Here is a 56,389-nt window from a genome sequence, read left to right on the forward strand (position 1 = left end):
AACCTGCTGTGCAACGCGGATGAGGTGACCGGGCGACTGCTGCAGTCGCGCGGACACGCGGGTCGTCGGGATCTCCCCCAGCACCATGTATCCGTCCCGATGTCACACCCGGTGTGTGTGGGACACCCGGGTGGGGCAGTAACGGCGAGTGGGCGTCCCGCTGTGAGGGAGGGCGCTCCAGCCGTGCAGCCGGTGGCTGCTGGCGGACACTATACAAACGGCGGGCCCTCGCTGGCAGGCGGGGGCGGATAGTAGACGCAGGTTCGGCAACATTGGCATATTTACGCGCCGTGCCGACCCGTCAGTAACCCGTTTGCAGGAGAAAGCCGACCGGTCGGTCCTTACCCTCGGTCACCTGCGACTTCCGCCCTGGCCGCGGACCTTACTCGCCGGTAGGGTATGGCCCACCCGGCGGTCCGCCCCGGGGACGGGGCCCCACCCGGCCCCGCGACCGGCTCCACCCACGGATCCGGTCGCGAGCGAACGACGGACGGACCGGAAGCCGCGACCGGCACCGGACCGTCCATCGGGCCGGCACCGGGCAGCATCAGACCGGTACCGGGCCGACACCGGGCGCTCCCCGGAGCACCACCCGAGCCACACCCGAGCCAGATCCGAGAGAGACGAGAGCGAGCATGACCGAGCAGACCACCGCCCCCAGGGTCGCCGTCGTCACCGGCGCCGCACGTGGACTGGGCGCCGCCACCGCCGAGCGCCTGGCGGCCGACGGCTACGCCGTCGCCGTCCTCGACCTGGACGAGGCGGCCGGCAAGGACACCGTCGACCGGATCACCGCCGCGGGCGGGCGGGCCGTCGCGGTCGGCGCCGACGTCTCGGACGCCACCCAGGTGCAGGCCGCGGTCGACCGGATCGTCGCCGAGCTCGGCGCCCCGGTCGTCCTCGTCAACAACGCGGGCGTACTCCGCGACAACCTGCTCTTCAAGATGTCCGAGTCCGACTGGGACACGGTCATGAACGTGCACCTGCGCGGCGCCTTCCTGATGACCCGCGCCGTCCAGAAGCACATGGTGGACGCCGGCTTCGGCCGGATCGTCAACCTGTCCTCCTCCTCCGCCCAGGGCAACCGCGGCCAGGCCAACTACTCCGCCGCCAAGGCCGGCCTGCAGGGCTTCACCAAGACGCTGGCCATCGAGCTGGGCAAGTTCGGCGTCACCGCCAACGCCGTCGCCCCCGGATTCATCGCCACCGACATGACCGCCGCCACCGCCGCGCGGGTCGGCATGGAGTTCGAGGACTTCAAGCGCGCCGCCGCCTCGCAGATCCCCGTCCAGCGGGTCGGCCTGCCCGAGGACGTCGCGCACACCATCTCGTTCCTGGCGAGCGAGGGCGCCGGATTCGTCTCCGGCCAGGTGATCTACGTGGCCGGCGGCCCCCTCGACTGAGGCACCGAACCTACACAGGGTTACCACGGAGTGGGAACCGGCCCGGCCGGTCTCCCGCTCCGTTCGCTTTGCCCGCCCTTGGGGAAAGATTCCCGAAGACTGTACTGATATACGACGAAAGAATATCGGAAAACCGACCCCGAGCGAGCCGGCTACGGTCACATAGGCACTTTAACGGAGAATTCCGAATTCCTCGGAGAATGCCGCGGACCTGCTGGGTAGGGTCACCGGCGTGCAAGCGCCGAGTGAATTGCCGGAAAACCTGACCACCCGCCGCGAGCGCCCGAGCCGCACCCCGGGGGACGTCGCCGGAGAGCCCGGCTGGCCCCCGCTGAACCGGCGCCGGGCCGGCCTGCTGGCCGCCACCTGCCTCGGCTACCTGCTGGTGGTGGCCGGCGTGCTGCTCGACAGCGCGTTGGTCGACCTCGACTGGTCGGTGCGGCTGTCGCCCGTACGAGCGGTGGCCCAGCCTGGAACCGCTGCTGGACAACTGGGTGGTGGCCGGCCAGCGGGGTCCGTCCGCCATCGCCGCCTTCGCCTGGCTCGGCTGGCGCGCCCACCGGTTGCGGCGGCTGCGCCCGCTGCTGGTGATGGGCGCCGCCCTGTTGCTGCTCAACGTCACGGTCGGCGGCGTCAAGATCGTCACCGGTCGGCTCGGCCCGCACTACGCGCACTACGTCGGCTCGCCCGAGTTCTTCTCGGGCGGCACCATCTTCCCGTCCGGACACACCGCCAACGCCGTGGTCACCTGGGGCGTGCTCGCCCACCTGGCGGTCCGCTGGCGGCGCACCGGCGCGGTGCTCGCCGCCGCCACCGCCTGCTCGGTCGGGCTCACCATCGTGTACCTGGGCACCCACTGGGTCACCGACGTCCTGGCCGGCTGGGCCGCAGGGCTGCTGGTACTGCTCTCGCTGCCGCTGCTGGAGCCCCTGGTGACCGCCGCCGAGCAGCGGCTGACCGCCCGCCGGGCCCGCCGGCGCGACACCGTGCAGCCCGCCGCCCCACCACCGGCCACCCCTCAACCGGCCCCGGCCCGTTCCGGCAGAGCACGGACGGACAGAGCACGGACGGACAGAACACGGCCGGACAGAACGCGGCCCGACCGGTCGCAGCCCGACGCGGCCCGGCCCGCCACTGCGCGGCCGGAGGCTACCCCTCCCAGCTCCGTTCCACGACCCCGTCGCGCACCGCGAGGTTGAGCCGCCCCTCCCGGTGGTCCATGGTCATCATCGCCCCCGGGGGCAGCACCCGGACCGATGCCCAGCCGTGCCGCCCGGCCAGCTCCTGGGCCCGTTCCACCCGCAGCCCCGCGTAGCCCTCCGCGTCCGCCTCCGTCATGGCCCCTCCCCGCCTCGCACCCCGGACGTACGCTGGAATCGTAGACCGGAACGCCCGGGTGACCGCGGCGGAAGCAAGGCTTCAGGAGGAGGTGACCGGCGTGCGCACCACCACCCCCCGCCGTTGGCGGAGCGGCACCGAGCCCGCCACCGCCCGCAGTGATCTCAAGCTGCGCTACCTGCTCGCCCTGACCTTCACCCCGCTGTTCGCCCTCACCACCGTGGCCTTCGCGGTCTGGGCCGCGAACGCCCCGGCCTTCGGCGCCCCCAGCCGGGGCACCCTCACCGGGTTCGCCGTGGCCTGTGGGCTCCTCACCCTGTTCGCCGCCGTCGATCTCGTCATCGTCATCCGGCGCCGCCGGACCGAGCTCTGACGCGGTATCTCCCACGGAGTGGGAAGCCGGCCTGGCCCGGCCTCCCACTCCGTCCGCGAGCGCGGCTCAGCGGTTGCCGACCGCCTGTTTCACCAGCGTGCGGCCGAAGTCCCACATCAGGCCGCTGCCCCGGTGCGCGTCGTCCATCACGTCGGTGAAGGCGTCGACGAACCGGTCGACGTCCCGCTCCGTGATGATCAGCGGCGGGATCAACTTGATCACTTCCAGGTGGTCGCCGGACACCTGGGTGAGGATCCGGTGCCGCTGGAGCAGCGGGACGACCACCATCTGCGCGAACAGCCCCTTGCGCGCCGCCTGGAGCGCCGTCCAGCCGGTCCGCAGCTTGAGCGACTTCGGGCGGCCGAACTCGATGCCGATCATCAGACCGCGGCCCCGGACCTCGGCCAGCAGCTCGTACTTGTCGACGAGCGCGGTCAGCCGCTCCCGGAAGAGGTCGCCGACCCGGCGGGCGTTCTCCACCACCTTCTCGTCCCGCATCACCTCCAGGGTCGCGAGCCCGGCCGCCATCGCCTGCGCGTTGGAGCCGAAGCTGGCCGAGTGCACCAGCACCCGGTCCATCGAGGAGTAGACCTTCTCGAAGATCCAGCTCTTGCCGAGGGTCGCCCCGACCGGCACGTAGCCGCCGGAGAGCGCCTTGGCCGCGCAGACCAGGTCGGGCAACACGCCCTCCTCGTGCTGGTAGGCGAAGAACTCGCCGGTCCGACCGATGCCGGTCTGCACCTCGTCACAGATCAGCAGCGCCTTGTGCTCGTGCAGCAGCGCCTGCGCCGCGCGCAGCCAGCCCGGCGGCGGCGCCTGGACGCCCTTGCCCTGGATCGGCTCGACGATCAGTGCCGCGACGTCGCCCCTCTTCAGCTCCTTGGCCAGCGCCCCGAGGTCGCCGAGGGGGATGGCGGTGTCCGGCAGCAGCGGGTCGAAGCCCTTGCGGAAGCCGCTCTCCCCGTTGACCGAGAGCGAACCGGTGGTCAGCCCGTGGAACGCGTGGTCCGCGTAGAGCACCCGCTTGCGCCCGGTGGCGTAGCGGGCGAACTTGAGCGCCGTCTCGACCGCCTCGGTGCCGCTGTTGCCGAAGAAGACGCGGTCCAGGCCGGGTGTGTGGGCGAGCAGCCGCTCGGCGAGCAGGCCGGGCAGCGGCGAGCAGTCGAAGCGGACGAGGTCGGGCAGGTCGAGGTCCATCACCTGCTGGACCGCCGAGCGCACCACCGGATGGTGCCGGCCCAGCGCGAAGATGCCGAAACCCGCCAGCATGTCGAGGTACTCGTTGCCCTCGGCGTCGTAGAAGTACGGGCCCTGGGCGCGCTCGTAGTACTTGTCGAAGCCGATGGTGTGCAGCATCCGCGGCAGCTGCGGGTTGAGGTAGCGGCTGTGCAGCTCGTAGCGTTCCGCACCGCGTTCGGCGATCAGGGCGGCGAGGTCGAAGCGGGCCCCGGCACGGGCCCCGGTGCCGGCCTCGAAAGGGGCCCCGGTACGGGCGTCGGGTGCGTCTGGGTCAGCCGGCATGGCGCTGGTTCGCTCCTCGGGTCGGTAGCAGGTTCTTGGCGAAGGCGGCGGTCTGGGCGGCGACCCCGGTGCCGGTCAGGCCGGTCTCCTCCAGGATCTCGCCACGGGCGGCGTGCCCGAGGAACTCCTGCGGCAGGCCGAGCACCCGGACGGGGACGTCCACGTCTGCGTCCCGCAGCGCCTGGGCGACGGCGGCGCCGACACCGCCCGTCCGCCCGTTGTCCTCGACCGTGACGACCAGCCGGTGTGCGGCGGCGAGCGCGGGCAGCGCCGGATCGACCGGCTTGACCCAGCGCGGGTCGACGACGGTCGCGGTGAAGCCCTCGGCGAGCAGCAGCCGCGCCGCGTCCAGCCCGGCGGCCGCGGTCGTGCCGACGGCGACCAGCAGGATCTCGGGCAGCTCCCCGGTGCGCAGCAGCACGTCCACGCCGCCGATCCGCTCGACGGCCGGGACGGCCGGGCCGATGTCGGCCTTCGGGAAGCGCACCACGGTCGGCGCGTCCGCCACCTCCACGGCCTCGCGCAGCTGTGCGCGCAGCTGGTCGGCGTCGCGCGGTGCGGCCAGCCGGAGGCCGGGGACGACCTGGAGGATCGACATGTCCCACATGCCGTTGTGCGAGGCGCCGTCCGGGCCGGTCACCCCGGAGCGGTCCAGCACGAAGGTGACGCCGAGCCGGTGCAGGGCGACGTCCATCAGCACCTGGTCGAAGGCCCGGTTGAGGAAGGTGGCGTACACGGCGACCACCGGGTGCAGCCCGCCGGTGGCCAGCCCCGCCGCGCTGGTGACGGCGTGCTGTTCGGCGATCCCGACATCGAAGATCCGCTCGGGGTACGCCTTGGCGAACTTGGCCAGTCCCACCGGCTGGAGCATCGCGGCGGTGATCGCCACGACGTCCGGCCGGTCCGCGCCGAGCGCGAGCATCTCGTCGCCGAAGACGGACGTCCAGGAGACGCCGCCGCTGGGCGAGACGGGCAGGCAGGTGTACGGGTCGATCGGCCCGACGGCGTGGAACCGGTCCGCCTCGTCCTGCTCGGCCGGCCGGTAGCCGCGGCCCTTGACGGTCAGGCAGTGCACGATCACCGGCCCGCCGAAACCGCGCGCCTGCCGCAGGGCCTGCTCCACGGCGGCGAGGTCGTGGCCGTCGATCGGGCCGAGGTACTTCAGCCCGAGGTCCTCGAACATGCCCTGCGGGGCGAAGGCGTCCTTGAACCCCTTCTTGGCGCCGTGCAGCGCGTCGAAGATCGGCTGCCCGACCAGCGGGGTGCGCTGGAGCGCTCCCTTGCCGAGGGCGAGGAAGCGCTCGTAGCCCTGGGTGGTGCGCAGCGTGGCGAGGTGGTTGGCGAGGCCGCCGATGGTCCTGGCGTACGAGCGCTCGTTGTCGTTGACGACGATGACCAGCGGCCGGTCCCGCGCCTCGGCGATGTTGTTGAGCGCCTCCCAGGCGAGCCCTCCGGTGAGCGCGCCGTCGCCGATGACCGCGACGGTCTGCCGGTCGTACTGGCCGAGCAGCCGGGCCGCCTTGGCGAGGCCGTCGGCGTAGGAGAGGGCGGTGGAGGCGTGCGAGTTCTCGACCAGGTCGTGTTCGGACTCGGCGCGCGACGGGTACCCGGAGAGCCCTCCCCTGCTGCGCAGTCCGGAGAAGTCCTGGCGGCCGGTGAGCAGTTTATGGACGTAGCTCTGGTGGCCGGTGTCCCAGACGATCCGGTCGTAGGGCGAGTCGAAGACCCGGTGGAGGGCGATGGTCAGCTCGACCACGCCGAGGTTCGGGCCGAGGTGGCCGCCGGTCCTGGTGACGGCGTCGATCAGGAACTCGCGGATCTCGTCCGCGAGGAGCGGGAGGTCGGCGGCCGGGAGCTTCCGCAGGTCGGCCGGGGACTTGACGCTGGAGAGCAGTGACATGTGTTCACCTCACGACTCGGAGCGGTGCAGTGGCCCCCCTGGGCGGGACGGCCCGGCACGGGAGGCTGCTCCCGTGCCGGGCGGGGTGCGGTCAGTGGCCGCGGTTGGCGCCGACGGTCTCGGTGACGGCGCGCAGCGACTCCTTGAGGGAGCCCATGGTGGCGAGGACGGCGGTCGGCTCGTAGCCGCAGTGCGCCATGCAGTTGGCGCAGCGGGCGTCCTTGCCGCGGCCGTACTTCGACCAGTCGGTCTTCTCGATCAGCTCGCGGTACGTGGGCACGTACCCGTCGGCCATCAGGTAGCAGGGGCGCTGCCAGCCGAACAGCGAGTAGTTGGGGATGCCCCAGGCGGTGCACTCGAAGTCGACCTTGCCCTCCAGGAAGTCCAGGAAGAGCGGGCTGTGGTTGAGGCGCCAGCGCCGCCGGTTGCCGCCGGCGAAGGTCTTGCGGAAGAGCTCCCTGGTCTGCTCGACGCCGAGGAAGTGCTCCTGGTCGGGGGCCTTCTCGTAGGCGAACGCCGGGGAGATCATCATCTCGTCGACCTTGAGCTCGTCGTTGAGGTAGTCGAGCACGTCGATGATGGTCTGCGGCGTGTCGGTGTTGAAGAAGGTGCTGTTGGTGGTGACCCGGAAGCCCCGCCGCTTGGCCTCCCTGATCGCCTCGACCGCCTCGTCGAAGGTGCCTTCCTTGGCCACCGAGGCGTCGTGCCGCTCGCGCAGCCCGTCGATGTGCACGGTGAAGGTGAAGTAGGGCGAGGGCTTGAACTTGTCCAGCTTCTTGCGCAGCAGCAGCGCGTTGGTGCAGAGGAAGACGTACTTGCGACGCTCGACGAGCTGCCGGACGATCTCGTCGATCTGCGGGTGCATCAGCGGCTCGCCGCCTGCGATCGAGACCATCGGGGCACCCGACTCCAGCACCGCGCCGACCGCCTGGGCGACCGGCATCCGCTGCTTCAGAACACCCGCCGGGTGCTGGATCTTGCCGCACCCCTCACAGGCCAGGTTGCAGGCGAAGAGCGGTTCCAGTTCGACGATCAGCGGGAACTTGTCCCGCCGCTTGAGCTTCTGCTGCATGAGATAGGTGCCGACTCGCACGGTCTGGCGCAGCGGCATGGCCATGGCTAGCTCGCCTCCTGAGGGAGCGTCGAGGATGTGGGTTGGTTGGTGGTGCCGGGTGCCGGGCGGCTCCGGGCCGGGCTGTGCTGTTCGTACCAGTCGACCAGTGCGGGCACGGTGGCCCGCAGGGTGCGCCAGGCCCGGACGCCGGCCGGCAAAGTGCCCGGGCGCAGCAGTTCGTGCTCGGGGGTGTCGACCACCACCCGCAGGACGGCCGCGGGCATGGCCGGGCGGAGCTCCTGGAGGGCGGCGAGGACGGCGGCGGCCTCCATGTCGACGGCGAGCGCCCCCTGGAGGTGCAGGGCTCGCCGCTCCAGTCCGCGCACCACGTGGTCGGCGGTGTGGTGCACGCCGGTGTGGGCGGTCAGCCCGCGGACCTTGAGGGCGCGGGTGAGTTCCGGGCCGGAGTCGACCGCGAAGAGGTTCCCCTCGGCATTGCGCACCCCGTCCGCGACGATGACGTCTCCGGGCGCCATCCCCGGTGTGACGGCCGCGCCGAAGCCGGCCACCACGACGGCCCCGTAGCCGCCGGGGGCCGAGGTGAGCAGCCGTCGGACGGCGTGCGAGGCCCTCCGGCGGCCCACGCCGGTGCGCACCAGCACCGGCGGACCGCCGGCCGCGCCGCGCCAGTCCCCTCCGCGCAGGGCCCAGACCTCGGGGCCGAGCGCGCAGAGCACCAGCAGGGGGGCACGGCTCACCGGGGCACCCCGATCGCCGGGGTTCCCGCGGCGGGGGTGCCCTTGCCGGTGGCGGGGCTGCCGTGGAGGTAGCGGCCGAGCGCGGTGACCGGGAAGACCAGCCGGTACAGGTGGTAGTTGATGGAGAAGTCCCACGGGAAGCCCGTCCCGGTGAACTGCGGCTCGTCCCACGTCCCTTCGGGCAGCTGGGTGCGGACCAGCCAGTCGACCCCGCGCTCGACCGCCGGGTTGGCCCGGCCGTCCGGGCCCTCGCCGGCCGCGAGCAGCGCCATCAGCGCCCAGGCGGTCTGCGAGGCGGTGGAGTCGCCGCGCCCGGCCCAGCGGGCCGGGTCCTCGTAGGAGCGCATGTCCTCGCCCCAGCCGCCGTCGGTGTTCTGCCGGTCCTCCAGCCAGCGGACGGCGCGGCGGATCGCGGGGTGCTCGTCCGGCACGCCGGCCGCGACGAGGGCGGGCAGCACCGAGCCGGTGCCGTAGATGTAGTTGGTGCCCCAGCGGCCGAACCAGGAGCCGTCGGCCTCCTGGTTGCGCAGCAGCCACTCCACTCCGCGGCGGGTGCGCGGGTCCCGGCCCTTGCCGACCTCGGCGAGCATCTCCACCACGTGGGCGGTGACGTCGGCGGACGGCGGGTCGACCACCTCGCCGAAGTCGCAGAACGGCAGCTTGTTCGGCAGGGTGCTGGTGTTGTCGACGTCGAAGGCGCCCCAGGCGCCGTTCTTGGACTGCATGCCGAGGTTCCAGCCGACGCCCCGGTCGACCGCGCCGGCCACCTTGGCGGGGTCGGGGTGGTCGACCCGCCGGAGTGCGAGCACCACCTCGGCGGTGTCGTCGATGTCGGGGTAGGTGTCGTTCTCGAACTCGAAGGCCCATCCGCCCGGGGCCAGCGAGGGCCGCTGGACGGACCAGTCGCCGCGGCGGGTGATCTCCTCGGCGAGCATCCAGTCGACGGCGGAGACCAGTGCGGGGTGGTCGGCCGGCACGCCGGCGTCGGCCAGTGCGATGGTGGCCAGGCAGGTGTCCCAGACCGGGGACTGGCAGGCCTCCAGCCAGCGCCGGCCGTCCTCGGTGTGCACCGTGAAGCGGTCGAAGGAGGAGAGCCCGGCCTGCATCACCGGGTGGTCGAGCTCGTAGCCCTCCAGGTGCAGGGCGATCAGCGAGTAGACCGCGGGCGGCTGGATGCCGCCCCAGCAGCCGTCCGCCTCCTGCCGCTCGACGATCCAGCGGCAGGCCTGGGAGAGGGCGAGCCGGCGCACCGGGCGCAGCGCCCGGTGGTGGTAGGCGTGCAGCACCTTGTCCAGGCGTTCGAAGAGGCCGTCCCAGGTGGTGGCGCGGGCGAGCGGGCGCTCGGGGAAGGGCTGGTCCGGGTCGGTGTGCAGCTCGGTGAGCGGGAAGGGCGCGGGGCGGACCGGGCGGTGGGCCGAGACGATGGTCAGCGGCACGATGGTCTGCCGGGCCCAGCAGCCGAAGGCGTAGATGTTCAGCGGGAGCCACTTGGGCACGAAGATGATCTCGGGCGGCATCTCCGGCAGCCGCTCCCAGGGCCACCAGCCGAAGAGGGCGAGCCAGATCCGGGTGAAGACCCGGGCCGCCGCGATGCCGCCGGCGGACCGCACGTAGCGGGCGGCGGCCGCCATGTGCGGGGCGTTGGGGTCGTCGCCGGCCAGTTTGAGGGCGACGTACGCCTCGACGGTCGTGGAGAGCTCGGCCGGTCCGCCGTGGAAGGTGGACCAGGTGCCGTCCTCCCGTTGTTGGGAGCGGATCCACTCGGCGGTGGCCTTGGTCTGCTCCTCCGTCCGGATCCCGAGGAACTGTCGGAGCAGTAAGTCCTCGGCGTCCATGGTGACGTTGGTCTCGAGGTCGCCCTTCCACCAGCCCTCGGAGCTCTGGAGTGAGAGCAGGTGGGTGGTGGCGCGGGCCAGTGCCTCCTCGGCGGAGGCCGGTCCGTGCTGTTGCTTGTCGGGGTGGTCGGGGTGGTCGGCCGGGCCGTCCGGGTCGGCCCCCGCGGGCTGCCACCGCCCGGCACTCAGCAGCGCCGGGGGGCGGTCGCCCACCGCGACCGGCTCGGAATCGTACTCAGGGTCGAGCCGGCCGTCCGCGGTTGCTGTCAACGTAACGTCACCTCTCTCGTACCACCACGAATTCGGCGAGCGCGACGAAGTGCTCGCGCACCACGTCGGGCATGGGCACCTCGTCCAGGGCGGCGAGGGCAGTCGTGTGCTGGCGGCGGGCCTCCTCCTGTGTCCAGGCGCGGCCTCCGGCCTGCTCGATCAGGGCGGCGCGGGCGGCCAGCTCGGGCTCGCTCTCCTCGCCGCGGCCCTTCGGGTCGGCCAGTTCCTCGGCGAGCCGACGGGACGCGGCGCCGCCCTCGGCGAGGGCGGCGGCGACCGGCAGGGACTTCTTGCGCTGGCGCAGGTCGCCCCAGTGCGGCTTGCCGGTGACCTCGGTGGCGCCCCAGATGCCGAGCAGGTCGTCCACCGCCTGGAAGGCCAGGCCCAGGTGGTGGCCGTAGCGCTGGAGGGCGTCCGAGACGCGGTCGTCGGCGCCGGCCAGGACGGCGCCGATGGCGGAGGCGGCGGCGAGCAGGGCCGCGGTCTTGCCGCCCTCCATCTCCAGGCACTCGGCGACGGTGACGCTGTCGCGCTGCTCGAAGGCGACGTCCCTGGCCTGCCCGTCGATGAGCCCGCGGGTGGCGGTGGTGAGCAGCCGGACGGCGCGTGCGGCGTCGGCGGCGCTCGCCCCGCCGCTCACACCGGCGTCGAGCAGCACCTCCGTACCGAGTGTCGCCAGGGCGTCGCCGACCAGGATCGCCTGGGCCGGTCCGAAGACCGTCCAGGCGGTGGCCCGGTGCCGTCTGGTCTCGTCACCGTCCATCAGATCATCATGGAGCAGGGAGAAGTTGTGCACCAGTTCAACGGCCACCCCACCGGGCACACCGGCCTCGGCCGGGGCGCCGACGGCCTGGGCGGAGAGCAGCGCCAGGGCCGGGCGGACGGCCTTGCCGCCGTCCCCGGCGGCGGGCGTGCCGTCCCGGTCGATCCAGCCGAAGTGGTAGGCGGCGACGGTGTCCATCGGTGCGGCCAGGCGCGCGACGGCGGCCTTCAGCGGCGGGGTGCAGAGCTCGCGGCTGCGGGCGAGCAGCTCCGGCACCGAGACCGGTTCGGCGTGCGCCGTGCCTCCGACGGCAGTGCCGGTGCGTGACTCCACGTGCGTTCCCTCTCCCTGGTGGTGCCGGGCCGCACGGGACGGCCGGGCGCTGGCGATGTCGATGAGACCGGTGCGGACGGCGGGGCCGGCGGCTCTCGCGGGGTCACCGGCGGCGGGGCCCCGCGTCACCTGGGCCACCTCCCGTCGCCGCGGTCCACGGGAAGGCGGGTGCCGGCGGCGGCGAGCGCGGCGTCGGCCGCGGCGTGGCCGCTGCGGACGGCGCCCTCCATGGTCGCGGGCCAGCCGGTGGCCGTCCACGCGCCGGCCAGCAGCAGGCCGGGGACCTTCGTCCGGGCGGTCGGGCGCAGGGCCGCGGTGCCCGGCGCCGGGTCGAACGTGGCGGTGCGCTCGCGGGTGACGAAGAAGTCGAGCACCCCGGCCCCGTCGGCGGCGGGGAGCAGCCGGGCCAGCTCCGGCAGGTAGCGGCGGCGCAGCTCCGCGACCGGCAGGTCGATCTCGTCCTGGACGGCGGACTGCGAGAGCGCCAGGTACTGGGCGCCGGGGTGGGCCCGGCCCAGCTCGGTGCCGGCCAGGCCGGAGTGCGCGGTGCGGTCGAAGACCCACTGAACCGGCGAGCCGAGCGCGGCGAAGAAGGGGCGGCGCAGCACCTTGCGGTCGTAGACGACGTGCACGTTGAGGATCGGCGCGGTGCCGAAGCCGGCGAGCCGGTCCTGGCCGTCGACGGCGTCCGGCGGCAGCAGGGCGGCCGCGGTGTCCTGGGCGCCGGCCAGCACCACGGTGTCGGCAGTGAGGAGCTCGCCGCCCTCCAGCCGGACGGCGTGCTGCGGGCTGGCGGGCTTGAGCTCGGCGGCGCGGGCGCGCAGCAGCACCTTGACCCCGGCGCGCTCCAGCTCGGCGAGCGCCCGGTCGTGGTGGATCGTGCCGAGCGGGACGGCGGCCGTGCCGATGTCGGAGGCCCCCGGGTCGGAGAGCAGGCCGGTCTTGAAGACCATCGCGGCCAGCGCCAGCGACACCTGGTCGGCGCGGGCGTTCAGGGTGGCGACGCCGACGAGGTCCCAGAGGGCCGCGATGGTCCGCGCGTTCTGCCCGTTGCCGCGCAGCCAGTCGCCGAACGAGACGGCGTCCAGCGCCGGGTCGGCGAGGTCGAGGCCCTGGAGGGCCAGTGCGCCGCGGACCACCCGGGCCCGGTCGGCCGGGCCCAGGTGCGGGTAGCGGGCCAGGCTGCCCGCCAGGTGCAGCGGGACGGGCAGGCCGGCTCGGCGGAGCCGGCCGAGCGTGCGCACCGGCGCCCCGGCGGGCCCGGAGACCCCGAGCACCGGGACGTCGAGCCGATCCTGGAGGTGGACCAGCCGGGCCGCGCCGAGCCGGTCGAGCAGGCCGCGGTAGGCGGTGCAGCAACGCAGGTAGACGTGCTGGCCGTTGTCGACGGTCAGCTCGCCGCGCTGGAAGGAGAAGGCCAGCCCGCCCAGCCGGGGGCGGCCCTCGACCAGGGTGACCCGGTGGTCGGCCTCGGCCAGCCGCAGCGCGGCGGTGATGCCCGCCAGGCCGCCGCCGACCACGACGGCGGCCGGGCGCGCGGCATCGGCTCGCCCGGTCATCGGCCCTCCCCCTCGTGTCCGGCGCCCGGCCTCGTCCCGGCCGGGGCGCTCGTGGTCGACTTCGTGTCCGTCACGGTGGACAACACCGGCCCACCCATCAGTGATTCCCCGCTGACACAGCGTGACAGAACTGTCGTGAGAATCAAGAACGCCCCCCGGCGAGCCCGGAAAGGGCGACGTACGCCTTCTCCCAGCCCGGCAGTGAGACCCGGCCGCGCAGGACCGACTCCGGGTCGGCGGCGATCCGGCCGAGCAGCCGGTGGTAGATGCCGGCCATCGCCGCGGTGCAGGCCCGGCTGCGGCGGTCCAGCATCGGCAGCAGCCGCAGGCCCTCCTCGAAGGCCGCCTGGGCCCGCGCGGCCTCGAACGCCACCAGACCGGTGAAGTCCGCGCCGACCGGCGGCTTGGGCAGCGCGAAGCCCTGCTCGCAGCCGAACCGGACGAGGTCCTCGGCGGGCAGGTACGTCCGGCCGTTCAGGGCGTCCTCGCGCAGGTCGCGCAGGATGTTGGTGAGCTGGAGGGCCAGGCCCAGGGTGTCCGCGTACTGCGCGCCGCGCTCCGGGTCGTCGCAGCCGTACACGCCGAGCGAGAGCCGGCCGATCGCGCCCGCGACGCAGCGGCAGTAGACCTGGAGCTCCTCGTACGTCTGGTACTCGGCGCCCTTGAGGTCCATCTCGACGCCGTCGATCAGCTCGTCGAAGCCGCCGAGCGGGATCGGGAAGCGCCGGGCGGCGTCCGCCAGGGCGACCTTGATCGGGTCGGTGTCGTCCTCGGCGACCCGTCCGCCGCGGACCTCGTCCAGCAGCTCGCGGGTGCGCAGCAGCGCCTCGGCCTTGCGGTCGTCGGGGAGGTCCCCGTCGCCGATGTCGTCGACCCGGCGGGCCAGGGCGTACAGGGCGGACATGGCCAGCCGCTTCGGCTCCGGCAGCAGGCGGATGCCGTAGCTGAAGTTGCGGGCCTGCAGTCCGGTGACCGCCTCGCAGTACCGGTACGCCGCCATGACCTGTGCCGACGCCAGTGGTGATGCCGCCACTCGGGCGTTCACCTTCCCTTCGCGAAGATTGCCGCCGCCTTCGCTGCGAGGCGGCGCTTGTCCGGCTTCGCCTGCTGGGCGAGCACGTCGTACCCGGCGTCCTCGATGGCTGCCAGGGCCGCGTACCCGCCGGCGGTGAATCCCGCCAGGAGCAGTCGGAGCCTCCCCCGAACCGTACCTACCAATGGCGCGCCGCGGTCGAGCAGGGTGCGGGCCCGGGCGGCCTCGAAGGCGATCAGCTCCCGGACGGCGCCGTCGGCGCTCGGGGCGGCGAGGTCGTCCTCGGTGACGCCGAACCGGGCCAGGTCCTCGGCCGGGAGGTAGATCCGGCCGCAGGCCAGGTCCTCGGCGACGTCCTGGAGGTGCTCGACCACCTGGAGGGCGGTGCAGACGGCGTCGGAGAGTTCGATCCGCTCCGGGGTGGAGACGCCCGCGATGGACAGCACCAGGCGGCCCACCGGGTCGGCGGAGAGCGTGCAGTAGCCGAGCAGGTCCTGGTAGGTGGCGTAGCGGGCGGTGGTCTGGTCCACCCGGTTGGCCTCGATCAGCCGGCGGAACGGCTCCGGGGTCAGCCCGTGCCGGTCCACCAGCGGGACGAGGGGGCGCATCAGGGGGTGTCTGGGGGCCTCGGCGGCGCCGGGGTGGAGGGCGGCCTCGAACACCCGGTCGAGGTCCTGTTCCAGCCCGTCGAGCAGTGCGAGGCGGAAGGCCGTCTCGGCCGGACCCGGCGGGCCGGGCTGGGCCGAAGGAGTGACCGCGGGGGCGTCCCCGGGGGTGCCGGGGGGCCGCTCGTCGATCCCGAGCAGGCGGGCGGCGGCGGCCGGATCGGCCAGGTCGCCGTCGCCGACGTCGTCCACCAGGCGGGCGAAGCCGTAGACGGCCATCAGGTCGCCGCGCCAGGCCGCGGGCAGGAAGAAGGGGGCGACCGGGAAGTTCTCCGCGCTCGCCTTGTCCAGGGTCACCCCCGCTGAACGGTCCACTGGCTCACTACTGGGCTGGGCCGAAGCCGACACTGATGTCACTCCCCCGTTCTACACCGCTCGGTACGACCGGCCCGAGTCGGACACGCGTCCGATACCGGGAGTCCCGTCCGGCACACCACCCCCGCGACTTACAGCCTTGCACCACCGGCCGCGCCGGGAAAGAGCGCCCCACCCGGCGCGCGGGGCGCTCACCCGCCCGGCGGCGGGCCACCCGGGGCGCCCCGGGGGTGCGCAGGGGCGCACGAGGGGGGCGCTCCGGCTGCCTGCGGGCCGTTCGCGGGGCATGACGGGGGCATCACGGGGGCGCGGGCCGGGGAGGCCGGGTCCCGGCCTCCGGAGGGCCGGGGAGACGACGCGGAGCCCGCGGCGCGGGCCAGGGAGGGGCGAGGGCCGGGAGGACCGGGCCGGGCACGACGGAGGGCCGGCGGCCGGGCTGCCCCGGGCCACCGGCCCTCCGTCGCGGATGGGAAGCCGTTACGGCCGCTCGCCGCGCTCGTAGCGGCCCACGACCTCGTCGGTCGGTCCGTCCATCACCAGCTCGCCGGCCTCGATCCAGATGGTCCGCTCGCAGACCTCGCGGATCGAGTTGTTGTCGTGGCTGACCAGGAAGACCGTACCGGCGGACCCGCGCAGCTCGTCGATCCGCTTCTTGCTGCGCTGCTGGAACGCCTGGTCGCCGGTGGCCAGCGCCTCGTCGATCAGCAGCACGTCGTGGGTCTTCGCCGCCGCGATGGAGAACCGCAGGCGGGCGCCCATGCCGGAGGAGTAGGTGCGCATCGGCAGGGAGATGAAGTCGCCCTTGTCGTTGATGCCGGAGAAGTCGACGATCTCCTGGTAGCGCGCCTTCACCTGGGCGGGCGTCATGCCCATCGCCAGGCAGCCGAGGATGACGTTGCGCTCACCGGTGAGCTCGTTCATCAGGGCCGCGTTGACGCCCAGCAGCGAGGGCTGGCCGTTGGTGTAGATGCCGCCCTTCTCGGTCGGCAGCAGACCGGCGATGGCCGCGAGCATGGTCGACTTGCCCGAGCCGTTGGAGCCGATCAGGCCGATCGCCTCGCCCTTGTAGGCGGTGAAGCTGATGCCCCGGACCGCGTGCACCTCGCGCACGCCGGCGCCGCGCTTGCGGCTGAGGATGCGGCTCACCGCGGAGGTGGCGCTGCCCTTGCCGGAGCCGGCGCCGTGCACCCGGTAGACGATGTGCACGTCGTCGACGACGACGGTGGGTTCGCGGGCCACGTCGGTGTCCTGCACGGACCGGCCCTTTCGCAGGTCGGTGTCAGCCACGGCCGTACTCCTCCTCGGCCTTCCAGAAGAAGACGTATCCGATCACGAACATCGCGATGGCCCAGCCGATGCCGTAGAGCCACTGGTGCGGCGGGAGCACCTGGTGCTGGGGGATGTGCTTGTTGTAGATGACGGGCGCGAAGGCGTGCCGGACCAGGTCCATGTAGACCGACGCCGGGTTGAGCTGCATCACCTTCTGCCAGACCGGCGGCCAGCCGTTGATCTTGTCCTGGATGCTGAACATCACGCCGGACAGGAACATCCAGGCCCGCATCGCGAACGGGATCAGCTGCGAGATGTCGCTGGTCTTGGCACCGATCCGCGCCATGACCAGGGCCACGCCGGTGTTGAACATCGACTGCAGGAGCAGCGCCGGGAGCACCGCCAGCCAGGTCCGGCCCGGGGAGATCCCGCTGGCCAGCACGACACCGACCAGCACCACCATCGAGATCATCAGCTGCTGGAGCTGGATCACGGTGAAGGCGATCGGCAGCGAGGCCCGCGGGAAGTGCAGCGCGCGGATCAGGCCGAGGTTGTCGGAGATCGCCCGGGTGCCGGACTGGACCGCGTTCTGGGTGAACTGGAAGACGAAGACGCCGATGCAGAGCCAGGCGGTGTAGGTCCCGGCCGGGAAGCCGTCCTTGCTCTTCAGGATCACACCGAAGACCAGGTAGAACACCGCGCAGTTGAGCAGCGGGGTCACCACCTGCCAGAGCTGGCCGAGCTTGGCGTCGGTGTACTGGGCCACCAGGCGGGCGGTGGCGAAAGCCCAGATGAAGTGCCGCCGGGCCCAGAGCTGCTTGGTGTAGGCGATGAGCCCCGGCCGTCTGCCGCTCACTGCCAGACCGTACTTGTCCGCAAGCTGCTTGGGGGTCAGGCCCGCGTCTGCCCCCCTCGGGGCTGAGAGGCTGACGGGTTCACTCACTGTCGACACATTCGTCCTTCGCGCGGGATCGGGTCGGGGCGGGCCGGTCGGCGGGGGTCCGCCGGCCTTGCGCCGAGGGGGATCCACTGGGATCACGGGGGGAATCCGGCCGGTGTGTGGCCACCGGCCGCAGCGATCGGCCGACCGCACGGCCGTGCAACCGTGCGGTCGGCCGGCCGTGTGGTCATCGGACAGGTCAGATGACCGGTGGCCGGCCCAGCCTGGTCAGTCGCCAAACGGTACGCCATCGCATGGGCCGCCGCGTACCGCAGGGTTCGCGCCAGCCCGCCCGGAACCCGCCCCACCAGGCCTTGAGCGCCTCCGCGGAGGGGCGGCGGGCCAGGGTGAGCAGGAACCAGGTTCCCAGGTAGAGAGGCACGAACAGGGCCGGAAGGTTCCGTCGGGCGAGCCAAACCCTGTTGCGGGCCACGTTGTGGAAGTACGAGGCGTGCCGGGCGGGCGAGGTGGTCGGGTGGTGCAGGACCACGTCCGCCCGGTAGTCGATGGCCCAGCCGGCGTCCAGCGCGCGCCAGGCGAGGTCGGTCTCCTCGTGCGCGTAGAAGAACTCGGCGGGCAGCTGGCCGGCCTGCTCGAACACCGCGCAGCGCACGGCGCTGGCACCGCCCAGGAAGGTGGTCACCCGGGAGGAGCGCAGCGGGTCGCTGGCGCGCAGCCGGGGGACGTGCCGGCGCTGGGTGACGCCGGTGTCCGGGTCGGCGATCCGGAAGCTGACGATGCCGAGCTCCGGGTCGCCGGTGAACGCCTCGCGCAGCAGCCGGGCGGAGTCGGTGCCGGGCAGCCGGCCGTCGTCGTCCAGGAAGAGGACGGCGTCGACGTCCCGGCCGTCCTTGCCGAACAGCTCGATGCCGACGTTGCGGCCGCCCGGGATGCCGAGGTTCTCCGGCAGCTCGACGGCCCGCACGTCCGCCGGGAGCGCCGGCAGCGGGGCGCCGTTGGCGACCACGGCCAGCTCCACCGCGGGGCCCTCCTGGGCGCGGACGGACTCGATCAGGGCGTTCAGCTCGTCCGGGCGGTTGCCCATGGTGATGATGACCGCGCCCAGCCGGAAGGTGTCGGAGGCGCCCGCCCGGGTGGGCTGCGTCACGGCGCTCACCGGAGCCTGCTGGACAGGACGATGCTCAGCAGGTGCAGCACGGTCTGCAGCATGGCGATCGCGGCCAGGACGACCACCGCGATCCGGGTGAAGAAGAGCCCGCCGTGCACCGTGTCCGCGACGCCCGCGGCGAGGATGAACAGCGAGGCCTCGACCGCGCCGACCAGCCGGTGGAACTTGAGCAGCGACGCCGCCCGGCGGGCCTTGGCCACGCCGGCCGAGCGCGGCACCGAGGCGCTGTCCTCGACCGCCGTCATCCCGCTGCGGGCACGGGCCACGTCGACCAGGTCGGTCTCGGACTTGATCAGGATGGCGCCGAGCGCGGCCAGCGTGCCGAGGAAGGCCCACTCCCAGTGGGAGCCGCCGCCCTCGCGGTGCAGCAGGTCGGTGGCCCGCAGGCCGAGACCGGTCAGCAGCGCCGCCTCGGACATGTAGTGGCCGACCCGGTCCAGGTAGACGCCGGTGAGCGAGGTCTGCCGGCGCCAGCGCGCCACCTCGCCGTCGACGCAGTCCAGCAGCAGGTAGACCTGGATGAGCAGGGCGCCGAGGACCGCACCGGCCAGACCGGGGACGACCAGCGCGGCACCGGCCAGGATGCCGGTGAACATCATCAGGTAGGTCAGGCCGTTGGGCGTGATCGCCGTGACGGTGGAGAGCACGCGGGTGATCCGCAGCGAGATCTTCCGCATGTAGAGGCGGCCGGCCCAGTGCTCGGCGCTGCGGCGCTGGAGCATGCCCTCCGGGTGGATCACCGCGCGCAGCTCCTCGATGGAGGGGCGGCGGGTCAGGTCCACCGGGGCCGGGGAGGAGCCCTTCGTGGAGGGCTCAGCTGTTGACGGCTTGGACATAGTCGGCGTACGCGTCCCTGATTGCGGAAGGGGAGAGGTCGAGGTGTTCAAGGATGGTGAAGCGGCCCGGACGGGTGTTCGGAGCGTAGTGCACCGCCTCGGTGAACTCCGCCTCGGTGAAGCCGATCTGAGCCGCGGTCACCGGCAGTCCGTGGCGCGCCAGGCGCTCCACGATCAGACCGGTCAGCTCGTGTTCGCCCCGCAGGAAGCTGGCGAAGGCCGCCCCGAGGCCGACCTGTTCGCCGTGCTGGGCGGACCGCTTCGGATACAGCACGTCGAGGGCATGCGAGATCTCGTGGCAGGCACCCGAGGAGGGTCGGGTGCTGCCCGCGATGTTCATCGCGATGCCGGACAGTACCAGGGCTTCCGCGAGTGCCGTGAGGAGGTCCTGATCCTGAAGGTTTCCTGGGTGGCGCAGCAGGTTCTCGCCCGCCGAGCGGGCCATCGCCACGGCCAGTCCGTCCACCGGCTCGCCGGTCTCGGCGTGCGACAGCTCCCAGTCGGCACAGGCCGAGATGTTGGAGACGACGTCGCCGATGCCGGCCGCCACGAAGCGCGGCGGGGCCTGCCGGATCACGTCCAGGTCGACCACGATGCCGATCGGGCCGGGCACCCCGTAGGAGCCCCGGCCGGCGTCGTTGTCGAGGGTCGAGACGGGCGAGCAGATGCCGTCGTGGGCGAGGTTGGTGGCGACCGCGACCAGCGGCAGGCCGACCCGGGCGGCGGCGTACTTGGCGGCGTCGATGATCTTGCCTCCGCCGAGGCCGACGATCGCGTCGTAGTGCCCGCCGCGCATCGCCTCGGCCAGCCTGACCGCGCTGTCCAGGCTGCCGTCGTCCACGTTGTACCAGTCGGCGCCGGGCAGGGCCGGCTCCAGCCGCTCCCGCAGCACCGCGCCCGAGCCGTTGCTGATCGCCACCGCGATCCGGCCCGAGGCGGACAGCCGCTGGTCGGCGAGGATGCCGCCGAGCGAGTCCAGTGCCCCGGAGCGGATCTCGACGAAGACCGGCGACGGCACCAGCCGGGTCAGTACTGGCACGCGATCTCCCGCGCCTTCGCCAGGTCCTCGTGGTTGTCGACCTCGACCCAGGAGACCTCGCCGATCGGCTGCACGTCGATCCGCAGGCCGCGGTCGACCATCTCCTGGTAGCCGTCCTCGTAGTACAGCTGCGGGTCGCGCTCGTAGGTGGTGCGCAGCGCGTCGGTGAGGTCGGCGGCGGCGGCCGGGTTGATCACGGTGACGCCGATGTACTCGCCGGTCGCCTCGGCCGGGTCCATCAGCTTGGTGATGCGGCGCATGCCCGCGGCCGGGTCGACGACGACCTTCATCTCCTCGTCGGCGAGCTTCTTCACCGTGTCGAGGGCGAGCAGGATGCCGGGCTCGCGGCCCTCGGCGGCCAGCCGGGCGTTGCCCTCCAGCATGGTGCGCTGGACGGAGGCCGGGTGCACGGTGTCGCCGTTGGCGAGCAGCAGGCCCTCCGTGAAGAGCTCGCGGGCGCACCAGAGGGAGTAGGCGTTGTTCCACTCCTCGGCCTTGTCGTTCTCGACCAGGGTGAGCTTGACGCCGTACTTCTGCTCCAGCGCCGCCTTGCGGTCGTACACCGCCTCCTTGCGGTAGCCGACGACGATCGCCGCCTCGCGCAGGCCGACCTCGGCGAAGTTGCCGAGGGTGAGGTCCAGGACGGTCCGCTCCCCGTCGACCGGCACCAGCGCCTTCGGCAGGGTGTCGGTGTACGGGCGCAGCCGGCGGCCGGCGCCGGCTGCCAGAACGAGGCCGATCATGCGGGGGTCTCCTGATCCGTCGTGCTGTGCTGGTCCGGGCGTGCCGGTCCGCGGGACTGTGCGCTGCCGCCAGCCGTCCGGGGTGGCACGCCGATGCCGGTGAGGATGCGGGCACCGTGTCGTATGTGATGGTAGGCGACCGCGGCGACCGGCCCGAACGCGGCCGGGGGCTGGCGGCGGGCCCGCGACGGCCGCGGGCGCGGCGCTCGTGGAGAACCGGTGCCGCCGAGGTGTCGGTTCTCCGTCCGTACACCGCCGATTCGAACACCCGGCGAACGAATCCCGAACGGGTCTGCTATTCCGGCGCCCATTCCGACACCAGGAATGGGCGGGGAACGGTCATGATCCGCCCGGTTGTGCGTGGGACCCCTGCGGACCGCCACCCGTACGGCAGACTGGGGCCCGACGCCACCGGTGCTCCCATTGCCCCCGAAAGAGGCCTCATGCCCCAGAGTCTGCCGACCAACCCGACGCACTTCACCTCCGAGATCGACACCGGTCTCGACGTGGAGACCGACGTGACGGCCGACGCGACGTCCACCCCCGGGGCCCCGGCCGGGGCGTCCGCGGGGACCGGGATCCTGCTGGAGCTCGTCGACGACGAGGGCGTCACGATCGGCACCGCCGAGAAGCTCTGGGCCCACCAGCAGCCGGGCCGGCTGCACCGGGCGTTCTCCGTGTTCCTCTTCGACCGGCAGGGCCGGCTGCTGCTGCAGCGCCGCGCCCTGGGCAAGTACCACTCCCCCGGCGTGTGGTCGAACACCTGCTGCGGCCACCCGTACCCCGACGAGCCCCCGTTCGTCGCCGCCGCCCGGCGCACCGCGGAGGAGCTGGGCGTCGCACCGGCACTGCTCTGCGAGGCCGGCACCGTCCGGTACGACCTGCCGGACGAGGCCTCCGGCCTGATCGAGCGGGAGTGGAACCACCTGTTCGTCGGCCTGGTCACCGCGCCGGCCGAGCCGAACCCGGAGGAGGTGGACGACGTCGCCTTCGTCACCGCGCAGGAGCTGCGGGAGCTCCAGGCGGAGCGGCCGTTCTCGGTCTGGTTCCAGACGGTCTTCGAGGCGGCGCTGCCCGGCATCCGCGAGATCGCCGGCCGGGACTGGTAGCCCGGTCGGGAGCGGTCCGGTCGGGAGCGGTCGGGAGCGGTGGCCGGTGGCCGGTCGGGACGGCCGCCTGTCGAACCAGTGGCTGGTCGGGACGGTAGACGGTCGGACCGGTGGCCGATCCGGGCGTCCGCCCGGCGCTACTGCGCGTCCTTCCGGGGGATGGGCAGCGAGGCCCAGATGACCTTGCCGCCCTCCCCCGTCCGCTCCACGTCACAGACTCCGCCTGCCTGCAGCGTCACGCTCTTCACCAGCAGCAGCCCGCGCCCGCCGGTCCGCCCGGTGTCCGTCTCCAACGCCTTCGGCCGGTACGGGTCACCGTCCTCGACCGACACCCGCACCCAGCCGCCGCGGACCGCCAGTTCGGTGGTCACCTCCGGCGAGAGCTCGGCGGCGTGCGTCACGGCGTTGCTCACCAGCTCGGAGACGATCAGCAGGACGTCGTCCACCAGCTCCTGGTAACGCACCCCGGCCATGCCCTGGGCCAGCAGCCGGTCCCGCACCGCGTGTCTGGTCCGGGGCACCGAGGCCTCCGCCGCCGGCACCGCGAACCGCCACACCCCCTCGGCCGGCCCGGCCGCCACCCGTCTCGGTCCGGCCTCCGCCGCCCCGCTGATCTGCTCCAGCTCCACGTCCAGCCGCCCTTCGTCCGCGACCCCGGGAATCAGGCGTTCCGCTCATGGCGCCCTCGGTCCACAGAGGCTAGGAGAGCCGCCCCCGGGACCGTGGCAGCGTCGACAACTTGGCCGTGTCGGATCACTCCCGGCCGATTCCGACCGCGAACCGGTCGTAACTCGACCGCTTCTCGCCCCCTGAAGCACCGCTTCGCTCACCCTCGCGAACCATCCCTGCCACCCGGGCGATCCCCACCGGGGAAACGCAGGTGAGAAGCACTCCAGAACCCTGGTAATGTTCTCTCTGTCGCCGAGGGGGCGAGAGAAAAACCCCCGAAGCACACACCCTGTCCGGGTGGCGGAATGGCAGACGCGCTAGCTTGAGGTGCTAGTGCCCTTTATCGGGCGTGGGGGTTCAAGTCCCCCCTCGGACACCAGCGATTCCCCGCGGGAACTCGAAAGAGATCCCGCGGGGAATTTCTCGTTTCCCCGCCGACGGCCCCGGCGACGCGCGCCCGGGAGTTCTGCGCGTACGCCCGGATACTTTCCGCGCTTGCCCGGGGCTTCCGCGCCAGCTCGGGGAAGCTTTTCGCGCACGCCTCCCTCGGAGCTCCGCATGCCCGCTGACCTGCGGACATGTGGGTCCGATAGTCGGACACGAGATGGCAACGATCGAACGATCTGAGCTTTATCTGAGGCTTTAGTCCGATTTCGCACCATAGTCTGCTGTGCGTTTGTCCGGGCCCCTGTGCCAGGGTCCCGGACCCGGACAAGAAGCCCGACGAGACCCCGACGAGACAGAGGACCGATACGTTGAGCGCGCCTGAGCCGACGACGGCATCCCATCAGCACTACCGCCGCTCGCTCGGCACCATCAGCCTGACGGCCGTCGGGCTGGGCTCGATCATCGGGTCGGGGTGGCTGTTCGGCGCGGAGCGGGCGGCCCGGCTCGCCGGCCCGGCGTCCATCGTCGCCTGGGTGATCGGCGCGGCCGTGGCACTCACCATCGCACTGACCTACAGCGAGCTGGGCTCGATGTTCCCCAAGGCCGGCGGGATGGTGCGGTACGGGCAGTACTCGCACGGCTCGCTGGCGGGCTACCTCGCCGCCTGGGCCAACTGGATCGCGATCGTCTCGGTGATCCCGGGCGAGGCGACCGCCTCGGTGCAGTACATGAGCTCCTGGCACTTCGGCTGGGCGAAGGGCCTGTACGACGGGCAGGAGCTGACCCTCAGCGGGGTCGCACTGGCCAGCGTGCTGCTGGTCGGGTACTTCGCGCTGAACTGGTTCGCGATCACGCTGTTCGCCAAGACCAACACCGCGATCACCGTCTTCAAGGTCGTCGTCCCGACGCTGACCGCAGGCGCCCTGCTGCTGGCGCACTTCGACACCGCCCACTTCACCGACCACGGCGGCTTCGCCCCGAACGGCTGGAGCGCGGTGTTCACCGCCGTCGCCGTCTCCGGCATCGTCTGGGCGTTCAACGGGTTCCAGTCCCCGCTCAACCTGGCCGGCGAGGCGCGCAACCCCGGCAAGTCGCTGCCCAAGGCGGTCATCAGCTCGATCCTGATCGCCCTGGTGATCTACGTCGCGCTGCAGGTCGCCTTCCTCGGCGCCGTCCCGACCGCCGACCTGTCGGGCGGCTGGAGCGGCCTCGGCTACACCTCCCCGCTGGCCGACCTGTCGATCGCCTGGGGAATGAACTGGCTGGCCCTGCTGCTCTACGCGGACGCCTTCGTCTCCCCCAGCGGCACCGGCATGATCTACGCCGCCACGACCTCGCGCATGATCCACGGCGTGCAGGAGAACGGCCACCTGCCGAAGCTCTTCGGCCGGGTGGACCCCAAGACCGGCATCCCGCGCCCCGCGCTGCTGCTCAACCTGCTGATCGCCTTCCTCTTCCTCGCCGTCTTCCGCGGCTGGGGCTCGCTCGCCGAGATCGTCTCGGTCGCCACCGTGATCTCGTACATCACCGGCCCCGTCGCCGTGATGGCGCTGCGCCGCCTGGCCCCCGAGCTGCCGCGCCCCGTCCGGCTGCGCGCGATGCCGGTGATCGCCCCCGTCGCCATGGTCTTCGGCTCCCTGGTGCTCTACTGGGCCCGCTGGCCGCTGACCGGCAAGGTCATCCTGCTGATGGCCGCCGGCCTGCCGATCTGGGCCTGGTACGAGCTGCGCAAGCCGTGGGCCGAGCTCAAGCCGCACCTGCGGGCCGGCGCCTGGATGATCGCCTACCTCTTCGTGATGGCCGCCGTGTCCTGGGCCGGGTCCACCGACTTCGGTGGCCAGGGCTACCTGCCGGAGGGCTGGGACCTGCTGGTCGTCGCCGCGATCGGCCTGGCCTTCTACCACTGGGGCGTCGCCAGCGCCTGGGCCAACCCGTCCCTCGCCGCCGTCAAGCACGAGCTGGCCGCCGACGCCGCGGACGACGAGGCGACCACCGTCCCCCAGCAGGGCGGCGAGCCCTCGCGGGTCTGAGGCTGCCGACGTCCACCGTGCACAGTGCCGGCCGGGTTCGCCCGGCCGGCACTTCGTCGTTCCAGCACCCTGTCGGCGCGGCAGCACGACGGTACGGCGGCGGGGCGGGGTCGGCCAGGCCGGTCCGGGCACGACGGCGGCGCGCTCAGGCCGGGCCGGACTGGGGTGTGGCTGCCGGGGTGCGGCCCGGGCGGGCGAGGCGGGCGGCGAGGCCGAGGTGCAGCAGGGCGAGCAGGGTGCCGCCCGCGGCCATGCCGGGGTTGTGGACGGAGACGCCGATGGCCGCGTCGGCCACCTGGACCACGCCCGAGACCAGGAGCAGCGGGCCGAGGCCGCGCCCCGTCCGGCTGATCAGCAGCTGGTGCAGCACCGCGGCGCCGAGCGGAAGGGCGCGGGCCGCGTAGCCCTGGGCGTAGAGCTCGGCGAGCGGGCCCGCCGGACCGGCGGAGCCGGGCAGAGCCAGCTCCGGGGAGACCAGGCCGATGACGCTGGAGGCCATGGAGAGCGCGGCGCCGGCCGCATTGGCGATCACCATGGCGTGCATGCCCCGGCCGGTGGCCGAGGTGGAGGAGGGGGCGGAGCGACGCAACATCGAATCGGACCTCGAATCGTTCGAGTCGTGAATGGTTTCTGCATGCTAGCGTTCCATGCGTGAACGATGTCAACCCCTCTCCGCTGACGGCCTCCGTCGTCTTCCGGCTCGGCACGCTCGGCAGCGTCGTCACGGCGCGGTTCACCGAGGCGCTGGCCGTGCTCGGGCTCAAGCCCAAGCACGTCGGCCTGATGGTTGCGCTGGAGTCCGGCGCGCCACCGTCCCAGCTGGAGCTGGCGCGGACCATGGCGGTGGCGCCCAGCCTGGTGGTCTCGCTGGCCGACCACCTGGAGCGGATCGGTGCACTCGACCGCGTCCGGGACCCGGCGGACCGGCGGCGGCAGGTGCTCGCGCTCACGGACGCCGGGCGGGCCCTGCTCGCCGACTGCACGGCGCTCGCGCACCGGCTGGACGCCGAGCTCACCGCCTCGCTGGACGGGCCCGAGCGGGAGGCGCTGCGGCGCGTGCTCGGAGTGCTCGGCGCGGAGGCGGGCCTGCCGACGCGGGACTGAGCACGGCGCCCGGGACGTGCCGGAGGGACGTGCCGGAACGCCGAAAGCCGCGCGGCCCAGGAGGCTGCGCGGCATTCGGTGCGGATACGTGCGGGGTGGGTGTCAGCCCCGGCGGGCGCGACGGATGGCGGAGGTGACCACGGGCGGGAGGAGGTCCCCCGCGACGCGCTTGGCCACGTTGGTCGGGCGGCGGCGCTCGGCGGCGCGGGCCCGGCGGACGGCCAGGCCGTCGGCGGCCTCCTCCCGGGCGCGCAGCGCCTCGCGGCGCGCCTCCTCGGCCTCGCGGCGGCCGGCCTCGGCGGCGAGCCGGTCGTAGTGCCGCGAGGGACGGAACGGCGCGATGCCCTCGGAGCCGCCGCCGAGCCGCAGCACCTGCTGCCCGTTCAGGCTCTCCGTGGAGAGGTGGCAGCCCTCGGCCAGTCCCACCCGGTCCAGCAGGTCGCGCTGGGCGGGCTCGGGGTCGCCCCAGGTGCCGTAGAACTTGCACTCGGTGAGCACGATCGGCTTGAGGCCGTGGTTGAACACCGCCTCCCAGGTGGCGGCTGCGACACCGGGGGTGTGGGCGGAGCGGTAGTCGTCCATCACCACGACACCCTCCGGCGCAAGCGCCACCCGGGCCACCTGGAGGTCGCCCACCACGTGCTCGTACAGGTGCGAGGCGTCTATGTGGATGAAGCGGAAGGCGCCCGCCGGGACTCGGCCGCCGGCCAGCGTGGAGGTGGGCGCCTGGATGATCTCCGGCAGCGACTTGTGGAAGGAGAGGTAGTTGGACTCGAACGCGGACCGGGTCAGCGTCTTGCGGTAGGACATGTCCATCTCGGCGGCGTTCTCGTCGTCGGGAGCGTCCGAGTCGAACAGGTCGCAGACCGTGAACGTCTCGGCGGGCTGCAGGTGGCCGCCGATCACGATCGCGCTGCGCCCCAGGTAGGCGCCCATCTCCATCAGGTCCCCGGTGACCCCCGCCTTCTCCTGGCGGGCGAGGAACCACTCGAAGAGGTGGCGGTCGTGGTCCCAGAACCAGCCGGGGACGTCATCGAGCACAGCAGGCTCGGCGGGCCGGTGCTGCTCGGCGCTCAACGTGGCGTCGCTCACGAGGTTGCTCCTTACACGCTACGGACGACCATGGGGAACGTTCCCCGGGCACGGAAACGCTGGGGGGAGGCGGAAGCCTCCCTCCCATCATCCGGAGCAGCCGTCGGCCCGGCACGGCGAGAACCCGCTCGGTCTCGTTGCCAACGGTGGTCCCGCGCGCCCGATTGCGCTGCAATCTACCTCCCGCCGGGCGGAGTTGAGGAGGCCTTGCACCGAAAAATTCGCAGGGCCCCGTGCGGGCCGCAAGCGGAGGCGCGGCGCGGCGACGACCGGCCTGTGCGGCGGTCAGGGCCGGGGACCGCACGGGAATCCGGCGCGTCCCGCCCGGCGGCGGGCGCCACCGGGAGCGCCCGGGCACCCGGTTCGACGGCGGGGCTCCCCGCCCGGTTCCGACCCTTGCGCCGCGCGGTCCCTGCGGCCTTGACTGGCCTTCCGACGAGCGTTGCTCATGACCCGGCCATTGGGCCGATCGGACGATCGGCCGTTCGGACGAGAGGACCAACGGTGCAGCAGGACGCGACGTACGACGTCCCGTACGCGGAGCACGGTGACCAGTACATCGACGGCGCTTGGCGGCCCGCCCTCGACAGCGGGTCGATCCCGGTGCTGAACCCGGCCACCGAGCAGGTGCTCGCCACCGTCCCGGCCGGCGGCGCGGCGGACGTCGACGCGGCGGTGGCCGCCGCCCGGAGGGCCGCCCGGGCCTGGGGCGCCACCACCCGCGAGGAGCGGCTGGCGCTGCTCACCCGGCTCCGGGACGGCCTGGCCGGGGCCCAGGAGGAGATCGCCGCCACGGTGGTCGCCGAACTCGGCGCGCCGGTCGGCTTCGCCACCGCCGTGCACGCGGGCCTGCCGCTGGCGGTCGCCACCTCCTACCTGCCGCTGCTCGCCGACCACCCGTTCGAGGAGCGGATCGGGAACTCGGTGGTGCTCGCCGAGCCGGCCGGCGTGGTCGCGGCGATCACGCCGTGGAACTACCCGCTGCACCAGATCGTGGCCAAGGTGGTGCCGGCGCTGGCCGCCGGCTGCCCGGTCGTCCTCAAGCCGGCCGAGGACACCCCGCTGGTGGCCCGGCTGTTCGCCCGGCTGGTCCACGAGGCGGGCTTCCCGGCCGGGGTGTTCAACCTGGTGACCGGCGCCGGTCCGGTGGCGGGCGCGGCGCTGGCCGCCCACCCGGAGGTGGACGTGGTCTCGTTCACCGGCTCCACCGCCGTCGGGCGCACGGTCGCGGAGACGGCCGGGCGCGGGATCAAGCGGGTGGCGCTGGAGCTGGGCGGCAAGTCCGCCAACGTGGTGCTGCCCGGTGCCGACCTGGCCCGGGCGGTCGCCGTCAACGTGGCCAACGTCTTCGCCAACTCCGGCCAGACGTGCAGCGCCTGGACCAGGCTGCTGGTGCACGAGGACCAGTACGAGGAGGCGGTGGCGCTCGCCGCGAAGGCCGCCGCCAAGTACCTCCCGGGTGATCCCGCGGACCCGCGGACCCGGGTCGGGCCGCTGGTCAACGCCCGCCAACGGGAGCGGGTCCGCGGCTACGTCACCGGCGCGCTCGCCGAGGGTGCCCGCCTGGTCGTCGGCGGCGCGGAGGCCCCGGACGGCCTCGACACCGGCTTCTACGTGCTGCCGACCGTGCTCGCCGACGTCACCGCCGACATGACGGTGGCCCAGGAGGAGGTCTTCGGGCCGGTGCTGGCCGTCCTCGCCTACCGCGACGAGGACCACGCCGCCGAACTCGCCAACGCCACCCCGTACGGACTGGCCGGCGGCGTCTGGGCGGCCGACACCGCCACCGCCGCCGCGTTCGCGCGCCGGCTCGACGCCGGCCAGGTCGACCTCAACGGCGGCCGCTTCAACCCGCTGGCGCCGTTCGGCGGTTACAAGAACTCCGGCCTCGGCCGCGAGCTGGGCCGGCGCGGCCTGGAGGAGTTCCTGCAGTACAAGTCGCTGCAGTACTGAGCCGGTTGAGGACACCCGGCCGACCGGGCCCCACCCGGGAAGCCCAGCCGCACCGGTGAGGCCGGCCTCACCGGTGTACCGGGCCCCACCGGGAAGCCCGGCCGTACCGGTGAGGGGCCCGGGCCGGTCGGGCCCCTCCGGTGAGCGTCAGGCCAGGTCCACGCCCGGGTAGAGCGGGAAGCCGGCGAGGAGGTCGGCGGCGCGCTTGGCGACGCCCTCGCTCAGGGCGGCGTCCAGGGTGTACTGGGCCTTGGAGGGGGCGCCGCCGGAGGTGGCGACGGGCGTGGTGCCGCGCAGCACGGTGTCGATGAGGGCGGCGACCTCGTCCATCTCGGCGGCGCCGAGGCCACGGGTGGTGAGCGCGGGGGTGCCGAGGCGGACGCCGGAGGTGTACCAGGCGCCGTTCGGGTCCTGCGGCACGGAGTTGCGGTTGGTGACGATGCCGGAGTCCAGCAGCGCGGCCTCGGCCTGGCGGCCGGTCAGGCCGTAGCCGGAGACGTCGGCGAGGACGAGGTGGTTGTCGGTGCCGCCGGTGACCAGCGTGCCGCCGCGCCGCAGCAGGCCCTCGGCGAGCGCCTGCGCGTTGTCGACGACCTGGCGGGCGTACGCCTGGAACTCGGGGCGCCGGGCCTCGGCGAAGGCGACCGCCTTGGCGGCCATCACGTGCGAGAGCGGGCCGCCCAGCACCAGCGGGCAGCCGCGGTCGACGTGCTCGGCCAGCTCGGACGTGCAGAGCACCATGCCGCCGCGGGGGCCGCGCAGGGACTTGTGGGTGGTGGTGGTGACGATGTCGGCGTGCGGCACCGGGTCGAAGTCGCCGGTCAGCACCTTGCCCGCGACCAGGCCGGCGAAGTGCGCCATGTCGACCATCAGGGTCGCGCCGACCTCGTCCGCGATCTCGCGCATCTTGCGGAAGTTGACCAGCCGCGGGTAGGCGGAGTAGCCGGCCACCAGGATCAGCGGGCGGAACTCACGGGCGGTCTCGCGCAGCGCGTCGTAGTCGATCAGGCCGGTGGCCGGGTCGGTGCCGTAGCTGCGCTGCTCGAACATCTTGCCGGAGATGTTGGGCCGGAAGCCGTGGGTGAGGTGGCCGCCGGTGTCCAGGGACATGCCGAGCATCCGCTGGTTGCCGAGCTCGTGGCGCAGCTCGGCCCAGTCCTGCTCGGTGAGGTCGTTGACGTTGCGGACACCGGCGCGCTGGAGCGCCGGGCTCTCGACCCGCTGGGAGAGGACGGCCCAGAAGGCGGTCAGGTTGGCGTCGATGCCGGAGTGCGGCTGGACGTAGGCGTGGTCGGCGCCGAAGAGGGCGCGCGCGTGCTCGGCGGCGATGGTCTCGACGGTGTCGACGTTGCGGCAGCCGGCGTAGAAGCGGCGGCCGGCGGTGCCCTCGGCGTACTTGTCGCTGAGCCAGTTGCCCATGGTGAGCAGGACGGCCGGGGAGGCGTAGTTCTCACTGGCGATCAGCTTGAGCGAGGCGCGCTGGTCCTCGATCTCCTGGCCGATGGCGGCGGCGATCCGCGGCTCGACCTCGCGGACGGAGTCCAGGGCGCTGCGGAAGGCGGTGTTGGCGGTTGCGCTGGCGGTCGTGTGCGGGGCCAAGGCGGTCTCCTCGTGACGAGTTCGGACGGCCCAGGCGCTCGGCAACTTCGACGTGAGGATCCACGGAGCCGCTTCCCGATGGTTGATTCCATCCGTGCGCGCCAGTCGCGGCTCACCGGGATCGTACCAACACCGGACGGGGTGTGGCGGAGATCTCAGAATGCGGGACGGACCCTGGCTTTTGCCCTGCTATGTCCATTCTTCTGCGACGGCAGCATTGCGGCGGAATGAAGCCGTCACATTTCCCGAAACACTGCGCATGAGTTCGGGCCGGAATGATTTGCGGAAGTCCGTCGATGTCCGGTCTGATGGCGTTCGGCCGCCCACCGGGAAACCCCCGGAGGGGAGGTCCGGAAATGCACACCAGCGCGCCCTCACCCACGGGGCGGCGGAGAATTCGGGGAGTACGCCTCTCATGGCAGTGGTCGAGACAGCCGCCGAGCCGGCCGGGGCAACGCGCCCGGCCGCACCCGCCCCGCAGGGCCTCCTGCGCCGGATCCGCCGCGACCGGGTCGGGACCGCCGCCCTCGCCGTCGTCCTGCTCTTCCTCCTGCTCGCGCTCGCCGCGCCACTGATCGCCGCCCTGTACGGCAGGAACCCGGTCGAGCACTACGGCCAGAACACGCCCGGCCTGCTCAGCGACGGCGGACTGCCGATCGCCCCCAACGGCGGGATCTCCGGCGACTTCTGGTTCGGCCTGGAGCCCGGGCTCGGCCGGGACGTCCTCACCCAGCTGCTCTACGGCATCCGCACCTCGCTGCTGATCGCCTTCGCCGCCGCGACCGTCACCACCACCCTCGGGGTGCTGGCCGGCGTCGCGGTGGGCCACCTCGGCGGGATCACCGACCGGCTCTTCGGCTTCCTCTCCAACGTCCTGCTGGCCTTTCCGACGCTGCTCCTGCTGCTCGCGCTCAGCCCGGTCATCCAGTCCCGGCTGGTCGACCCGGGCCGTGCGGAACCCGAGTGGATGCAGTTCCTGGTGCTGGTCCTGGTGTTCTCCGCATTCGGCTGGATTCCGCTCGCGCTTTCCCTGCGCGCCTCCGTCCGGTCACTTCGGGAAAGGGATTTCGTGCAGTCCGCGCGGGCCCTCGGCGCGAGCGGTTTCCATATCGTTTTCCGCGAACTCCTGCCGAATGTCCGGGCGCAGCTGCTGGTGCACGCCACGATGGCGGTGCCGACGTTCGTCGCCACCGAGGCGGTGCTGTCGTTCCTCGGGGTCGGCATCAACGAGCCCGTCCCGGACTGGGGCCGGATGATCGCCCGCGGCTCCGAGGTCTTCCGGGCCGACCCGACGTACATGTTCTTCCCGGGTGTGGCACTGCTGCTGTTCGTGCTCGCCTTCAACCTGCTCGGCGACGCCGTCCGGGACGCGCTGGACCCGCGCGCCACCCGCTGACCCCTTCGCCGTCCCGTCCTCCCCCTCTCTTCCCCTTCCCTCCCCCTCACCTGGCCTTCCCGTGTTCCCTTCACCTAGCCGCCCCGCACCCCGGGGCAAGGAGAGATTCGCCATGCGCTGGATCAAACCGTCCCTCGCCGTCGTCGCCACCGCGCTGCTGGCGACCTCCTGCTCGGCCGGCGCGGGCTCCACCTCCGGCCCGGGCGCCGCCGCGAAGGACGCCTCGCCGCTGACCGCCGCGCTCGGCACCGAGAAGGAGAGCGCCGGCCCGGCCCCCGCCGTCCCCGGTGCCCGCCCCGGCGGCACGGTGAACGTCTACAACACCACCGACTTCCGCCACCTCGACCCGCAGAAGGTCTACGCGGGCGCCGCGTACAACACCTCGCTGCTCTGGGGCCGCCAGCTGACCCAGTACCAGGTGGTGGACGGCAAGGCCAGGCTGGTCGGCGACCTCGCCACCGACACCGGCACCTCCAGCGACGGCGGCCGCACCTGGACGTACCGGCTCAAGGAGGGCGTGAGCTGGGAGGACGGTCAGCCGATCACCTCCCAGCAGGTCAAGTACGGCATCGAGCGCAGCTTCGGCAAGGGCTACGAGGTCGGCCCGCCGTACTGGCCGCAGTGGCTCACCGGCGAGGCCGGCTACGACGACGCCCGGAAGAAGTACGGCGGCCCGCAGGACGGCGACCTCGCCGCGATCGGGACGCCGGACGAGCGCACCATCGTCTTCCACTTCCCGCAGCCGCAGGCCGACGTGCCGTACATGGCCGCGCAGTCCTCCTCCTCGCCGGTGCGCAGGGACAAGGACACCGGGACGGAGTACGACCGGCTGCCGTTCGCCAGCGGCCCGTACCGGATCGCCGAGCACGTCCAGAACACCCGGCTGGTGCTGGAGCGCAACCCGCACTGGAAGGCGGAGACCGACCCGGTCCGCAGCCAGTACCCGGAGAGGTTCGTCTTCACCTTCGGCAAGGAGGCGCTCAACATCAACCAGGAGATCCTCTCCGGCCGCGACGGCGGCGCCGACGCCACCACGGTGTCGACGCAGCTCTCCCCCGAGCTCTACCAGACCGTGGACACCGACCCGAAGGCCAAGGAGCTGGTGGTCTCCGGCCGGCAGGGCGCCTTCGTCACCCAGCTGGTGATCAACAACGAGCGGGTGCCGGACGTCGAGGTCCGCAAGGCGCTCCACCTCGCCTACCCCCGCCAGCAGGCCCGCCAGGTCCAGGGCGGCAGCCGGGTCGGCGAGCTCGCGACCACGCTCAGCTCGCCCGCGCTGGTCGACTGGCAGAAGTACGACCTGTACCCGGCGAAGCCGGAGGGTGACCCGGAGGCGGCCAGGGCGGCCCTCGCCAAGGCCAAGCAGCCGCCCGCCCCGCTCACCTACGCGTACGCCAACACGCCGGTCGGGCAGCGCGTGGCCCAGGTGCTGGTCGAGGGCTTCGCCAAGGCCGGCATCACCATCGTGCCCAAGCCGATCGACCCCAAGGCGCTGCTGGACGAGGCGCACCGCGCCGACTCCCCGTACGACCTGTTCGAGGAGACCTCCTCGGTCGACTGGCCGACCCCGTCCACGCTGGTCCCGTTCTCCTTCGACGGCCGTGCCAACAGCGACCTCAACGCCGCCCGCTACCGCAACGGCGAGGTGGACAAGGAGATCGACCGGATCAACCGGATCGGCGAGCCGCGCGCCAAGGCCAAGGAGCTGTACGGGCTGGAGCAGACCGTCATGAAGGACGTGCCGGTGCTGCCCTTCGCCTACCCGACCATGAACCAGTTGCGGGGCGCCAACGTCGGCGGCGCGTTCGTCCACCCGATCTACGGGTCGGTGAGCCTCTCCTGGCTGTACCTGAAGTCCTGACCCCGAGGTCCCGACCCCGGCTTCCCGACCCCGAGGTCCCGGTCCACGAGGTCCAACCCCCGGGGCCCCGAACCCGAGGCCCCGATGCCCCGAAGTCCCTTGGCGGCCCCTCCTGTTGCCCGCAGGCGGGGCCGCCACCCCGACGCACCCCGATTCGGACCGGCCATGCTCTCCTTCGCCCTGCGGCGGACCCTCCAGGCCCTCGTCGTCCTGGTCGCGGTCTCCGCCGCCGCCTTCGCCCTCTTCTACGCCGCCCCCGCCGACCCGGCCCGCGCCGCCTGCGGCCCGCGCTGCGACTCCGGCCAGGTCGCGTCGGTCCGCCAGAGCATGGGCCTGGACCAGCCGCTGCTCACCCAGTACACCGACTACCTCGCCGGAGTGGTCGCCGGGCGCGACGTCAACGACGTGGACGGCTCGGTGATCCACTGCGATGCGCCCTGCCTCGGCTACTCCTACCGGCTTCACCAGCCCGTCACCGAGGCGCTGGTCGACCACCTGCCGGTCACCTTCTCGCTGACCGCCGGCGCACTCGCCGTGCTGGTGCTGCTCGGCCTCGGCACCGGCTTCGTCTCGGCGCTGCGCCACGGGTCCCGGACGGACCGGCTGCTCTCCGGCTTCACCCTGGTCGGCGCCAGCGTGCAGATCTACTTCCTCGGCTACGTCGCCCAGTGGGCGCTGGTCTACACCACAGGACTGCTGCCGCTGCCCTCCTACACCCCGCCGGCCAAGGACCCGGCCGCCTGGGCCGGCGGGATGCTGCTGCCCTGGCTCGTCCTCGGATTCGTCAACTCGGCGGTGTTCGCGCGCCTTTCGCGGTCCCAGCTGCTGGAGACGATGAACGAGGAGTACGTCCGGACCGCACGCGGCAAGGGCCTCGGCCGGCTGCGCGCCCACCTCAAGTACACCTCGCGCGGCGCCGCCGGACCGCTGGTACAGCTGCTCGGTCTGGAGGCCGGCGCGCTGCTCGGCGGCGCGGTGGTCACCGAGACCGTGTTCGGGCTGAACGGCGTCGGGCGGTTCGCCGCCGACGCGGTCGAGGGGCAGGACCTGCCGGCGGTGGTCGGCGCGGTACTGCTGGCCGCCTGCTTCGTGGTGCTCTTCGTGGCACTGGCCGACCTGGTGGTGGCCTGGCTCGACCCGCGCATCCGCCTCGGCTGACCCGCCCCGACCTCGGCCCCGTCCCCGCGGCCCGGCCCCGGCCCCGGCCCCGCAGCCCTCCCACGGCCCCCTGGCGGCCGCCCTGCCGCCCTGCCGCCCTGCCGCCCTGCCGTCCTGCCGTCCTGCCGGCCCGCACCGGCCCCGACTGGAGCTCACCATGACACCCGTGCTCAGCGTCCGCGACCTGTCCGTCACCTTCGCCGACCCGCGCGGCGGCGCACCCGTGCACGCCGTCCGCGGCCTCTCCTTCGACCTGGCCCGCGGCGAGGTCCTCGGCCTGGTGGGCGAGTCCGGCTCCGGCAAGTCCGCGACCGGACTCGCGGTCCTCGGCCTGCACGACCCGCGCACCACCACCGTCACCGGCTCGATCCGGCTGAGGACGTCAGGGCTGGGGGCATCAGGGCCGGGGGCATCGGAGGCGGGGCCGGGGCCGGGCGGGCAGGAGCTCGTCGGCACGGACGAGTCCGTACTGCGCGAGGTGCGCGGCGGCCGGGTCGCCCTGGTCTTCCAGGACGCACTCACCTCGCTCAGCCCGTTCCACGGCGTGGGCGCGCAGCTGGCCGAGATGTACCGGCTGCACCACCCCGGCGCCGGCCGCGGCGAGGCCCGGCAGCGGGCCGCCGCGATGCTGGACCGGGTCGGCATCCCGGCCGGCCGGGTCCGCGACTACCCGCACCGGTTCTCCGGGGGCATGCGCCAGCGGGTGATGATCGCGATGGCCCTGATGAACGAACCCGACGTCCTCATCGCCGACGAGCCCACCACCGCCCTCGACGCCCGCGTCCAGCGGCAGGTGCTCGACCTGCTGGGCGAGTTGCAGCGCGAACACGGCACGGCGGTCCTGCTGGTCAGCCACGACCTGGGCGTGGTCGCCGGAAGGACCGACCGGACGCTGGTGCTGCGCGACGGGAGGCGGGTGGAGTCCGCGCCCACGGCCTTGCTGCTGGCCTCGCCACAACACCCTTACACCCGGGCCCTGGTGGGCGCCGCCCTCACCCGGGAGAGCGTCCCGGGAACGCCACTGCCGACGGTTGACGACCCGTCACCCTCCTTCGCCTTCCGGGACCGGACGGCTCCGCCGGCGGACCGGTGGCTGATCGAGGCCGAGGACCTCTCCGTCCGTTTCCCCGGCCGGCGACGGTTCCCCGGGCGGCCCGGCGAACCCGTCCGGGCGGTGGAGGGCGTCACCCTGCGCATCGCCCCCGGCGAGACCCTGGGCCTGGTCGGGGAGTCCGGCTCCGGCAAGTCCACCACCTCCCGCGTGCTGGCCGGCCTCCAGCCCGCCACCGCCGGCCGGATCCGGTACGACGGCGTCGACGTCACCGCCCCCGACCGGGCCCTGCGGCGGCGGCTCAGCCGCGAGGTCCAGCTCGTCTTCCAGGACCCGTACGCCTCGCTCAACCCCCGCCGCACCGTCGCCCAGACGCTCGGCACGCCGCTGCGCCTGCAGACCGCACTCTCCGCCGAAGGGCGACGCGAGCGGTCCGCCGAGCTGCTGGAGCAGGTCGGCCTGTCCGCCGACCACCTCGACCGCTACCCGCACGAGTTCTCCGGCGGCCAGCGCCAGCGGATCGGCATCGCCCGCGCGCTCGCCCCGTCACCCCGGCTGATCATCGCGGACGAGCCGGTCTCCGCACTGGACGTCTCGGTGCAGGCCCAGGTGCTCAACCTGCTGATGGAACTGCGCGAACGGCTCGGCGTCGCCTTCCTCTTCGTCTCGCACGACCTCGCGGTCGTCCGGCACTTCTGCGACCGGGTCGCCGTGATGCACCGCGGGCGGCTGGTGGAGTCCACCGACCGCGACCGGCTTTTCGCCGCCCCGCACACCGACTACACCCGGGAGCTGCTGGCCGCTGCGCACTGAGGGTGTGTCGCCGCCTCCCCCCGGACCACTGCGCATACGATCGGCTACCGGCAGTGAGCGCCTCCGTCCCAGAGAAGGGGTTCCCGATGACCCTCGTCCGCCAAGCCGCCACCCTGATCCAGCTGTTGGGCCGCCTCCACCCCGAGGCCCTGGACGGCATCCGCCCGCACCTGCCCGTCCTCGGCCCCACCCGCCACGTCCACCTGGCCGCCAGCGGCCAGGCCGCCCCGCTCAACCCGCAACCGCTCCCGCCCGGGGCGCCCGAACTGCGGCTCGCCGTCTCCGGCACCGTCAACGCGGTGGCCAACACGGCCATCACCGCCCGCCTCTCCGGCGGCGACGTGCGCGCCATCCTCGGCGAGGTCGGCGACGACTGGTGCGGGACGGGACACCAGGCCAAGATCCCCTGGCCCAAGCACTGGCCGCTCCCCTGGCCCCCCGGTGAGCCCTACCCGATCGACCCCGACTACGCCACGCCCGCCGTCCAGGCCCAGGCCGCCCTCGGGTTCGAGGCCTACGCCGGAAGCATCGCCGACAAGGAACTCGGGGCGGCCTTCAGCGAGTTGGCCGAGCGACTCGCCGACGCGGCGATCCGGAACGCGGGCTGACCCGGAACGCGGGCTGACCCGGAGCGCCGACGAGGACGCCCGGTCCCGGCCCGCCACATGAGTGGCGGGCCGGAATCATCCTGTGGCGCCGGGGGGAACGGGCGTCGCGAGGTGGCGGCGTGGACCCGCAAGGGCCTGGACCACCCCGCGGCCCTCCGCCGACTCCCCGTCCACCGGGTCGGTGGCGAGCAGCGCGTACACGTCCATGTCGCGCCGCTCGCCGCCGACCGTCCGCCACTGACGCAGCCGGCCCTCACGGCGGAAACCCGCCCGCTCGGCGGTACGGACCGAACCGGTGTTCCACGGCTCGATGTACAGCTCCAGCCGGGCCAGCCGCAGTTCCTCGAACGCCCAACGGGACACCGCCCGCAGCCCGTTGCCGGCCACACCGCGGCCACGCGCCGACCCGACCGTCCAGTAGCCGAGCGAGGCCCTGCCGTCCTCCTTCGGCCAGAGACCGACGAAGCCGACCGGCCGCTGCTCCGCCGCGTCCACGATCACGAACGGGTAGCCGCTGCCGCGTCCGGCCTTCGCCCACTGCCGCTCGACGAAAGCCCGGCCTGCCGCGTCGTCGTACTCCGCCGGAACGGTCGTGACCAGCGGGATGTACGGGTCGGCGGCGGCCTCGCGGAGCACCCCGGTGTCGGCGATCCGCCAGGCCCTGAGCTCAAGGCCGGCACCGGCGGGCAGCGTTGGCACGGTCAGCGACTGGGGTTCCATGCCCGAAGCCTTTCACCACCGACGAGAAAGCCCCACCGAATATGCCGACCGTCGCCCAGGAGCCCGCCCAGGACCCCGCCGGGGACCAGGCCCTCGTCGAGGCCGCCACCGACATCGCCCGCCGTTTCGCCCGCGGCGGCAACCACACGGTCGCGGCCGCGGCCCGCAACGCCGACGGGCGGATCGTCACCGCGCTCAACGCGTACCACTTCACCGGCGGGCCCTGTGCCGAACTCGTGCCCATCGGTGCCGCCGCCGGGCAGGGCGCCTACGACCTCACCGCCGTCGTCGCCGTGGCCGACCGGGGCCGCGGGGTCGTCCCGCCCTGTGGTCGCTGCCGCCAGGTGCTGCCCGACTACTTCCCGGGGATCCGGGTCATCGTCGGCAGCGGCGGGAGCAGCGGCGGGGACGGCGGTCGCGGGACCGGGGGCGCCGACGACGCCGGGGAGACCGGGGGCGCCGGGGAGACCGGGGGCGCCGTTCGCAGCCTCCCGTCCTCGACCTGCTCCCCGAGGCCTACGTGTGGGCGGTCCACCGGCCGGAGGAGACGTAGCAGGTCACCCCGCCCGCCCCGCTGAGCCCGCATCCGGTTCGGCCGGGCGCGGCAAACCGGTGTTCCGCCACGCCACGGCCGGTGGACGCGCTACCGTGCCGATGACGAGGGAGATCACCGACTATGGGGGCACGTTGTCCGACGAACTGCTGATGGCAAAGATCAACCACGGGTTCGACCACCTCGACGCCGACGGCGACGGACTGCTGACCGAGCGGGACCACGTACTGATGGGGCACTCGGTGGCCCGCTCGCTCGGGCACGCCGAGGGCTCGGAGGCCGAGGCCTGGATCGTCCGCGCCTACCTCACGATCTGGCACGACCTGCACCTGGCCCGCCTGCCGATCGGCACGGAGGCGATCACCCGCGAGCAGTTCACCGCCTCCACCGCGTCGCTCGCCGACGACCCGGAGGCCGCCCGGGCCAGCCTCGGGGCGCTGGCCGAGGCCTTCCTGGCCGTGGCCGACACCAGCAGGAGCGGCACGGTGGACGCGGGCGAGTTCTTCGTCTTCCAGCGCGGCCACTTCGCCGGCCTCTCCCGCGACGACGCCGACGAGGCCTTCCGCCGGCTCGACCTGGACCGCGACGGCAGGCTGTCGGCCGCCGAGTTCACCAACGCGATCATCGAGTACTGGACCAGCCGCGACCCGGAGGCCCCCGGCAACTGGTGGACGGGCCGGGCCTCGTTCGCCTAGCCGCCGGGCGTGCGGAGCCCGCCCCTTCCTAGCCGGCCGCGGCGGCCGGGAAGTCGCGCAGGGTCCGGACGTCGCGGGCCAGCAGCAGCGGCACGCAGGAGACCAGGCTGACCGCCGCCACCAGCCAGAGCGCCGGGCGCAGACCGATCGCCGAGCCGAGGAGCCCCCCGGCCGCCGCGCCGAGCGGGAGCGTGCCCCAGATGACGAAGCGGACCGAGGCGTTCATCCGGGCCTGCATGGCCGTCGGGGTGACGGCCTGGCGGAGACTGACCTGGGCGATGTTGTAGACCGTGATGCCGCAGGCGGTGATCCCGGCGGCCCCGGCCAGGGCGGGGACGGCTCGATCCGGGGTCGCCGTGGCCAGCAACAGCACGCCCAGCCCCGGTAGGCACTTGGCCGCGACCAGCAGCCGCCCCAGGCCGAGCAGCCGGATCAGGCGGCCGGTGAGCAGGGCGCCGATCAGGGCGCAGACGTTGCCGACGGTCAGCGCGAGGCCGAGCCGGCCCGGGGAGAGCCCCAGGTCACGCAGGGCGAAGGCGGGCAGCAGGGCGCTCAGCGCGCCGCCCAGGCCGGCCAGGTTGCCGATCGCGGTGGCGAGGGCGATCGGGCGCAGCAGCCGGCTCCGGAGGACGAACCGCAGGCCGTCGGCGATCCGGGTGCGCATCCGCTCCCGTGGCGCGGGCGGCTCCGGTGCAGGCGGCTCCGGGGTCCGGACCGCCGGCGCCTCGTGAGGCGGTGAGAGGAACGCGCAGGACGTGCGGGGCGGGAGGGGCAGGACGGACAGGAGGCGACACGGGATTGCAGCGAACGGAAGGTGACGCTCCGCAACTGCACAACATCCGCCAGTTGCGATCGCCCGGGATTGGCCCCGTCCGGCCCGGGTAGTCCGGGTACGCTCCGGTTGCACGTGGCGGCCGGGCACACCGCCGGGAGGGCCGGTCCGGCGCTGCGCCGACCGTACCGACCGGCCCCCTTGAGGAGCCCCCATGCCACCCCTGGTCGAAACCGGCTACGGACCGGTGTCCGGGACCACCGAGAACGGGGTCACCCGCTTCCTCGGCATCCCCTACGCCGCCGCCCCCGGCAGCGAGGCCAACCGGTTCGGGCCGCCGGCCCCGCCCGAGCCCTGGGACCAGGTGCTGGAGGCCACCGCGTACGGGCCGACGCCGCCCAAGCCCCCGATCAAGGGGCAGCTGGGCGAGCTGATGCCCGATCCGGTGATCGAGGGCGACGACTGGCTGAGCGTCAACGTCTGGACCCCCGAGGGCGAGGGGCGGGATCCGCTGCCCGTCATGGTCTGGATCCACGGGGGCGGCTTCACGACCGGCTCGTCCGCGGTGACCGCCTACGACGGCGCGACCTTCGCCCGCGACGGCGTCGTCTGTGTCACGCTCAACTACCGCCTCGGGGTGGAGGGCTTCGCCTACATCGAGGGCGCGCCGGCCCCGGCCAACCGCGGGTTGCTCGACCAGGTGTTCGCGCTGGAGTGGGTACGCGACAACATCGCGAACTTCGGCGGCGATCCGGACAACGTCACGCTGTTCGGCGAGTCCGCCGGAGCGATGAGCGTGCTCGCCCTGATGTCGGCCGGTGTGGACCTCTTCCACAAGGCGATCGTCCAGAGCGGCACCGCCCACCTCGGCCAGACCGTTGGCGACGCCTCGCTGGTCGTCAGGGCCGTTGCCGACCGGCTCGGTGTCACCCCCGACTTCGCGGGCCTGTCCACCGTGGCGCCCGGCGACCTCATCGAGGCCCAGAGCCAGGTCGGCGACGACGTCGCCGCCGGCGCCGACGCGGCCAAGTACGGCGAGAGCACCATCGCCGCCTGCGGCATGGCCTTCATGCCGGTGATCGACGGCGGGCTGCTGTCCGCCACGCCGTTCGAGGCCATCGCCCGCGGCGCCGGAGGGAACATCCCGCTGCTGATCGGCACCACCACCGAGGAGTTCCGGCTCTTCGTGATCCCGACCCCGATGGTCTACTGGCCGGATGCCGAGGCCTTCCGCGCCCGCGCCGAGGTCTACGGCGTCCCGGCCGGCTTCTACGACCAGTACGCGAAGGGCGGCACGGACGTCTACCCGCGCCGCGCACCCTCCGGGATCGCCTGCGCCGTCCTGACCGACCGGCTGGTCCGCATCCCGACCTACCGGATCGCCGAGGCCCGCGAGAGCGGGGGCGGCGCGGCGCCCACGTACGTCTTCGAGTTCGGCTGGCGCTCCCCGACGGAGCCGAACACCCTCCGGGTCAGCCTCGGCGCGTGCCACAGCCTGGAGATCCCCTTCGTCTGGGACACCCTCGCCAACCCCGAGAGCCGGAAGTTCACCGGCCCCAACCCGCCGCAGGAGCTCGCCGCCGAACTCCACTCCCGCTGGGTCGAGTTCGCCAGGACGGGCCGGCTCGCCGGCTGGGCCGCGTACGACACCGGCGACCGCCCGGTGATGACCTTCCACCGGGACAACGCGCCCCGGAACGAGGTCGTCAACGACCCCCGTGGCGCCGAGCGCAAGCTGTGGGAAGGCGTGCTCGACCCCGCCTGACCGACGCACCTGCGAGGCCGCGCGCGGCCCGGCCGGGGTGACGGGCCGGCGCGGGAGGCGACGTCGCGCTCGGGGCGCCGCCGGAGCTGCTGCGGCCGGCCCTCCCCCCTGGCGGCCCCTCCCCCCGGCGACCGGTCGCTCCCGCCGCAGCCGGCGCCGGTTCGGCGCGGACGGGGGTGCCCGCCGTACGGGGTGCCCGCCCGACGGGGTGTCCACCGCGTAGGGTGTCCGGCATGCTGATCTGGATCAACGGGCCCTTCGGCGGCGGGAAGACGCAGACAGCCCACGAGTTGCGGCGCAGGCTGCCCGGGAGCGTGATCTGCGACCCGGAACAGGTCGGGTTCGGCCTGCACCGGATGACGCCGAGGCCGTTGCGCGGCGACTTCCAGGACCTCCCGGCCTGGCGGCAGGGCGTGTTCGAGGTGCTCGACCGCACCCTCACCGCCCACCGGGGCACGGTGCTCGTGCCGATGACCGTGGTCGAACCGGTCCACTTCGCCGAGACGGTCGGGCGCTTGCGCGAACGCGGCCATGACGTACGGCACTTCGCGCTGCTGGCGGAGCGCGAGGAGGTGTTGCGGCGGCTCCGGGAGCGCGGCCTCGGGCACGCCGTGAGGCTGGTCGCCGGCAAGGACGCGCCGCTGCGCCGCGAGAGCTTCGCCGTCTCGAAGCTCGACCACTGCCTGGAGCGGCTGCGCGGAGCGGAGTTCGGCGAGCACCTGTACACCGACCACCTCACCGTCGCCCGGGTCGCCGACCGGATCGCGGCCTCCGCGGGGCTGACGCTCGCACCGAACACGGACGGCGAGCTGCGCGGCCGGCTGCGGCGGGCCTGGACCGGTGTCCGGCACATCCGGTTCGACTGACGGACGAGCGGACGGACGGGCGGACGGGCCGGCGGACCGACGGGTGGACCGACGGACAGGGGGACGGGCGGGCAGACGGACCGGCGGACTCGCGGGCCCGCCCACCGACGTCCCCGGCAGCCGGCGGCGCCGGGCGGATGACGATGATGGGTGCAACCGTCACACCGTTGGGAGCCCGCCCGTGCCCTTCCTCTACGTCGTCGTCTGCGCCTCCGGTCTCGCCCCCGAGACCGGCCGGCTGATCTCGGCCGCCCAGGCCGAGGGTTGGGAGGTCGGCGTCGTCGCGACCCCGCACGCGCTCGGCTTCATCGACGAGGCCGCCGTCGTCGCCCGGACCGGTTATCCGATCCGCTCGGCGTGGCGGAAGCCGGGCGAGCCGAAGCCGCTGCCGCCGCCGGACGCCATCGTCGTGGCACCCGCCACCTTCAACACCGTCAACAAGTGGGCCGCCGGGATCTCCGACACGCTCGCCCTCGGCATCCTCTGCGAGGCGTACGGGCTCGGCGTGCCGACGGCCGTCCGGCCGGTGCTCAGCGCGGCGCAGGCCGCCCACCCCGCGTACGCCGAGAGCCTGGCGCGACTGCGGTCGATGGGCGTGCTGGTCCGCGAGGACGGCGACCTCACGGCCGTGCTCGACGCGGTGCGGCCGGTACTGCGGGCCCGGACCGGCGCCGGGCCGGAGGCCGAGCCCGGTGCCGGGCCGGGGACCGCACCCGGTGCCGGGCCGGGGACCGCACCCGGTGCCGGGCCGGGGGCCGCGGGAGGGTGAGCGGTCAGTCCAGGGGGACGATCCGCTCGACCACGGTGTCGACCAGGGCCGCGAGCCCGTCCTCGCCCAACACCCCGGGCAGCGTGAGGTGTTCGATGAGCAGCCCGGTCATCGCGAGGTAGAGGAGGACCACCGTCTCGCGGTCGCCGGGGAAGCCCTCGTCCAGGTGGTAGGCGATGTTGGCCTCCAACTGCTCGCGGATCGTGCCGGTGAGCTGGTCGCGCACGCCGGGCCGGCGGGTGGCCTCCAGCCGCAGTTCGAGCATGGCCAGGTAGCCGGCCCGTTCGGCGGTGATCCGCCACAGCAGGTCGTGCATCAGCGCGGTGACCAGGGCGCGGTCGCGCGGGGCGCGGAGCAGCTCGGCGAGGACGGCCGGGTCGGGGGTCAGGCGGTGGTGGATGTGGCGGGCGACCCGGTTGAGCAGGTCGTCGCGGTTGGCGAAGTAGTTGGACGCGGTTCCGGCCGGTACACCCGCCTGGGCGTCGACCGCGCGGAAGGTGAGGCCGCGGGCGCCCTCACGGGCCAGGACGTCGATGGCGGCGTCGGTGAGGGCGGTGCGGCGGGCGGGGTTCTGGGCCATGACTCTGATCCTCTTTCAGGAAAACTCTTGCAACCACTACACCCGGAGTACTATAACTGTAGTTGTTCAAGGCGCAGAGCCTTCGACCGACCAACCCCAAGGACGTGAATGCGCAAGCTCACCTACTTCATCGGCGCCTCCATCGACGGCTTCATCGCCGCACCCGACGGCGGCTTCGACTTCCTCATGCCGTACGTCGAGGGCGAGTTCCTGGAGCACCTCACCACCGAGTACGCCGACACCCTGCCCACGCCGGGCCGCGCGGCCTTCGGTGTCGCGGACGTGCCCGTCTCCCGCTTCGACACCGTCCTGATGGGCCGCGGCACCTACGCCGTCGGGCTGCCCCTCGGCCTCACCAACCCGTACGCCCACCTGCGGCAGATCGTCTTCTCCCGCACGCTGACCAGCCCCGACCCGGCGGTCGAGGTCACCGGCGAGGACCCGCTCACCCTGGTGCGCAAGCTCAAGCAGGAGGACGGGCTCGGCATCTGGCTCTGCGGCGGCGCCGAGCTGGCCGGTCAGCTGCTGCCGGAGGTCGACGAGCTGATCGTCAAGCAGTACCCGGTCGTGGCCGGCCAGGGTGTCCCGCTCTTCCGCGCCGACTTCGCGCCGCACGGCTTCACCCTGGCCGACTGCCGCCCGTTCGAGAACGGCACCGTCGTCCTCACTTACGCGAAGCGGACCGGGCCGGCCGCCGGCTGACGCTCACCACCAGACAGACGCCCGCGACCACGATCGCCCCACCCAGCAGGGTGGGGCCGGTCAGCGGCTCGGCCAGGACCAGCCAGCCCAGCAGGACCGCGACCACCGGGTTCACGTAGGCGTAGGTGGCGACCAGGGTCAGCGGGGCGGACTGCAGCAGCCAGGCGTACGCGGTGAAGCCGACCAGCGAGCCGACCACCACCAGGTACCCGAGTGCCAGCCAGGACCGCCCGGAGAAGGCGTCCACGTCCAGCCCGTGCTGCTCGCCGCGCGCCAGTCCGATCAGCACGTTGCCCAGGCCGCCCACGAGCATCTGGTAGGCACTCCCGGCGAAGACGTTGCCCGGCATCGGGATCCGCTTGGCGGCGAACGAGCCCGCCGCCCAGGTCAGCGTCCCGCCGATGACCGCGATCACCCCGGCCGGCGGGATGTCCCCGCTGATCGCGGGCGCGGACAGCACCGCCAGGCCCGCCAGTCCGAGCAGCACGCCCGACAGCTCGACCGGCTTCGGGCGGTCGCCGCCCGCCGCGGTGAGCAGCACCATCCAGAGCGGGACGACCGCCACCAGCAGCGCGGCCAGGCCGGACGGGATGGAGTTCTCGCCCAGCACCACCAGTCCGTTGCCGCCGGTCAGCAGCAGCACGCCGACCAGTGCGGAGGAGCCCAGCTGCCGGGCGTCCACCCGGAGCCCGGCCCGCCCCTGGCGGAACAGCACGAAGCCGGCCAGCAGCAGTCCGGCGAAGATGAAGCGCGCCCCGGCGGAGAGGAACGAGGGCATCGTCTCCAGCGCGATCCGGATCGCGAGGTAGGTCGAGCCCCACACCACGTACACCACGCCCAGCGCCACCCAGACCGCCCCGCCCAGCCGCGCCGCCGGGGGCACCGCATCGGCGGGCGTCGCGGCGGACAGGGTGGAGGAGGGCTGGGCGGCCTTCCGCGAGACGGGCGCTGTCATGGGTGTCCCCCTTGGACGGTGCTGGCGGTTCACCCGCCATGACAGCGCATCAGCGGGTCCGCGCGCCAGTGGGTATCACCAGGCGATCGCCGCAGGCGCTACGGTGGGCGCCCCTCGGCCGGTGCCAGCACGGCCGGGGACGACCGGTCACCGACGACCGATCACCGACAACAAGCGACGACCGCCGACGGATGTCGGATTCCAGGAGGTGCCCAGTGCCCGCCGAACCGGCCGACCCCGCCGACCCCGCCGACCCCGCCGACGCCGCCGGCCCCACCGACGACGACGACGCCGGCGCGCTGCCGTTCTTCGTCTACGGCACGCTCCGCACCGGCGGTCACAACCACGCCTTCCACCTCGCCGGGCGCTGCGCCGACGTCCGGCCCGCGGTGCTCCCCGGCGCCGCCCTGCACGACGGCCCCGGCTTCCCGTTCGCCGTGCCGGACGCGACGCCCGGCCGCCAGGTCGTCGGCGAGCTGATCACCGTGCGTCCCGGCGCGTACGGCCCCGCACTCGCCGCGCTCGACCTGCTGGAGGACTGCCGGGCGGACGGCACCGGCGAGTACGTGCGACAACGGCTGACCGTCCGGACGGCGGGCGGCCGGACGCACGAGGCCTGGGTCTACCTGGCCGGCCCCGCCGTCGCCGCCCGCCTGCGCACCCACCCGGCACTCATCCCGTCCGGGGACTGGATGCACCGGCGGCGAGGGCCCGACGGGCCCTGAGCACGGCGGGGCGGCGGGGCACCGGCACGGAGAAGCGCGAGGAGGCCAGAGCGCAGGAGCACCGGCCCGCCGGCGAACGGCGATATGTCGACACTGCGCCGCTATACCGGGCGTGCACCCTGGCCAGGAGCCCGCCGCGTACCGCCAGGTAGGCTGCGGCTGCCCGCACCACCGGCGGACTGGCGGTCGCCCACCGCCGCGCGGGCACCGAACCACGCCTTGCCGACCAACGAGGAGCCTCCCGGTGTCCGAGCTGCCACCTCCGATCACCGTCGTCGGGATCGGGGCCGACGGCTGGCCCGGCCTGGCCGGCACCTCGCGGGCGGCCCTGCGCGAGGCCGAGGTGGTGATCGGCGGACCGCGCCAGCTCGCCCTGCTCCCCGCCGACGAGGTCGCCGCCGCACGCGTGCCGTGGCCGTCCCCGCTGCGCCCGGCCGTCCCCGGGCTGCTCGCCGAGCACGCCGGCCGCCGGGTCGCGGTGCTGGCCAGCGGCGACCCGATGTTCTACGGCATCGGCCGCACCCTCGCCGAGGCCCTCACCGGTACGCCCGCCGGGACCCCGGCCCAGGCCCTCACCGGTACGCCCGCCGAAGACCTCGCCGACGGCCTTGCCGGATCCGCCGGATCCGCCGGCGCCGAGCGTCTGCGCGTGCTGCCGCACCCGTCCTCCGTCTCCTACGCCTGCGCCCGGCTCGGCTGGCCCCTGGAGACCACCGAGGTGGTGAGCCTGGTCGGCCGCCCCCTCGACACCCTGGCGCTCGCCCTGCACCCCGGCCGCCGGCTGCTCGTCCTCAGCGCCGGCGCCGCGACCCCCGCCGCCGTCGCCGCGCTGCTCACCGCCCGCGGCTTCGGCGCCGCCCGGCTCCGGGTACTGGAACAGCTCGGCGGCCCCGGCGAACGGCACCTGGAGGGCCCGGCAGACGGCTGGCCGCACCCGGCCGGCGACCCGCTCAACGTCATCGCGGTCGAGCTCGGTCCCGGCCCGCGGACCTCACTCGTCCCCGGCCTGCCGGACGACGCGTACGAGAGCGACGGCCAGCTGACCAAGCGACACGTCCGCGCCGCCACCCTCGCCACCCTCGCCCCCGCGCCCGGCGAACTGCTCTGGGACATCGGCGGCGGCTCCGGCTCGATCGCGATCGAGTGGCTGCGCGCGCACCGCGAGAACCGGGCCGTCACCGTCGAGCGCGACCCCGTCCGGGCCGCCCGCATCTCCCGCAACGCCGCCGCGCTCGGCGTGCCCCGGCTGGACGTGGTCACCGGAGCGGCGCCCGCCGCGCTGGGCGGACTCCCGGTCCCCGACGCGGTGTTCATCGGCGGCGGCCTCACCGCGCCCGGCCTGCTGGACGCCTGCTGGGCGGCGCTGCCGCCGGGCGGCCGGCTGGTCGCCAACACCGTGACCCTGGAGTCCGAGGCCCTGCTCACCGAGTGGTACCGGCGGCACGGCGGCGAACTGCTGCGCCTGGCCGTCGCCCACGCCGTCCCGGTCGGCGGCTTCACCGGCTGGCGCCAGGCGATGCCGGTCACCCAGTGGTCCGCCGTCAAACCCCCTGCCGAAGCCGCCAGGCCCACCTCCGCCGCCGCCAGGCCCGCCACCGCCGCCCTCGTCGAACAGGAACCCTCGTGACCGTCCACTTCATCGGAGCCGGCCCGGGCGCCGCCGACCTGATCACCCTGCGCGGCGCGCGCATCCTGGCCCGCGCCGAGGTCTGCCTCTACGCCGGCAGCCTGGTGCCGCGCGAGCTGCTGGACGAGTGCCCGCCCGGCGCCCGGCTGGTCGACACCGCCCAGCTCACCCTGGACCAGATCGTCGCCGAGCTGGTCGCCGCGCACGAGGCCGGCCAGGACGTGGCCCGGCTGCACTCCGGCGACCCGTCCGTGTTCAGCGCCGTCGCCGAGCAGATGCGCCGCCTCGACGCGGCCGGCGTCCCGTACGAGGTCGTCCCGGGCGTCCCCGCCTTCGCCGCCGCCGCGGCCGCGCTCAAGCGGGAGCTGACCGTGCCGACCGTCGGCCAGACCGTCATCCTCACCCGGATCGCCAAGCGCGCCACCCCGATGCCCGAGGGCGAGGACCTCGCCACCCTCGGCCGCAGCGGCGCGCTGCTGGTGCTGCACCTGGCCGCCGGGTACGTGGACGACGTCGTCGAGCAGCTGCTCCCGCACTACGGCGCCGACTGCCCGGCCGCGGTGGTGGCGATGGCCAGCCGCCCGGACGAGCTGGTGCTGCGCGGCACCGTCGGCACCATCGCCGGGCAGCTCAAGGCCTCGGGCGTGGTCCGCACCGCGGTGATCATCGTGGGCCGGACACTGGCCGCCGAGCAGTTCCGCGACAGCCACCTCTACTCGGCGGACCGCGAGCGCCCGCACGAGCCGTGCGGGGCCTGATGGCGCACGTCCTGGTCCTCGGCGGGACGACGGAGGCGCGGGCCCTGGCGGCCGCGCTGGCCGGCCGCCCGGGCCTGCGGGTCACCAGCTCGCTCGCCGGGCGGGTCGCCGAGCCGCGGCTGCCGGCGGGCGAGGTCCGCATCGGCGGCTTCGGCGGGCCCGACGGGCTCGCCGCCTGGCTGCGCGACCACGCGGTGGACGCCTTCGTGGACGCCACCCACCCGTTCGCGGCCGTGATGTCGCACAACGCCGCCCTGGCCGCCGCCGCGACCGGCGTTCCGCTGCTGGCGCTGCGCCGCCCCGGCTGGACACCGGTCGACGGGGACCGCTGGCACCCGGTCGCCTCGCTGGACGAGGCGGCCGCCGTGCTGCCCGTCCTGGGCCGCCGGGTCTTCCTCACCACCGGCCGGCAGGGCATCGGCTCCTTCGCCCACCTCGACGGCCTGCACTTCCTGGCCCGCTCGGTCGACCCGCCCGAGCCCCCGGTGCCCGCGGCCCTCGACGTCCTGCTCGACCGCGGCCCGTTCACCCTGGACGGCGAGCGGGCACTGCTGCGCGAGCACCGGATCGACGTGGTGGTCACCAAGGACAGCGGCGGCGCCGCCACCGCCCCCAAGCTCACCGCCGCCCGCGAACTCGGCCTGCCGGTCGTGGTCGTGGAGCGCCCGCCGCTGCCGGCCGGGGTGCCGGCGGCCGGGTCGGTGGAGGCGGCGCTGGACTGGCTGGCCGGGTACGGCACCGCCCTTCGGTAATTCCGCGTGCCGCGCCGCCCGGCGCTGCCATCATGGGGCGATGGACAGCAACCAGCGCACCCCGACCCTGCAGACCGCCGACGAACGCGCCACCCTGGTCAGCTTCCTGGACTTCCAGCGCGACACGCTCGCGATGAAGTGCGCCGGCCTAAGCACCGAGCAGCTCCGCAGCCGCGTCCTCCAGCCCTCCGGGCTCTCGCTGCTCGGGCTGGTCCGCCACCTCACCGAGGTCGAGCGCGGCTGGTTCCGCAACGTCTTCAACGACGAGGGGCGCCCCGGCTTCTGGAAGCACCCGGACGGCAGCTTCGCGGAGTTCGACGTGGAGACCGCAGACCCGGACGAGGCCTTCGCCGTCTGGCGCGGCGAGTGCGACCACGCGCGGGAACTCGTGGCCGCCGCCGAGTCGTTGGACGTCACCGGACACCACGGCGAGGAGGCGTTCTCGCTCCGCTGGATCCTCACCCACATGATCGAGGAGTACGCCCGCCACAACGGCCACGCCGACCTGCTGCGCGAGCACCTCGACGGCGAGACCGGGGAGTAGCCGGGCCCGGAAAGGACGACGGAGCCCCGATGCCGACCCGCCACAAGGAACGCGACGTCCCCGGGCCGACCGGGCCGTGGAACGAGATCGTTCCCGGCCTCTGGATGGGCGGTCATTTCACCACCCCGCCCGGCCGCGCGCTCGAACCGGTCGTCGTGGAGCGGGAGTTCGACCTCGTGGTCAGCCTGTTCACCCGGCCCGGGCACGGGCCCGCACCGGGGGTGGAGCACCTGGTGCGCGAGGTGCCGGACGGGCCGCTCTCCGCCGCTCAGCTGCGCGCCGTCCAGGAGGCGGCGACGTGCACCGCCGAGGCCGTCCGCCAGGGGCGTGCCACCCTCGTCCGCTGCCACTCCGGCTACAACCGCTCCGGGCTGGTGGTCGCCCAGGCCCTGGTCGAGCTCGGCCACGAAGCCGGCGCCGCCGTCGGGTTGGTCCGCGAGCGGCGCTCGCCGTTCGCACTCGACAACCCGCTGTTCGTGGAGTACCTGACCTCCGGGCTGGACACCGCACGACTGCTGGCCGGCCTCGACGGGTGAGGCCGGCCAGCAGGGTGACGATCCGTCAGATGTCGCGGAAGGTCTCGATCTGGGCGCCGATCGAGTTGAGGCGCTCGGCGAGGTCCTCGTAGCCGCGGTTGATGACGTAGACGTTGCGCAGCACCGAGGTGCCCTTGGCGGCGAGCATCGCCAGCAGGATGACGACCGCCGGGCGCAGGGCCGGCGGGCACACCATCTCGGCGGCGCGCCAGCGGGTCGGGCCCTGGACGAGGACGCGGTGCGGGTCGAGGAGCTTGATGTCCGCGCCGAGCCGGGTGAGTTCGGTGAGGTAGATGGCGCGGTTGTCGTAGACCCAGTCGTGGATCATCGTGGTGCCGTGGGCGGCCGCGGCGATCGCGGCGAAGAACGGCACGTTGTCGATGTTGATGCCGGGGAACGGCATCGGGTGGATGGTGTCGATCGGCGCGGTCAGCTTGGAGGGCCGGACGGTGAGGTCGACCAGTCGGGTGAAGCCGTTGTGGGCCCGGTACTCGGGGGTGCGGTCGTAGTCGAGGCCCATCCCCTCCAGCACCGCGAGCTCGATCTCCAGGAACTCGATCGGCACCCGGCGGATCGTCAGCTCGGAGGAGGTGACGACGGCGGCGGCGAGCAGGCTCATCGCCTCGACCGGGTCCTCGGCGGGGGTGTAGTCGACGTCGCAGGTGATCTCGGGAACGCCGTGCACGGTGAGGGTGGTGGTGCCGATGCCCTCGATCTTCACGCCCAGCCGCTCCAGGAAGAAGCAGAGGTCCTGGACCATGTAGTTGGGGGAGGCGTTGCGGATGACGCTGACGCCGTCGTGCCGGGCGGCGGCGAGCAGGGCGTTCTCGGTGACGGTGTCGCCGCGCTCGGTCAGCACGATGGGCCGGTCCATCGGCGCGCCGGGCTGCACGGAGGCGTGGTAGGCGCCGGCGGTGGTGGCGACCTCCAGGCCGAAGCGGCGCAGCGCGGTGAGGTGCGGCTGGACGGTGCGGGTGCCGAGGTCGCAGCCGCCGGCGTACGGGATGGCGAAGCGGTCGGCGCGGTGCATCAGCGGGCCGAGGAACATCAGCACGCTGCGGGTGCGGCGGGCGGCCTCGACGTCCATGGCGGCCAGGTCGAGTTCGGCGGGCGGGGTGAGTTCGAGGTCCCGGCCGTCGTTGGTCCAGCGGCTCTTGACGCCGATGCTGGTGAGCACCTCGAGGATGCGGTAGACCTCTTCGATCCGGGCGACCTGGCGGATCGTGGTGCGGCCGGTGGTCAGCAGCGAGGCGCAGAGGATCGCCACGCAGGCGTTCTTGCTGCTGCGGACGTCGATGGCGCCGGAGAGGCGGGTGCCGCCGGCGACCCGCAGGTGCATCGGGCCGGCGTAGCCGAGGGAGACGATCTCGCTGTCGAGTGCCTCGCCGATGCGGGCGATCATCTCAAGGCTGACGTTCTGCTTGCCCTGTTCGATGCGGTTGACCGCGCTCTGGCTGGTGCCGAGGGCCTCGCCGAGCTGAGCCTGGGACCAACCACGGTGCTGACGCGCGGTACGGATGAGGGTGCCGATACGGGTGAGGTAGTCGCCTGTCACCCGGCAGACCATATCTCATGGTTGAGATAGCACCAGAACCGGGCCCGCACCTTGCACCACTTTTGTCCGATTCTCACCTCGTATGGGCGTCAGATCTTCACATCACAGCAACGGTTCAGGCCTGTTCCGGCCCGGCCGGCTCTGCACGGCCGACGATGGTGCCGGCCCGGTCGATGCAGATGACGTCCACCGCGACCGGTGAGCCGACCAGCACCCCGAGCGCGGTGGCGCGGGCCGCCTCGGCCACCAGGTCACCCAGCGGGACCCCGGCCGCACGGCAGAGCTGGATCGCCTCCAGCGCCGTGTTGGCCGCCGCCACCGCGTCGGCCAGCTCCGGGCCCGCGCCGCCCGTGCGGGCCAGCCCCGCCAGGTACCCCTTGTCCACCTGGGAGCGCGCCGAGTGCAGGTCGAGGTGGCCGGCGGCGAGCTTGGAGAGCTTGGCGAAGCCGCCCGCGATGGTCAGGCGCGGCACCGGGTGGCGCTTGAGGTACTTGAGCACGGCCCCGGCGAAGTCGCCCATGTCGAGCAGTGCGTCCTCGGGCAGGCCGTGCACGGCGACGGCGACCTTCTCCGAGGTCGAGCCGGTGCAGCCGGCGACGTGGGTCCGCCCGGCGGCCCGGGCGACGTCCACCCCGCGCCGGATGGAGTCGATCCAGGCGGAACAGGAGTAGGGGACGACGATGCCGGTCGTGCCGAGGATGGAGAGGCCCCCGAGGATGCCGAGCCGCGGGTTCCAGGTGGAACGGGCGATCTCCTCCCCGTGGTCGACGGAGATCTCCACCACGACGTCCCCGTCGCCGCCGAACTCGGCCGCCACCTCGGCGACCGCGTCGCGGATCATCTGCCGGGGCACCGGGTTGATGGCCGGCTCGCCGACGCCGAGCGGCAGCCCCGCCTTGGTGACCGTGCCGACCCCCGGCCCGGCCCGGAACACCACACCGCTGCCGGGCTCCCCCGCCCACACCGTCGAACGGATCAGCGCGCCGTGCGTGACGTCCGGGTCGTCCCCGGCGTCCTTGACCACCGCGGCCATCGCCCGCCGCACGGCCGGCCCGGCGTGCGCATCCGGCCCGGCCTGCACGCCCGGCCCGGCCGGCGCGTTCGCCGCCGCAGCCGCCGCACCCGGCCCGTCCGCCAAATCCTCGGCGGCCAGGGCGAATCCGGGCCGCTGTCCCTTCGGGAGCGTGATCACCACCGGGTCCGGGAACGCCCCCGTCAGCAGCGCCTGGTACGCCGCCTTGGTCGCCGCCGTAGCGCAGGCGCCGGTCGTCCACCCGTGCCGCAGGCCGCTGCTCTTCAGCTGCCCGGCCCGACCTCCGACCTCACCCACGACCGCTCCCTGCTCCGCACTCCCGCTCCTGGACGCCCCCATCCTCCCCCGCCCGCCGACCGTCGGCCCACCCGCCCTGCCGGAGCGGGAGGCCGGCCGTACCGGCCTCCCGCTCCGCGCGGGCTCACGCCTCCGGGTAGCGGCGGGGGGTCCAGACGACCTCGGTGGCGTTGCCGCGCTCGACGGCCTGCGTCTGGGAGGAGCCGATGAGCAGGATCGTGCGCATGTCGACCTGAGCCGGGTCGAGGTCGGCGAGGCGGACGGTCCGGACGCGTTCGGTCGGGCCGCCGACGTCGCGGGCCATCACCACCGGGGTCTGCGGCGCGCGGTACTCCAGCAGGAGGTCGCGGGCCAGGCCGACCTGGGTGGTGCGGGACTGCGAGCCCGGGTTGTAGAGGGCGAGCACGAGGTCGGCCTCGGCGGCGAGGCGCAGGCGCTTGGCGACCACGTCCCAGGGCTTGAGCCGGTCGGAGAGCGAGACCACGGCGTAGTCGTGGCCGAGCGGGGCGCCGGCGCGGGAGGCGGCGGCGTGCGCGGCGGTCATACCGGGGACGATCCGGACCGGAACGTCGCGGTACGCCTCCTCGCAGGCCACCTCCAGCACGGCGGTGGCCATCGCGAAGACGCCCGGGTCACCGGAGGAGACGACCGCGACCCGGTGGCCGCGGCGGGCCAGGTCGAGGGCGAACTCCGCGCGCTCGGACTCCACCTTGTTGTCGGAGCCGTGCCGCTGCTGGCCGGGGCGGACGGGCACCCGGTCCAGGTAGGTGGTGTAGCCGACCAGGTCGGTGGCGGCGGCGAGCGCGCCGCGCGCCTCGGGGGTGAGCCAGAGCGGCCCGGCCGGGCCGGTGCCGATCACGGTGACACTGCCCGCGCCGTCGGTCGCCGGCACGGCCGGCTCCAGCGGCGCGACCTTGCTCGGCAGCACCGCGACGGAGAAGTAGGGGACGGTCTCCGCGTCTATCGAGGCCAGCGGCGCGGTGCGCTCGCCGTCCATGAAGGCGCGCTCGACGTACTGGGCGTCGTCCAGCCGGCCGGCCCGCTCCAGCGCGCGGCGCACGGCCGGGAAGGTGCGGCCCAGCTTCATGATCACGGCGGAGTCGGCCGAGGCGATCCGCGCGGTGAGCTCCTCCTCCGGCAGCGTGCCGGGGATGACGGTGAGCGTCTCCTCCGCCTCGGTGAGCGGCTGCCCCAGCCGGGCGGCGGCCGCGCTGACCGACGTCACGCCGGGGACCACCTCGGTCGGGTAGCGGTGCGCCAGGCGCTTGTGCATGTGCTGGTAGGAGCCGTAGAAGAACGGGTCCCCCTCGGCGAGGACGACGACGTCACGGCCGGCGTCCAGGTGGGCGGCCAGCCGGGCGGCGGCCTCCTGGTAGAAGTCGTCGAGCGCGCCGCGGTAGCCGCCGGGGTGGTCGGTGGTCTCGACCGTGATCGGGTAGACCAGCTTCTCCTCGATCTGACCACCCGTCAGGTACCGCTCGGCGATGGACCGCGCGATCGAGCGGCCGTGCCGGGCGCTGTGATAGGCCACCACGTCGGCCTTGCCGATGAGTTCGGCGGCGCGGACGGTGACCAGGGACGGGTCGCCGGGGCCCAGGCCGACCCCGTAGAGCCGGCCGGTCTGCTGAGTGTCCGTCACTCTTCCTCACTCGCAATCGCGTTGACGGCGGCCGCGGCGATCGCGCTGCCGCCGCGCCGGCCGCGCACCACCAGGTGCTCCAGGCCGGACGGGTGCACGGCCAGGGCCTCCTTGGACTCGGCGGCACCGATGAAGCCGACCGGGACGCCGATCACCGCGGCCGGGCGCGGTGCGCCCGCCTCGATCATCTCCAGCAGCCGGAACAGCGAGGTCGGCGCGTTGCCGACGGCGACCACCGCGCCCTCCAGCCGGGGCAGCCAGAGCTCCATGGCGGCGGCGCTGCGGGTGTTGCCCATCTTCCGGGCCAGTTCGGGCACCGACGGGTCGGTGAGGGTGCAGATCACCTCGTTGTCGGCGGGCAGCCGCTTGCGGGTGACGCCGCTGGCGACCATGTTCACGTCGCAGAGGATCGGCGCCCCCGCGTTCAGGGCCGCGCGGGCGGAGGCGACCGCGCCCGGCGAGTACACCAGGTCCTCGACCAGGTCGGTCATGCCGCAGGCGTGGATCATCCGCACCGCGACCTGGGCCACGTCGGCGGGCAGGGCGGCGAGGTCGGCCTCGGCCCGGATGGTGGCAAAGGACTGGCGGTAGATGGACGCGCCGTCCTTCTCGTACTCGATCACTTCGTGGTCCTCCGGGC

The 56,389-nt window shown here is 73.6% G+C and carries 53 protein-coding genes, 1 tRNA gene, 1 pseudogene and 1 riboswitch (2 of these 56 only partly in view); of the genes and pseudogenes, 25 read left to right on the top strand and 30 right to left on the bottom strand.

From position 1 onward, the window contains the following. Positions 1-57 carry the beginning of a MarR family winged helix-turn-helix transcriptional regulator gene (locus J5Y04_RS41215; RefSeq protein WP_307852847.1) on the bottom strand. The gene continues 810 nt to the left of window position 1, outside the view, so the window shows 57 of its 867 coding nt (coding positions 1-57); it begins with the start codon at positions 55-57; its stop codon lies off the left edge, out of view. 578 nt (positions 58-635) lie between these two features. On the opposite strand from J5Y04_RS41215, the gene fabG reads away from it, so the two are divergent. Together fabG and J5Y04_RS00260 are read left to right on the top strand one after the other, a co-directional pair. Next, the gene (gene fabG / locus J5Y04_RS00255) at positions 636-1,403 is read left to right on the top strand and encodes a 3-oxoacyl-ACP reductase FabG (RefSeq protein ID WP_148641615.1); all 768 of its coding nucleotides are present in this window, start codon (positions 636-638) and stop codon (positions 1,401-1,403) included. 497 nt (positions 1,404-1,900) lie between these two features. Continuing rightward, positions 1,901-2,602 carry a phosphatase PAP2 family protein gene (locus J5Y04_RS00260; protein WP_307852849.1) on the top strand — a complete coding sequence of 234 codons (702 nt, stop codon included), beginning with the start codon at positions 1,901-1,903 and terminating at the stop codon, positions 2,600-2,602. Here the strand turns inward: J5Y04_RS00260 and J5Y04_RS00265 are convergent. After that, positions 2,553-2,741 (bottom strand): I78 family peptidase inhibitor, encoded by a 189-nt coding sequence (locus tag J5Y04_RS00265; RefSeq protein ID WP_209408534.1) that lies wholly within the window; start codon positions 2,739-2,741, stop codon positions 2,553-2,555. The genes J5Y04_RS00260 and J5Y04_RS00265 overlap by 50 nt on opposite strands. 100 nt (positions 2,742-2,841) lie before the next feature. On the opposite strand from J5Y04_RS00265, the gene J5Y04_RS43115 reads away from it, so the two are divergent. Further along, complete coding sequence (locus tag J5Y04_RS43115) at positions 2,842-3,114, top strand: DUF6343 family protein (protein ID WP_209408536.1); 273 nt, start codon at positions 2,842-2,844, stop codon at positions 3,112-3,114. A gap of 66 nt (positions 3,115-3,180) precedes the next feature. On the opposite strand, the gene J5Y04_RS00275 is transcribed toward J5Y04_RS43115, so the two are convergent. From J5Y04_RS00275 to J5Y04_RS00345, 15 genes are all read right to left on the bottom strand, one after another. Then, positions 3,181-4,635 (bottom strand): aspartate aminotransferase family protein, encoded by a 1,455-nt coding sequence (locus tag J5Y04_RS00275; RefSeq protein ID WP_209408538.1) that lies wholly within the window; start codon positions 4,633-4,635, stop codon positions 3,181-3,183. Next, the gene (gene dxs, locus J5Y04_RS00280; protein WP_209408540.1) at positions 4,625-6,535 is read right to left on the bottom strand and encodes a 1-deoxy-D-xylulose-5-phosphate synthase; all 1,911 of its coding nucleotides are present in this window, start codon (positions 6,533-6,535) and stop codon (positions 4,625-4,627) included. Before dxs ends, J5Y04_RS00275 begins: the two co-directional genes overlap by 11 nt. Positions 6,536-6,626: 91 nt before the next feature. Then, on the bottom strand, positions 6,627-7,652 hold the full coding sequence (hpnH, locus tag J5Y04_RS00285) for an adenosyl-hopene transferase HpnH (protein ID WP_209408548.1): 1,026 nt from the start codon (positions 7,650-7,652) through the stop codon (positions 6,627-6,629). 2 nt (positions 7,653-7,654) lie between these two features. After that, complete coding sequence (locus J5Y04_RS00290; RefSeq protein WP_209408550.1) at positions 7,655-8,347, bottom strand: 1-hydroxy-2-methyl-2-butenyl 4-diphosphate reductase; 693 nt, start codon at positions 8,345-8,347, stop codon at positions 7,655-7,657. Then, positions 8,344-10,452 carry a squalene--hopene cyclase gene (shc, locus tag J5Y04_RS00295; protein WP_245203934.1) on the bottom strand — a complete coding sequence of 703 codons (2,109 nt, stop codon included), beginning with the start codon at positions 10,450-10,452 and terminating at the stop codon, positions 8,344-8,346. The genes J5Y04_RS00290 and shc overlap by 4 nt, the downstream gene beginning before the upstream one ends. Positions 10,453-10,459: 7 nt before the next feature. After that, positions 10,460-11,548, bottom strand: a complete 1,089-nt coding sequence (locus J5Y04_RS00300; protein ID WP_209408552.1) for a polyprenyl synthetase family protein — start codon at positions 11,546-11,548, stop codon at positions 10,460-10,462. Between the two features lie 125 nt (positions 11,549-11,673). Continuing rightward, positions 11,674-13,107, bottom strand: coding sequence for a hydroxysqualene dehydroxylase HpnE (gene hpnE, locus J5Y04_RS00305; protein WP_209408565.1), 1,434 nt, complete (start codon positions 13,105-13,107; stop codon positions 11,674-11,676). Positions 13,108-13,249: 142 nt separating this feature from the next. After that, positions 13,250-14,107 (bottom strand): presqualene diphosphate synthase HpnD, encoded by an 858-nt coding sequence (gene hpnD / locus J5Y04_RS00310; protein WP_209409914.1) that lies wholly within the window; start codon positions 14,105-14,107, stop codon positions 13,250-13,252. A gap of 41 nt (positions 14,108-14,148) precedes the next feature. Next, entirely contained in the window at positions 14,149-15,120 is a 972-nt protein-coding gene (gene hpnC, locus J5Y04_RS00315; protein ID WP_209408568.1) for a squalene synthase HpnC, read from the bottom strand. 477 nt (positions 15,121-15,597) lie between these two features. Next, the gene (locus J5Y04_RS00320; protein ID WP_307852851.1) at positions 15,598-16,407 is read right to left on the bottom strand and encodes an ABC transporter ATP-binding protein; all 810 of its coding nucleotides are present in this window, start codon (positions 16,405-16,407) and stop codon (positions 15,598-15,600) included. Continuing rightward, the gene (locus J5Y04_RS00325; RefSeq protein ID WP_148641624.1) at positions 16,400-17,341 is read right to left on the bottom strand and encodes an ABC transporter permease; all 942 of its coding nucleotides are present in this window, start codon (positions 17,339-17,341) and stop codon (positions 16,400-16,402) included. Before J5Y04_RS00325 ends, J5Y04_RS00320 begins: the two co-directional genes overlap by 8 nt. Before the next feature lie 187 nt (positions 17,342-17,528). After that, positions 17,529-18,374: a glycosyltransferase family 2 protein gene (locus J5Y04_RS00330; protein ID WP_209409918.1), complete on the bottom strand. Its 846-nt coding sequence runs from the start codon at positions 18,372-18,374 to the stop codon at positions 17,529-17,531. A gap of 68 nt (positions 18,375-18,442) precedes the next feature. Beyond that, positions 18,443-19,180, bottom strand: a complete 738-nt coding sequence (locus tag J5Y04_RS00335) for a CDP-alcohol phosphatidyltransferase family protein (RefSeq protein WP_209409920.1) — start codon at positions 19,178-19,180, stop codon at positions 18,443-18,445. A gap of 91 nt (positions 19,181-19,271) precedes the next feature. After that, positions 19,272-20,333 (bottom strand): iron-containing alcohol dehydrogenase family protein, encoded by a 1,062-nt coding sequence (locus J5Y04_RS00340; protein WP_209408572.1) that lies wholly within the window; start codon positions 20,331-20,333, stop codon positions 19,272-19,274. Continuing rightward, on the bottom strand, positions 20,321-21,076 hold the full coding sequence (locus J5Y04_RS00345) for a sugar phosphate nucleotidyltransferase (RefSeq protein WP_209408575.1): 756 nt from the start codon (positions 21,074-21,076) through the stop codon (positions 20,321-20,323). The genes J5Y04_RS00340 and J5Y04_RS00345 overlap by 13 nt, the downstream gene beginning before the upstream one ends. Before the next feature lie 443 nt (positions 21,077-21,519). Between J5Y04_RS00345 and idi the strand changes: the two genes are divergently transcribed. After that, complete coding sequence (gene idi, locus J5Y04_RS00350; RefSeq protein WP_209408578.1) at positions 21,520-22,185, top strand: isopentenyl-diphosphate Delta-isomerase; 666 nt, start codon at positions 21,520-21,522, stop codon at positions 22,183-22,185. Between the two features lie 137 nt (positions 22,186-22,322). Here idi and J5Y04_RS00355 read toward each other — a convergent pair whose 3' ends face one another. Next, complete coding sequence (locus J5Y04_RS00355) at positions 22,323-22,814, bottom strand: ATP-binding protein (protein WP_374105929.1); 492 nt, start codon at positions 22,812-22,814, stop codon at positions 22,323-22,325. Positions 22,815-23,145: 331 nt separating this feature from the next. Between J5Y04_RS00355 and J5Y04_RS00360 the strand changes: the two genes are divergently transcribed. Both J5Y04_RS00360 and J5Y04_RS00365 read left to right on the top strand, forming a co-directional pair. Beyond that, positions 23,146-23,233 (top strand) — tRNA-Leu (locus J5Y04_RS00360). A gap of 376 nt (positions 23,234-23,609) precedes the next feature. Further along, positions 23,610-25,271: an APC family permease gene (locus J5Y04_RS00365; RefSeq protein WP_209408581.1), complete on the top strand. Its 1,662-nt coding sequence runs from the start codon at positions 23,610-23,612 to the stop codon at positions 25,269-25,271. A 145-nt stretch (positions 25,272-25,416) separates the two neighbouring features. Here the strand turns inward: J5Y04_RS00365 and J5Y04_RS00370 are convergent, their stop codons facing one another. Further along, positions 25,417-25,863 (bottom strand): hypothetical protein, encoded by a 447-nt coding sequence (locus J5Y04_RS00370; protein WP_209408584.1) that lies wholly within the window; start codon positions 25,861-25,863, stop codon positions 25,417-25,419. Between the two features lie 59 nt (positions 25,864-25,922). On the opposite strand from J5Y04_RS00370, the gene J5Y04_RS00375 reads away from it, so the two are divergent. Beyond that, the gene (locus J5Y04_RS00375; protein ID WP_209408587.1) at positions 25,923-26,375 is read left to right on the top strand and encodes a MarR family winged helix-turn-helix transcriptional regulator; all 453 of its coding nucleotides are present in this window, start codon (positions 25,923-25,925) and stop codon (positions 26,373-26,375) included. Between the two features lie 102 nt (positions 26,376-26,477). On the opposite strand, the gene J5Y04_RS00380 is transcribed toward J5Y04_RS00375, so the two are convergent. Then, complete coding sequence (locus tag J5Y04_RS00380) at positions 26,478-27,467, bottom strand: class I SAM-dependent methyltransferase (RefSeq protein WP_307852852.1); 990 nt, start codon at positions 27,465-27,467, stop codon at positions 26,478-26,480. 504 nt (positions 27,468-27,971) lie between these two features. Between J5Y04_RS00380 and J5Y04_RS00385 the strand changes: the two genes are divergently transcribed. Next, positions 27,972-29,420 carry an aldehyde dehydrogenase family protein gene (locus tag J5Y04_RS00385; protein ID WP_307852853.1) on the top strand — a complete coding sequence of 483 codons (1,449 nt, stop codon included), beginning with the start codon at positions 27,972-27,974 and terminating at the stop codon, positions 29,418-29,420. Between the two features lie 147 nt (positions 29,421-29,567). Here the strand turns inward: J5Y04_RS00385 and J5Y04_RS00390 are convergent, their stop codons facing one another. Continuing rightward, complete coding sequence (locus tag J5Y04_RS00390) at positions 29,568-31,019, bottom strand: glycine hydroxymethyltransferase (protein WP_209408594.1); 1,452 nt, start codon at positions 31,017-31,019, stop codon at positions 29,568-29,570. Positions 31,020-31,040: 21 nt separating this feature from the next. Then, positions 31,041-31,138, bottom strand: a riboswitch (ZMP/ZTP riboswitch). 296 nt (positions 31,139-31,434) lie between these two features. Between J5Y04_RS00390 and J5Y04_RS00395 the strand changes: the two genes are divergently transcribed. The 5 genes from J5Y04_RS00395 (at position 31,435) to J5Y04_RS00415 (ending at position 37,906) form a co-directional block, all read left to right on the top strand. Continuing rightward, a complete protein-coding gene (locus tag J5Y04_RS00395) occupies positions 31,435-32,415 on the top strand; it encodes an ABC transporter permease (RefSeq protein ID WP_209408597.1) in 981 nt (326 codons plus the stop codon). Positions 32,416-32,527: 112 nt separating this feature from the next. Beyond that, positions 32,528-34,276: an ABC transporter substrate-binding protein gene (locus J5Y04_RS00400; protein ID WP_209408600.1), complete on the top strand. Its 1,749-nt coding sequence runs from the start codon at positions 32,528-32,530 to the stop codon at positions 34,274-34,276. Positions 34,277-34,441: 165 nt separating this feature from the next. After that, complete coding sequence (locus J5Y04_RS00405; protein WP_209408603.1) at positions 34,442-35,434, top strand: ABC transporter permease; 993 nt, start codon at positions 34,442-34,444, stop codon at positions 35,432-35,434. Positions 35,435-35,591: 157 nt separating this feature from the next. Beyond that, complete coding sequence (locus J5Y04_RS00410) at positions 35,592-37,298, top strand: ABC transporter ATP-binding protein (protein WP_209408606.1); 1,707 nt, start codon at positions 35,592-35,594, stop codon at positions 37,296-37,298. A gap of 86 nt (positions 37,299-37,384) precedes the next feature. Then, the gene (locus J5Y04_RS00415) at positions 37,385-37,906 is read left to right on the top strand and encodes a hypothetical protein (protein ID WP_209408610.1); all 522 of its coding nucleotides are present in this window, start codon (positions 37,385-37,387) and stop codon (positions 37,904-37,906) included. Between the two features lie 75 nt (positions 37,907-37,981). Here the strand turns inward: J5Y04_RS00415 and J5Y04_RS00420 are convergent, their stop codons facing one another. Further along, entirely contained in the window at positions 37,982-38,626 is a 645-nt protein-coding gene (locus J5Y04_RS00420; RefSeq protein WP_209408613.1) for a GNAT family N-acetyltransferase, read from the bottom strand. 41 nt (positions 38,627-38,667) lie between these two features. On the opposite strand from J5Y04_RS00420, the pseudogene J5Y04_RS41220 reads away from it, so the two are divergent. Further along, positions 38,668-39,179: pseudogene (locus J5Y04_RS41220) on the top strand (cytidine deaminase). A gap of 101 nt (positions 39,180-39,280) precedes the next feature. Continuing rightward, positions 39,281-39,874 (top strand): EF-hand domain-containing protein, encoded by a 594-nt coding sequence (locus tag J5Y04_RS00430; RefSeq protein WP_245203937.1) that lies wholly within the window; start codon positions 39,281-39,283, stop codon positions 39,872-39,874. Between the two features lie 28 nt (positions 39,875-39,902). Here J5Y04_RS00430 and J5Y04_RS00435 read toward each other — a convergent pair whose 3' ends face one another. Beyond that, positions 39,903-40,862: an MFS transporter gene (locus tag J5Y04_RS00435; protein ID WP_305852800.1), complete on the bottom strand. Its 960-nt coding sequence runs from the start codon at positions 40,860-40,862 to the stop codon at positions 39,903-39,905. On the opposite strand from J5Y04_RS00435, the gene J5Y04_RS00440 reads away from it, so the two are divergent. The 3 genes from J5Y04_RS00440 (at position 40,861) to J5Y04_RS00450 (ending at position 44,046) form a co-directional block, all read left to right on the top strand. Next, positions 40,861-42,411, top strand: coding sequence for a carboxylesterase/lipase family protein (locus tag J5Y04_RS00440; protein ID WP_209408629.1), 1,551 nt, complete (start codon positions 40,861-40,863; stop codon positions 42,409-42,411). The two genes, J5Y04_RS00435 and J5Y04_RS00440, sit on opposite strands and share 2 nt — an antisense overlap. A 233-nt stretch (positions 42,412-42,644) precedes the next feature. Next, positions 42,645-43,277, top strand: coding sequence for an AAA family ATPase (locus J5Y04_RS00445; protein WP_209408631.1), 633 nt, complete (start codon positions 42,645-42,647; stop codon positions 43,275-43,277). A gap of 181 nt (positions 43,278-43,458) precedes the next feature. After that, entirely contained in the window at positions 43,459-44,046 is a 588-nt protein-coding gene (locus J5Y04_RS00450) for a flavoprotein (RefSeq protein WP_209408633.1), read from the top strand. Positions 44,047-44,050: 4 nt separating this feature from the next. Here the strand turns inward: J5Y04_RS00450 and J5Y04_RS00455 are convergent, their stop codons facing one another. Beyond that, positions 44,051-44,626 (bottom strand): TetR/AcrR family transcriptional regulator, encoded by a 576-nt coding sequence (locus J5Y04_RS00455; RefSeq protein WP_209408635.1) that lies wholly within the window; start codon positions 44,624-44,626, stop codon positions 44,051-44,053. A gap of 108 nt (positions 44,627-44,734) precedes the next feature. On the opposite strand from J5Y04_RS00455, the gene J5Y04_RS00460 reads away from it, so the two are divergent. Continuing rightward, on the top strand, positions 44,735-45,328 hold the full coding sequence (locus tag J5Y04_RS00460) for a dihydrofolate reductase family protein (protein WP_209408637.1): 594 nt from the start codon (positions 44,735-44,737) through the stop codon (positions 45,326-45,328). Here J5Y04_RS00460 and J5Y04_RS00465 read toward each other — a convergent pair. After that, the gene (locus tag J5Y04_RS00465; protein ID WP_209408639.1) at positions 45,291-46,283 is read right to left on the bottom strand and encodes an EamA family transporter; all 993 of its coding nucleotides are present in this window, start codon (positions 46,281-46,283) and stop codon (positions 45,291-45,293) included. The two genes, J5Y04_RS00460 and J5Y04_RS00465, sit on opposite strands and share 38 nt — an antisense overlap. 215 nt (positions 46,284-46,498) lie before the next feature. On the opposite strand from J5Y04_RS00465, the gene J5Y04_RS00470 reads away from it, so the two are divergent. The 6 genes from J5Y04_RS00470 to J5Y04_RS00495 all read left to right on the top strand — a co-directional run bounded on the left by J5Y04_RS00470 (position 46,499) and on the right by J5Y04_RS00495 (position 51,225). Continuing rightward, on the top strand, positions 46,499-47,008 hold the full coding sequence (locus J5Y04_RS00470) for a gamma-glutamylcyclotransferase family protein (protein WP_307852854.1): 510 nt from the start codon (positions 46,499-46,501) through the stop codon (positions 47,006-47,008). A gap of 244 nt (positions 47,009-47,252) precedes the next feature. Then, positions 47,253-48,635 carry a precorrin-6Y C5,15-methyltransferase (decarboxylating) subunit CbiT gene (gene cbiT / locus J5Y04_RS00475; RefSeq protein WP_209408645.1) on the top strand — a complete coding sequence of 461 codons (1,383 nt, stop codon included), beginning with the start codon at positions 47,253-47,255 and terminating at the stop codon, positions 48,633-48,635. Then, the gene (gene cobM, locus J5Y04_RS00480; RefSeq protein ID WP_209408648.1) at positions 48,632-49,393 is read left to right on the top strand and encodes a precorrin-4 C(11)-methyltransferase; all 762 of its coding nucleotides are present in this window, start codon (positions 48,632-48,634) and stop codon (positions 49,391-49,393) included. The genes cbiT and cobM overlap by 4 nt, the downstream gene beginning before the upstream one ends. Beyond that, positions 49,393-50,145 carry a cobalt-precorrin-6A reductase gene (locus J5Y04_RS00485; RefSeq protein WP_209408651.1) on the top strand — a complete coding sequence of 251 codons (753 nt, stop codon included), beginning with the start codon at positions 49,393-49,395 and terminating at the stop codon, positions 50,143-50,145. Before cobM ends, J5Y04_RS00485 begins: the two co-directional genes overlap by 1 nt. Before the next feature lie 40 nt (positions 50,146-50,185). Continuing rightward, complete coding sequence (locus J5Y04_RS00490) at positions 50,186-50,689, top strand: DinB family protein (RefSeq protein ID WP_209408654.1); 504 nt, start codon at positions 50,186-50,188, stop codon at positions 50,687-50,689. A gap of 29 nt (positions 50,690-50,718) precedes the next feature. Beyond that, a complete protein-coding gene (locus J5Y04_RS00495; protein ID WP_209408657.1) occupies positions 50,719-51,225 on the top strand; it encodes a protein phosphatase in 507 nt (168 codons plus the stop codon). 25 nt (positions 51,226-51,250) lie between these two features. Here J5Y04_RS00495 and J5Y04_RS00500 read toward each other — a convergent pair whose 3' ends face one another. The 5 genes from J5Y04_RS00500 to J5Y04_RS00520 all read right to left on the bottom strand — a co-directional run. Further along, positions 51,251-52,780, bottom strand: coding sequence for a UDP-N-acetylglucosamine 1-carboxyvinyltransferase (locus J5Y04_RS00500; RefSeq protein WP_209408660.1), 1,530 nt, complete (start codon positions 52,778-52,780; stop codon positions 51,251-51,253). 115 nt (positions 52,781-52,895) lie between these two features. Continuing rightward, positions 52,896-54,152 (bottom strand): cobalt-precorrin-5B (C(1))-methyltransferase, encoded by a 1,257-nt coding sequence (locus J5Y04_RS00505; RefSeq protein ID WP_209408663.1) that lies wholly within the window; start codon positions 54,150-54,152, stop codon positions 52,896-52,898. A gap of 82 nt (positions 54,153-54,234) precedes the next feature. Continuing rightward, positions 54,235-55,749, bottom strand: a complete 1,515-nt coding sequence (locus J5Y04_RS00510; RefSeq protein ID WP_209408666.1) for a precorrin-2 C(20)-methyltransferase — start codon at positions 55,747-55,749, stop codon at positions 54,235-54,237. Further along, positions 55,746-56,372, bottom strand: a complete 627-nt coding sequence (locus J5Y04_RS00515; protein ID WP_148641655.1) for a precorrin-8X methylmutase — start codon at positions 56,370-56,372, stop codon at positions 55,746-55,748. The genes J5Y04_RS00510 and J5Y04_RS00515 overlap by 4 nt, the downstream gene beginning before the upstream one ends. Further along, positions 56,369-56,389, bottom strand: the final stretch of a protein-coding gene (locus tag J5Y04_RS00520; RefSeq protein WP_209408669.1) for a hypothetical protein. It continues 1,308 nt past the right edge of the window; only the last 21 of its 1,329 coding nucleotides appear in the window; the start codon falls outside the window, past its right edge; the stop codon is at positions 56,369-56,371. Before J5Y04_RS00520 ends, J5Y04_RS00515 begins: the two co-directional genes overlap by 4 nt.

This window comes from Kitasatospora sp. RG8, assembly GCF_017813315.1.
In the GTDB taxonomy this organism is placed as follows: Bacteria; Actinomycetota; Actinomycetes; order Streptomycetales; family Streptomycetaceae; genus Kitasatospora.

Bases quoted from the DNA above. Each gene is read 5' to 3' on its own strand.
- J5Y04_RS00460 (WP_209408637.1), top strand. From the start codon at position 44,735: ATGCGCAAGCTCACCTACTTCATCGGCGCCTCCATCGACGGCTTCATC.
- dxs (WP_209408540.1), bottom strand. From the start codon at position 6,535: ATGTCACTGCTCTCCAGCGTCAAGTCCCCGGCCGACCTGCGGAAGCTC.
- J5Y04_RS00430 (WP_245203937.1), top strand. From the start codon at position 39,281: ATGACGAGGGAGATCACCGACTATGGGGGCACGTTGTCCGACGAACTG.
- hpnD (WP_209409914.1), bottom strand. From the start codon at position 14,107: ATGGCGGCGTACCGGTACTGCGAGGCGGTCACCGGACTGCAGGCCCGC.
- J5Y04_RS00265 (WP_209408534.1), bottom strand. From the start codon at position 2,741: ATGACGGAGGCGGACGCGGAGGGCTACGCGGGGCTGCGGGTGGAACGG.
- J5Y04_RS00485 (WP_209408651.1), top strand. From the start codon at position 49,393: ATGGCGCACGTCCTGGTCCTCGGCGGGACGACGGAGGCGCGGGCCCTG.
- J5Y04_RS00410 (WP_209408606.1), top strand. From the start codon at position 35,592: ATGACACCCGTGCTCAGCGTCCGCGACCTGTCCGTCACCTTCGCCGAC.
- hpnH (WP_209408548.1), bottom strand. From the start codon at position 7,652: ATGGCCATGCCGCTGCGCCAGACCGTGCGAGTCGGCACCTATCTCATG.
- J5Y04_RS00330 (WP_209409918.1), bottom strand. From the start codon at position 18,374: ATGGGCAACCGCCCGGACGAGCTGAACGCCCTGATCGAGTCCGTCCGC.
- J5Y04_RS00275 (WP_209408538.1), bottom strand. From the start codon at position 4,635: ATGCCGGCTGACCCAGACGCACCCGACGCCCGTACCGGGGCCCCTTTC.
- J5Y04_RS00490 (WP_209408654.1), top strand. From the start codon at position 50,186: ATGGACAGCAACCAGCGCACCCCGACCCTGCAGACCGCCGACGAACGC.
- J5Y04_RS00395 (WP_209408597.1), top strand. From the start codon at position 31,435: ATGGCAGTGGTCGAGACAGCCGCCGAGCCGGCCGGGGCAACGCGCCCG.
- J5Y04_RS00335 (WP_209409920.1), bottom strand. From the start codon at position 19,180: ATGCTCCAGCGCCGCAGCGCCGAGCACTGGGCCGGCCGCCTCTACATG.
- fabG (WP_148641615.1), top strand. From the start codon at position 636: ATGACCGAGCAGACCACCGCCCCCAGGGTCGCCGTCGTCACCGGCGCC.
- J5Y04_RS00440 (WP_209408629.1), top strand. From the start codon at position 40,861: ATGCCACCCCTGGTCGAAACCGGCTACGGACCGGTGTCCGGGACCACC.
- J5Y04_RS00455 (WP_209408635.1), bottom strand. From the start codon at position 44,626: ATGGCCCAGAACCCCGCCCGCCGCACCGCCCTCACCGACGCCGCCATC.
- J5Y04_RS00435 (WP_305852800.1), bottom strand. From the start codon at position 40,862: ATGGGGGCTCCTCAAGGGGGCCGGTCGGTACGGTCGGCGCAGCGCCGG.
- hpnE (WP_209408565.1), bottom strand. From the start codon at position 13,107: ATGACCGGGCGAGCCGATGCCGCGCGCCCGGCCGCCGTCGTGGTCGGC.
- J5Y04_RS00405 (WP_209408603.1), top strand. From the start codon at position 34,442: ATGCTCTCCTTCGCCCTGCGGCGGACCCTCCAGGCCCTCGTCGTCCTG.
- J5Y04_RS00420 (WP_209408613.1), bottom strand. From the start codon at position 38,626: ATGGAACCCCAGTCGCTGACCGTGCCAACGCTGCCCGCCGGTGCCGGC.
- J5Y04_RS00415 (WP_209408610.1), top strand. From the start codon at position 37,385: ATGACCCTCGTCCGCCAAGCCGCCACCCTGATCCAGCTGTTGGGCCGC.
- J5Y04_RS00445 (WP_209408631.1), top strand. From the start codon at position 42,645: ATGCTGATCTGGATCAACGGGCCCTTCGGCGGCGGGAAGACGCAGACA.
- idi (WP_209408578.1), top strand. From the start codon at position 21,520: ATGCCCCAGAGTCTGCCGACCAACCCGACGCACTTCACCTCCGAGATC.
- J5Y04_RS00465 (WP_209408639.1), bottom strand. From the start codon at position 46,283: ATGACAGCGCCCGTCTCGCGGAAGGCCGCCCAGCCCTCCTCCACCCTG.
- J5Y04_RS00505 (WP_209408663.1), bottom strand. From the start codon at position 54,152: ATGGGGGCGTCCAGGAGCGGGAGTGCGGAGCAGGGAGCGGTCGTGGGT.
- J5Y04_RS00370 (WP_209408584.1), bottom strand. From the start codon at position 25,863: ATGTTGCGTCGCTCCGCCCCCTCCTCCACCTCGGCCACCGGCCGGGGC.
- J5Y04_RS00345 (WP_209408575.1), bottom strand. From the start codon at position 21,076: ATGATCGGCCTCGTTCTGGCAGCCGGCGCCGGCCGCCGGCTGCGCCCG.
- J5Y04_RS00495 (WP_209408657.1), top strand. From the start codon at position 50,719: ATGCCGACCCGCCACAAGGAACGCGACGTCCCCGGGCCGACCGGGCCG.
- J5Y04_RS00400 (WP_209408600.1), top strand. From the start codon at position 32,528: ATGCGCTGGATCAAACCGTCCCTCGCCGTCGTCGCCACCGCGCTGCTG.